Below are 54936 nucleotides of genomic sequence, written 5' to 3'. Positions count from 1 at the left end.
TATTACGCCAGGCATGTGTATGACATTAGCCATGACGTTGGGAATGACTATTGGCGTTAAGCGCGCACTTTGGATGATGTTGGGTGAGTTAGTAGGTGTTGCAACTGTGGCTATCTTATCCGCGATTGGTGTTGCTGCATTATTATTGAATTATCCTAGTGTGTTTATGGTGTTGAAATATATAGGCGGTGCCTATCTTGCCTTCGTTGGGATTCAGATGTGGTTGTCTAAAGGTAAAATGGCCATTAAAGCAGACGCCGCTGGAGCCAAGCCTGCCTCACGTTTAGATTTAATCTCACAAGGGTTTGTGACCGCAATTGCTAATCCTAAGGGCTGGGCTTTTTTTGTCGCTTTATTGCCACCTTTTTTAGATGCTAGTCGCCCACTTACTGGTCAATTGATTGTATTAATTGCCATCATTTTAACGCTCGAACTCACTTGTTTGCTTATTTACGCTGCAGGCGGGAGAACTTTGAAATCTATTCTTATGCAAAGTGGTAATGTACGCATCATGAACCGTATTGCTGGTACATTAATGGTTGGTGTTGGTGTATGGCTCGCGATCGGTTGATTGTTCGTTAATAAAATGTGGAATGAACAATATTGAATAGACTAAGAAGGCGCTTTTGAGCGTCTTTTTGTATTTGAGCTTGTCGTTTTTGTACTGATAGATTTCGTTCCGGTTGTTTTTCTTGTACCTGTCGTCCTTTTGTTTGTTGAGCCTTTTCGTTTAGCGAAAGGACTCTTTGTTGGCGGCGGTAGGTTTTGTAATGCGGATGTCGGCATATCTCGGGAAGCACTTAGTAACTGATTTAAGTTGCCTTCTAAATTTGTCATGAATTCTTGATAACTTGCTTCTCCAAGACTAATACTGTTAAGAGCTGACTCCCATTTTGCCGTCATATCAGGAGTGACCAGTTGCTTAGGTAGACAATCAATAAAGGCGCGCCCTGTTTGGCTGGCGTGAATTTGTTTACCTTGTCTCATCAAAAAGCCACGTTTAAAAAGTAACTCTATAATGCTCGCTCGCGTTGCTTCTGTACCTAAGCCATCGGTTTCTTTCAGTATTGCTCGAATGTCTTTATCAGTCACAAAGCGACTGATACCAGTCATGGCAGCCAGTAATGTCGCGTCAGTGAAAGCCGCCGGTGGCGTAGTGACTTTCTCTTGGACTTGCCCTTGTATACACCAGAGTTCTTCATTCTTACTTAGCTTTGGTAGCTCGTTTTGGTTTTCGTCTTCAGGGTCTTTGCATTTGTTTTTACTGGGTAAAAGCGCTTTCCAGCCAAGTGAAATAGGTGTGTTACCTTTCGCTTCAAAGAGCCCACCTTCAATTTCCAATTTGATGTAAGACGCCAAATAATCGTATTCAGGATAAAACTGCATAAGATATTGGCGGGCAATCAAGTTAAATACCAGCGCCTCTGTTTTGGAAAGTGATGCCGCTTTGTGAGCTTGAGTTGTTGGAATAATAGCGTGGTGAGCCGTGACTTGTTTATCGTTCCACGCTTTACTTTTTCGTGATGCATCGGCGTTCTCTGCGCCTTGTTGTATATCACCTCCCGAACGAGTGAGAGCGGCGATAATAGCTGCAGCGTCTTTGTGCTGTTGAGTGGGTAAATAACGGCAATCGGATCTAGGGTAGGTGATTATCTGATGACGCTCATAAAGAGTTTGGCAAGTATCTAACACTTGCTGGGCGGAAAGAGAAAATGCTTTTGCTGCATCAATTTGAAGTGCTGACAAACTGTAGGGTAGTGGCGCTGGTTGCTTCTTTTGTTTGTAATTTGCTTCAATCACAATCGCTGGTTTATTGGTAATGCGATTGGCGACGTTTTGCGCAAGCGGCAAGCTTAGCACTCGGTTTTCATCGTCCATGTAAGGTTGGCAAGCTTCACTAGGCAACCATTTAGCTTGAAATATGGCATCTTGAGTTGTTTGTATGCTCGCCCATACTTGATAAAAGTTTTTTGGAACAAAGGCTTCTCTTTCTTTGTCCCTAGCAGCAACAAGTCCTAGTACTGGCGTTTGCACTCGCCCAATAGATAGAACACCTTGGTAGCCAGCTTGACGGCCCCTGATGGTATAAGCACGTGTTAGGTTTAAGCCGAACAACCAGTCTGCACGAGCACGACCCAACGCCGATCGAGATAGCGCCGCAAATTCATTATTTGAACGCAAATTGCTAAGTGCTTTCTTTACCGCAGAAGGTGTTAAATCATTTACCAAAAGTCGTTGAGTGTTTTTCAGTTTCTGTGCTGGAACCTTGGTGTAGTGAAGTACTTCATCGACCAGCAATTGGCCTTCTCTATCCGGGTCTCCTGCATGAACTAAAACAGTGGCTTTTTTAATCAATTTTTTTAAAATGCCAAGTTGTTTCTTTGTGTTGGCTTTTTCTTGCCATTGCCAGTCAGTCGGAATGATAGGCAAGTGGTCTAAATTCCAACTTTTATAAGCTGGATTATATTGATGAGGCTCAGCTTGTTCGAGCAAGTGGCCGATACACCAACTAACGCAGTCACCATTAGGCAACCAAATACAGCCCTCTTCTTTTTTTTGTGGTGAGGGAAGGGCGGCTGCAATCGCTCGGGCAAGGCTGGGTTTTTCGGCAATATAAAGAATCATAAATACACTTACTGTTTATATATACAGTAAGTGTATCGGACACAGAGAAGTGTGACTAGAGTAACGTGTTATTTTATTGGCACAACAGCTATTTTATCGGTACAACCGTTACTTTATCGGTACAACTAGCACTGGAATTGAGCTGGTGTGAATGACTTTATTTGCCGTTGAGCCAATGATCATTTGGCTTAGTCGGCCATGTGTTCGGCTATTCATAACAATTAAATCAGCATTTTTTTCTTTTGCAATGCGCTGAATAGAGTCAGCTGGAGCGCCATTGACTATCAAGGTTTCAGGAGCTGTTTCTAAACTAGACAGTTCTTCTGAATACTTTTCCATAAATTCAGCTAGCAATTTATCCATGCGCGTATTGATGTCTGTGATGGCATCTTTGCGCATTGCATTTCTAACTTCTTCGGTAATATAGTTGTTTATCATATTTGATGCTTGAGCATTTAAAGGCTCAATTGCATGCATTAATATGACTTTTGCCCCATGAGTTTTGGCTAAGCTCAGTACTAGCTCCATAGCGGCCTGTGTTTTACCGTCTAGATCGCAAGCGTAAACAATGGTGTTTATTTTAGGTAACATGGCAAGATCCTCTTTTAATGTACCTATAGCTTAATCTTTTTAACTTTTGCTGCTCTGATCTGTGTCAATTATCGTTGTGCTTATTTGATGAGTGGTAAGCGATAAGCTATTGGAAGCTTGTCGATTGCCATGATTAGCAAATAAAAAACAGCTCATTGATGACAAGAAGATAAAGCTAATAAACAGCATACCCCAATAATCGGTCGGCTTTTTATCGTTTATATATCTCTTGGGAGACGGGATAAAGCTCTTATGTTTCATAACGCACTCCTGAATGAATATAGATTTATTAAATGATAATGAATATCATTTAATAAATCTATAGGGCTGATTAATATATTTTCACTGCTTAGGTTTTGGTAAGTCGAGGCGTTTGAAAAACAAGCTCATGAGATTTGCCTATGTTATGATACGCGTTCAATTTTTTAGTAAACGAATAAGAGAGTGTAAACATGTCAGAACTGTCGTTCGACTCTAACGAAGCAAAAATCGCATACGGCATTGGTCGTCAAATTGGTGATCAACTACGTGGTAGCGATCTTGGTGAATTGTCTCTAACGCATCTTTTTGCTGCGATTGAAGATGCACTAAACGGAACTGAAATGCGTGTTCCTGGCGCAGAGCTAGAAGCTGCTTTTGCTGAACTACAGCAAAAAATGGAAGAAAAAGGCCGTGCAGAGTCTGAAGAGAATGTGAAAGCGGGCGAAGACTTTCTTGCTACAAACAAAACAAAAGAAGGCGTTCAAACGACTGAAAGTGGTCTGCAGTTTGAAGTTCTTGAAGAAGGTACGGGTGCAACACCAAGCCGTGAAGCGACTGTTCGTGTACATTACGAAGGCCGTTTGATTGACGGACAAGTATTTGATAGCTCTATCGCTCGTGGCGAGCCAATTGAATTCCCTCTAACTGGCGTTATCGCAGGTTGGACTGAAGGTCTTCAGTTGATGAAAGAAGGCGCGAAGTACCGTCTTACTATTCCTGCTGAATTGGCTTACGGCGCTCAAGGCGCTGGCGCGATGATTCAACCTTTCTCTGTTTTACAATTCGATGTTGAGCTAATTGCTGTTGTTTAATAAAATAGCTTAAAGCAATACATTAAAACAGTGTATTAAGAGAAATGCATAAAAAAGCGAGTCGACCCATATTGGATGACTCGCTTTTTTGTTTTAAATGGGCTGGTAAAGATAAAGCTAAATGTCTCGTTCCATGCGAATATGCATTTTTCCAGCTTCTAAAAAGACTTTACTATCACCGTGAAATTTTTGTTTTTCATAGAAGGTCTGTACGTCAACTTGAGCATGCAAAAAGACTTTGCGAATTCCCATCTCTCTGGCAACTTTCATTGCTCGGTTTAACAGCATTTCACCATAACCCTGATGACGATATGCAGGTAAAACAGCAAGTCGACTAATTTGTCCGTTTTCTGTTAAGCGGCAGGTTCCTGTAGGAACCGCTGTCGTACCAAAGGATACAAAGTGTACGGCGTCTTCATCTAGCTCGTCCCATTCGTCTTTTGGGTCGATACCTTGCTCAATGATAAAGACTTGTTTGCGCACAAAGGTAAGCTGATCTTTGCTGCTGTTCCAGTCTGACGTTAAAACCTTCATGTGAATACCTTACTTAATATTGCGTTCTTTTATTCTTCTGGTGCAACCAATTCGATCAGCCCTTGCTGGCGAATGAGAAAGCGCACAAGAGGTTCTAGATCTGTATTTTGTTTCAAATCTAGCCCAGAAAAATCAAACTCAACTTGATGGCAAACGGCTTCAACAAAGCTCGTTAGTTCTGCATCCACAAGTAAGTGTTCACCGTTACAAAACACGCTAATCTTACCTTTGTTCTCAGTGTTCTGTTGAACATAGTAACAAATACGCGCATCGCCAGGGCGAATAAAAGTTTGACCTTGTGTCGCACTGCTAAATGCTTCGTTTAATTCTTCATGATTCAGTGGTACGAGGTATTCAGGATACTTGCTCTCGCTCATCGTTTCCCCTAACCATTCAGCCAGTAGGTCTGGCTGATTAATAAGGCGAGCCAGTTGTGTTTGTAGGTATTGAATATCGTCTTTGCTGATGTGCGCACTGTGTTGACGATTTGCTGTTTCAGGTGCGGCAAAGCGATCTTTAACATTGTCAGCTTCGCAAAGTTTATCGCGAACACCTGTTAAGACATCTTGCATACTTGGCGCACGAAAACCGATGGAATAAGTCATGCACTCGTCGTCTAATGATCGGCCATTGTGTGCAAAGTTAGGCGGCAAATATAGAATATCGCCAGCTTCCACTTCCCAATCCATTTCTGAATTGACAGGGAAGTTGTCTAAAATATGTAATTTGATGTTGGGGATCGCAGAATCTTGGTATTCATCTGGCGACAATACCTGCCATCGACGTTTACCTGATACTTGTACTAAGAACACATCGTATTGGTCGTAATGTGGGCCAACACTACCGCCTTCTGTTGCATAGCTTACCATGACGTCGTCTAAGCGCCAGCTGGGTAAAAACTCAAATCGTTCTTTAAGTGTTTGAACTTCTGGTACCCAATGGTCAACGGCTTGGACTAATAACGTCCATTCTTTTTCAGGCAAGGTAGCAAAAGTGTCTTCGGTAAAAGGTCCTTGGCGCATTTCCCAAGGTCTTAGTCCGTTCTCGATCACAATACGAGATTCAATTTCTTCTTCCATTGCCATGCCTGCAAGCTCATCGGCTTCCAATGGCACAGCGAAATCGACAAGACCACCGCGAATTAACAAAGGCTTTTTCTGCCAATATTCGTCGATAAAGGTTTGGGCTGTCATGCCACCAAGAATAGCCAACGGTGTATTTAGGTCTGTCATAAATCGCTCAATAAAAAAGAACAAAGAAAGTAGTGATATTGCTAAAGATTAGCAGCCTTGAAGGCAAAAAGAGCCGATAAATCGGCTCTTTTATTTACTTGTTAAAGTAATGATTAGTTACGAATCGCTTTCGCTTGTGCAACAGCGTTACCGATGTAAGTGCTTGGTGTTAGCGCTTTCAATTCGGCTTTGGCTTGCTCAGGCATTTCTAGCGTATCGACAAAAGCTTCAATAGTCGCTTGGTCGATAGTGCGGCCACGAGTTAGCTCTTTTAGTTTCTCGTATGGAGATTCGATGCCGTAGCGACGCATAACGGTTTGAATTGGCTCAGCCAACACTTCCCATGCATTGTTTAAATCTGCTTCAAGACGTGCAGCGTTGATTTCCAACTTGCTGATGCCTTTTAGAGTTGCTTGGTAAGCTATCAAGCTGTGAGCCAAACCAACGCCAAGGTTACGAAGAACCGTAGAGTCAGTTAGGTCGCGCTGCCAGCGTGAGATTGGCAGTTTAGCGCTCAAGTGGCCCATGATTGCGTTAGCAATACCTAAGTTGCCTTCGGAGTTTTCGAAGTCGATTGGGTTAACTTTATGCGGCATGGTAGAAGAACCAATTTCGCCAGCAATGGTTTTTTGCTTGAAGAAGCCCATAGAAATGTAGCCCCACACATCGCGGTCGAAATCGATCAAGATGGTGTTGAAGCGGCAAATGGCGTCATATAGCTCTGCGATGTAATCATGAGGTTCAATTTGAGTCGTGTAAGGGTTCCAAGTCAAACCTAGAGAAGTAACGAACGCTTCAGCGTGTGCTTGCCAATCCACATCAGGGTAAGCAGAAAGGTGAGCATTGTAGTTACCCACAGCACCGTTGATTTTGCCTAAAAATTCAACGTTCTCGATTTGCTTAAGCTGACGGCTAAGACGCGCCGCTACGTTGGCCATTTCTTTACCAACTGTGGTTGGTGAGGCAGTTTGACCATGCGTACGAGACAACATAGATTGCTCAGCGTGCTCGATCGCCAGATCTTGAACTGCTTTGATGACGTTTTTAAGCTCTGGAGTAATGCCTTCTTCCAATGCTTCACGCAACATCAATGCATGAGATAAGTTGTTGATGTCTTCTGATGTACAAGCGAAGTGAACAAATTCAGAAATCGCTGCTAACTCTGCGTTATCAGCCATTTTGTTCTTAATGAAATATTCCACTGCTTTGACATCGTGGTTCGTGGTTTTCTCAATATCTTTAATAGCTTGTGCATCAGCTTCGCTGAAGTTATCTGCAAGCTGATCTAATAAAGCGCTGGCTTCATTGCTCAATGCTGGAACTTCAACAATTTGTGGGTGTTTGGCAAGAGCCTGTAGCCAGCGAACTTCGACTATGACTCGCATACGCAGCAAACCATACTCGCTCACGGAGCGACGTAGTACGTTTGTTTTCGATCCGTAACGACCGTCGATAGGGGAAATTGCATTTAAGCTAGTTAATTCCATTGAGATAACGCCTCGAACATGGTTTTCAGGGAGCCGCTATTATAGGCAAAAGCGCGGCCTACCGCTACGCCAGACTGTATATTTGCAGAAGGCGGTTTAGTTTTAATGAGCTTATAAACAGTTGGTCTTTTGTTCTGTTTATTAATTACTCGTTTTTTTGAGTATATTTTTGTTAAATCAAGGTGTTTTAAACTCTTCTCACTTGTATGATGCTGCCAAATTAACGCCCTTTTAGAAGTTATTTAGGAAAGTATTGAACATGAAGATCAGCCGTATCATGAATTTGGTCATTGTTATTGTATTGGTAGCCTTGTCTGCGCTTTATTTACTTAGCAAGCAGGGCTTAACTCGTAACGAAGCTGCCATTCGTCAGCAAGTGGTTATCTCTGATGCGGTGTCCGCTATGAAGGATGCTCGTTATTACGTTGTGCAAGTGCAACAGTTTTTGACGGATATGGGCGCAACGCGCAGTGATGAGGCGTTACCCGAAGTTGATGCGAGCATGAAAAGTGCTATGAAGAGCTTACAAGAACTGACTCGAATCATGCCTAGTTACCGCTCTCGCGTAAATGAGTTAGAGCAGCAATTGAACCAGGTTTACAAAGTAGGTCGAGAAATGGCCTCTGCTTATATTAATAATGGCACTGATGCTGGTAATAGTTTAATGAAAGGCGCTGGTGGTCTAGATCAAGAATCGGCGCGTTTGGCTCAATCATTAGAGCAAATTGCTAATGAGTTATCTGATCAACTTGATAAGAGTGCAGTAGCTTCGATTGAGACTCTTGAAGATTCTAAATTTTTATCTTTGATCAGCAGTTTAATTTCGGGTGTTGTGATTGTTGGTGTGATAGTTATTTTACGTCGCCGTGTGCTTCCAGATTTAAATTCGCTTGAATCGTCTCTGCATAATATTTCTGTTGGTGCCCGCGATTTAACGGTTCGCCTTGATGATAAGGGTAATGATGAGTTGGCCTCCGTCGCACACAGTTTTAACGTGTTTATTAAGGGTATCCATTCTCTTGTTGTGACTCAGCAGGGTCAATCAGCTCAGTTGTCGGTAGCCGGCGAGCAAATGCTGGTTGCCTCAAATAAAACGCGTATTGGTATGCAGGGGTTGCAAAAAGAAACATCGGGTATTGCTGGTGTTGTTGCAGAGATGCAAACCACAGTGCGTCATGTTGCTAACAGTGCTGATGCAGCGGCGACAGCTGCGAAAGAATCCGATTGCATCGCAAAAGAAGTAGAGTCGGTTGTGAATAACAGTGTTTTATCAATTCAACAATTATCTGAAGGCGTTGAAAAAGCATCACGAGTGCTTCAGGCCTTGGAAAAAGAAACCTCTGATGTTGGTAGTATCTTAGATTCGATTCGAGGCATTGCCGACCAAACTAACTTGCTCGCATTGAATGCGGCGATTGAAGCGGCTCGTGCCGGTGAGCAGGGACGTGGTTTTGCCGTCGTTGCTGATGAAGTTCGAACGCTTGCTAAGCGCACTCAGGATTCCACAGAACAAATTCAGATAATGATTACTCAATTACAAAAAGGCTCGCAAGATGCAGTACTTGTAATGGGCGAAAGTAAGCAACAAGCAGAGCAAAGTGTTGCTCAGTCATTAAAGGCAAAAGAAGCCTTGCATACGATTACGTTTTCTATGGGAAATATTTCCGCCATGGCTATTGAGATTGCATCGGCTATGGAACAACAGGCAGCTGCTTCAGAAAATATTGATGGACGAATTCGCTCTATTCGTGATGAAGCGGAACTAACAAGTGAAAACGCTGAGCAGTCAAACGTGGCGGCTAAACAAGTGTTGGGGCAATCTAAAGCTTTATCTGATCTTATCTCTAGTTTTAAGGTCTAACTTTAAGGTTAGGTGTGATTTAGCAATGAAGTATTGCGGTTTGTTAATTAACTGGTGAATCGCAATAGAGCATAAAAAACAGATCAAATAGAAAAAGAAAAGCCCGAGTAACTAAGTTACTCGGGCTTTTTTATGTCATTTACTTGGCTTTAATAAATAGACTTAAAGCGTTGCTAATGCTGTATTGAAGGTTGTGCTAGGACGCATGATCTTAGCGACTTCAGTTAGGTCCATGTGGTAGTAACCAGATAGGCCAGAAGGTTTGCCTTGTACTGCTGCTAGTTCAGCAACAATCTTGTCTTCGTTGTCTGCTAACTGTTTTGCAAGAGGCGCGAATTTCGCCGCTAATGTTGCATCTTCAGTTTGTGCAGCAAGTTCTTGAGACCAGTAAAGCGCTAGGTAGAAATGGCTGCCACGGTTATCGATTTCGCCAACTTTACGAGAAGGAGACTTGTTAGTGTCTAGTAATTTGCCTGTTGCTTTATCTAAGCACTTAGCAAGAACTTTTGCTTTCTCGTTGTTGTGCTTGATACCAAGTTCTTCGAAAGATACCGCTACTGCAAGGAATTCACCTAAAGAGTCCCAACGAAGGTAGTTTTCTTCCATAAGCTGTTGTACGTGCTTAGGAGCAGAACCGCCTGCGCCAGTTTCATACATGCCGCCGCCGTTTAGCATTGGTACGATAGACAGCATTTTCGCAGACGTGCCTAATTCCAAGATTGGGAACAAGTCAGTCAGGTAGTCACGTAGAATGTTGCCTGTTACTGAAATAGTGTCTTTGCCACGAATAATGCGTTCCATAGAGAAACGGATTGCTTCGTTGTAAGACATGATGCGAATGTCTAGACCGCTTGTATCATGGTCTTTTAGGTAAGCTTCTACTTTTTTACGAAGTTCGTTATCGTGTGCACGTTCGTCTTCTAGCCAAAACACAGCAGGAGTGTCAGATTGGCGAGCTCGAGTCACACCTAATTTCACCCAATCACGGATTGGCGCGTCTTTAGTTTGGCATGCACGCCAGATGTCACCTTTTTCGACATTGTGCTGCATTAGAACTTTGCCGTTTGCATCTACAACACGCATCACACCATCGGCTTTTATTTCGAACGTTTTGTCGTGAGAACCGTATTCTTCTGCTTTTTGTGCCATTAGGCCAACGTTAGGTACGGTACCCATTGTTACTGGGTTGAATGCACCATTTGTTTTACAGAAGTTGATAGTTTCTTGGTAAATACGAGCGTAAGTGCTGTCTGGAATAACGGCTTTAGCATCGTGTGCTTTGCCATCACGGCCCCACATTTTACCAGAGTTACGTATCATCGCTGGCATAGAGGCATCAACGATTACGTCACTTGGTACGTGCAAGTTAGTGATGCCTTTGTCAGAGTCAACCATCGCTAGTTCAGGGCGTGTTTTATAAACGTCTTGAATGGCTTGTTTGATCTCTTCTTGTTTCGCTTCAGGAAGGCTTTGAATTTTGTCGTAAACGCTACCTAAACCGTTGTTTGGGTTAACGCCGATTTCTTTGAAAAGCTCGCCGTATTTCTCGAAAACGTCTTTGTAGAAAACGGTTACCGCATGACCAAATACGATTGGGTGAGAGACTTTCATCATGGTTGCTTTTAAGTGCACAGACCACATGATGTTGTCTTCTTTTGCTTCTTGTAATGTCGCTTCAAAGAAAGCGCGAAGCTTTTGGGTGCTGATGTTCATGCTGTCGATGATTTCGCCAGCAAGAAGAGGAAGTGACTTTTTCACTTCAACGGAGCCGTCTGCGCCAACGAATTCTAGGCTAACTGTTTGCGCTGTATCCATAGTGACGGACTGCTCAGAAGAGTAGAAATCACCGTCACGCATGTAATCAGCGTGTGAAATTGATGTTTTGCTCCATTTGCCCATTGAGTGTGGGTTTTTGCGAGCGAAGCCTTTAACTGCTGCAGGTGCGCGACGATCAGAGTTGCCTTGACGTAGTACAGGGTTTACTGCACTACCAAGAACTTTAGAGTAACGGGCTTGAATGTCTTTTTCTTCGTCTGTTTGTGGGTTTTCTGGATATTCAGGAAGACCGTAACCTTCAGCATTCAACTCTTTAATTGCTGCGTTCAGCTGTGGCAAAGAAGCGCTGATGTTAGGTAGCTTAACAATGTTTGCTTCAGGGTCTGCGGTTAGGTCACCTAGGAATTTTAGGCCGTCTTCAGCTTGTTTGTCTGCCGGAAGTAGGTCTGCAAAAGCAGAAATAATGCGACTAGCCAAAGATATGTCTGTCAGTTTTAATTCGATGTCTGCTTCTTTGGCGAAAGCGCCAAAGATAGGAAGTAGAGACGCGGTTGCCAGAGCTGGCGCCTCATCAGTAAATGTATAGTAAATGGTTTGTTTCGTTGACATGTAATTCCCCTAAAATTTCAGGCATTAGCCTATTGAATCGAAGATGACTTTTAGCCGCCATTCCCTAATTTAAACTGCTCTTACAGGTTAACCCGCACAGGTTAAAAATTTGTACGATATACTACATAAAAAAACAACGTAGAGATATTGGCTCTCAGATATAGTGGAAATTGATTTCAATTATTCGCTGAGGCTTTTGCTCAACCACTTTGATTGCCAACCGCCCGTTAAAGGTTATTTATTAGGCATAAAAAAAGACCCAGTGGGTCTTTTAAGCATTAATGACGTGACTCTAGTGCATTCAATAATGCTTTTCGTTTAAAAATCAAATGCCAGCGTTTACCGCCTAGTTGTCGCCATAGCATGGCAGCACGAATTCCAGACATTAGAATGGCTCTAACTTGGTTAGCAACTTGTGGTTGCTGTAAAAAACGACTGTCGCCATGTACTTGAATACGAAAGGATAACTTGCTCAAGGTGTCTTGATACATGCCTGAAATCGACGCCAACATGTTTTCGTGTAGAACGCTCTCGTAATGGGCTTTTTTCTGCTCGATTTGAGCGATTTTTTGCCCAATAGTGGACAGCATCTCTGGTGTCTTAGCCAGTTTGTTTTCTAGATGAATTAAGCTAAGTGCATATCTAAGAGTGTCAGGGTTTACACTGCTGCGTTCTTTGCCTAAGGCTTGTCGAGAGATTTTTCTTCCTAGGGCAAGATTGGTTGAGCAATCCCATTGGCCACCATAAATATCTTCAGTAGAGGCTGCGTTAACCATTAATAGGCTTTCTAGTAATGGTTGTAGGCTGGCATTATCCACCTGACCTGTTTTCGCTAAAATCGACACCAATTCTGCTGCTTGAAATATGGCGGACAGGGCGATGGTTTGCTCTTTCTCTCTACTACTCACGCTTTCTCTCTCAATAATTACTTGTTAAAGGCGACGTTAATTATGCCGCCACCAAGACAAACTTCATCTTCATAAAACACCACGGATTGGCCAGGAGTGACTGCTCGTTGAGGTTCTACAAAGGATACTTCAACACGGCCATCGGCTAATTCATTGATGGTACACTCTTGATCTGGTTGGCGATAACGGCATTTTGCTTTGCACGTTAGCGGAAAAGCTGGTTTTTTTCTTGCAACCCAATCGAAGTTGTCGGCAATTAAATGCGTTTTAAATAACGACTCGTGTTGTCCGCCTTGCGTTACGATTAAAACATTGCGCTCTAGGTCTTTCTCAACTACATACCATGGATCGTCGGAGTATTTAGCTAGACCGCCAATGCCCAAACCTTGGCGTTGGCCAATAGTGTGATACATCAATCCGTGGTGACGAGCAATTTTGTCACCCTCAAGGGTTTCTATATCACCCGGTTGAGCGGGTAAGTATTGCTCTAAAAAATCTTTGAAGCGACGTTCGCCGATGAAACAAATACCGGTGCTGTCTTTTTTGTTGTGAGTGGCTAAGCCAAACTCTTCTGCTAAGCGGCGCACTTCTGGTTTTTCTAGTTCACCAACAGGGAAAAGTGTCTTGGCAATTTCGTCTTTGCCAACCGCGTACAAAAAGTAGCTTTGGTCTTTATTGCCGTCTAAACCTTTTAGCAGCAGCGGCTCGCCGTCTTTTTCTCCACGACGAACATAATGTCCAGTGGCAATATAGTCGGCATTTAATGCCATGGCGTACTCTAGAAACGCTTTGAATTTAATTTCTTTATTACACAGGATGTCTGGATTTGGCGTGCGACCAGCTTTGTATTCAGCAAGGAAGTGCTCGAAGACATTGTCCCAGTATTCTGCCGCAAAGTTAGCTGTATGCAGTTTTATGCCTAGTTTATCGGATACCGCTTGAGCATCAGCAAGGTCGTCTTTTGCTGTGCAATACTCTGTACCATCGTCTTCGTCCCAGTTCTTCATGAATAGGCCTTCAACCTGATAACCCTGTTGCATCAGAATAAGTGCTGATACGGAGGAGTCGACACCGCCAGACATGCCCACAATGACTTTTTTATCGTGATTGGCTGGTTGATCTGTTAGGTAGTGGCTTTCTTTCATGACCGGTTTTTTCTCGACTGTTAATTTAGTAATACGAAGAGGCATGGCCTCAGTGAATTTGATTGCACATTGTACTTCATTTTTGAGTGCTCGGCACAGGCGACAAGTACTGATCTGACAAGAATGATAAGGAAATAATGGGGTTGTTTTGCGAATCTTCAATGCAGGCTTTAATTAATGGGCTGCGATGAGGTAGTGCCATGATTTCTTCGTAGGTTAACCAGTGGCTAGATACGATATCTTTATCGAGTGGCTCGTTGGTTTCACTAACGGGTTTGCATAAAAAACATAGGCGATGATAAGTGTCCGCGCCTTTATAGGGGGTAAAAGCATACATGCCAAGTAAGCCAATAGGCTTAACTATCCAGCCAGATTCTTCTTTTGTTTCTCGAATCACCGCTTCTATGGCGCTTTCGTTATTTTCTATGTGGCCGGCTGGTTGATTTAGGACGAGTATTCCGTCTTGCCACTCCTTCACCATGAGATATTTTGTTTTCTTTGGATCCGGGTTGTCTTTTTTGACCAGTGCTGCGACGGTTAGGTGAGGCAGCCTTTCTCTTTCTTTGCTCTTCAAACTGATTAACCTCTTTTAGTAAATTGTCGGTTGGTTCTATGTAGTTCCATTGGCCTACTTTTGTATTTTCTAGAGTATAAGGACCAATGGCATAACGAATTAATCTAAGCGTTGGGAAACCGACTGCGGCTGTCATTCGCCGAACTTGTCGATTTTTACCTTCGCGGATTTGCAGTGATAGCCAGCTAGTAGGGATGTTTTCCCTATGGCGAACCGGAGGAACTCTTTCCCAAACGTCTGGTTCTGCCATACGTTCAGCTTGTGCAGGCTTGGTGAGGCCGTCTTTTAGCTCAACGCCTTGTCTTAGTTTTTCTAAAGCTTCGGGCGAAATCTCGCCTTCGACCTGAACCCAATAGGTTTTGGGTAATTTAAAATCTGGCGATGCTATGACGTGCTGTAAAGCGCCTTGATCAGTTAGAAGTAAAAGGCCTTCAGAATCAAAGTCTAATCTACCTGCAGGGTAAAACTCAGGTATTTCAATGTATTGCGCAAGAGTGGACTTATCGCCTTCTGCAGAAAATTGGCTGAGTACTCGAAAAGGCTTATTAAATAAAATTAAGTTAGAGGGCATGAGTTCAATATATGATTGGGAAGAAAGGAAGGAGTCAAAAAATAGAATAAAAGGGCACTTATCTTACTCCTCAAGATGAGGAGTAAGATAACAAATTCGCTTTAGGATAGCGATGATGTTTCTTTTTATGCTAGTTGAGTGTTTTTATCGCTGGAATGAGCGTCCTCTTGTTTAGCTTCCTGTTTAGTCTCTTGTTTAGGTATTGTTGGATTGATTTCAATCGCATGCAGGCCTCTTTCTCCTGGTTCAACGTCAAACGTTACCGCTTGACCTGCTTTTAGCGTTTTGTAGCCTTCGATATTGATGGCTGAATAATGAATAAATAAATCTTCATTAAAATCTTCCGACACAATAAAACCATAGCCTTTTGCGTTGTTAAACCACTTCACTGATCCGTGATGCATGAGTCACTCCTTATCCACTCAGTCGATGTTTGCTTATATCATCAAAAATGAGTAATGATGACGATAAGCGCGTTAAAAAACATAGCTCGGATAGCGTAGATTGCTAAATAGGTGCAAATTGTTTTTGGCCAATCAATGCTAGAATTTCATTTGTAAACATTGATTGCACATTTGGTCACCCCAATAAAGAGCGTAGAAGCCCTTTTAGTATTTGTAAAATCCAAATGGTAATCTGTAACGTATATAAGTAGTAATAAGTCAGATTTGGCAAATTACGTGAAAAATTGTAGCCTCAGAGGCATGGGATGATTACAGATCAACAAATTAGACTAGTATCAGAAGATGATGAGCAACACGGGCATTCCAGTATTGCAATTGCTCCTGAAGAAACCGAATTAAAACCACCTTCAATGTATCAGGTGGTGTTGTTTAATGATGACTATACGCCAATGGATTTTGTCGTATTTGTTTTACAGAGGTTTTTTTCTATGGATGGGGAGAAAGCTAATCAGGTAATGTTAGAAGTACATCAAAAAGGGAAAGGAGTTTGCGGTATTTACCCTTTTGATATTGCTGAAACCAAAGTAGCAATGGTACAACAGTTCGTGGAACAAAATGAGCACCCCTTAATGTGCGACCTACAAAAGGTTGACTGATTCAGAGTGAGGGAATAGCAATGTTAGATAAAGAACTAGAACAAACCCTGAACACGGCTTTTAAAGCGGCGCGTGACAAGCGCCATGAATTCATGACGGTTGAGCATTTATTATTAGCTCTTATTGAAAATGGCGCTGCTTCAAGCGTCCTTAAAGCATGTGGTGTGAATTTAGATACCTTAAGTAAGGAGCTTGAGGAATTTGTTGATAGTACGACACCTCTAATCCCTGAAGACGACGATGAACGTGAAGTTCAGCCAACTTTAGGTTTTCAGCGCGTATTACAGCGTGCGGTTTTTCATGTTCAATCTTCTGGCAAACGCGAAGTCACAGGTGCAAACGTGCTGGTGGCTATTTTTAGCGAACAAGAAAGTCAAACAGTCTACTTACTAAAACGACATGGTGTGGCAAGAATTGATGTTGTCAATTACGTTGCCCACGGTATTTCTAAAACTGGCGAAGCCTCTTCTCAAGACATGGATCATGATGACGAAGCAGAAGATACAGCGACTGCGCCGTTACAAAAATTCGCTACCAATCTTAACGAAGAAGCCAAAGCTGGAAAGATCGATAAATTAATCGGTCGTGAATACGAAGTGGAGCGAGTGATACAAACACTTTCTCGTCGTCGTAAAAACAATCCTTTGCTGGTTGGTGAGTCAGGTGTTGGTAAAACTGCCATTGCTGAAGGGTTAGCGCGACGTATTGTCGATGGACAAGTGCCAGATGTTATAGCTGATGGTGTTGTTTATTCCCTAGATTTAGGTGCTTTACTGGCAGGAACCAAATACCGCGGTGATTTTGAAAAACGCCTTAAGCAGTTGTTAGGTGAATTGAAAAAATTGCCGAATGCGATTCTTTTCATTGATGAGATCCATACCATCATTGGCGCAGGTGCTGCATCTGGCGGAGTAATGGATGCTTCTAATCTGCTTAAGCCTGTATTGAGTTCTGGTGGCTTGCGTTGTATTGGTTCTACAACATTCCAAGAATTTCGTGGCGTGTTTGAAAAAGACCATGCTTTGGCACGTCGTTTCCAAAAAATCGATGTAAACGAGCCAAGTGTTGATGATACTTATCAAATCTTGAAGGGCATCATTGGTGCATTTGAAGAACATCATAAGGTGAAATACGAAGAACCAGCTTTATTAGCAGCAGCGGAGCTTGCTCAGCGTTATGTGACAGATCGTCATATGCCTGATAAAGCGATTGATGTTGTGGATGAAGCAGGAGCTTACCAGCGCTTGCAGCCAGAAGGTAAGCGTAAAGCGGTTATCACTGTTGCAGATATTGAAGATATCGTCTCTAAGATCGCCAGAGTGCCTGTGAGAGCAGTTAACTCTGATGATAGGCAAGTACTGTCTAATCTTGAGCGTAATCTGAAAATGGTGGTTTTCGGTCAAGATAATGCTATTGATGCTTTGTCCGCTGCGATTAAGTTGTCTCGTGCTGGCTTAAAAGCTGAACAGAAGCCTATTGGTTCTTTCTTGATGGCTGGTCCAACAGGGGTTGGTAAAACGGAAGTGACCAAGCAGCTAGCCAAGCAATTGGGCCTTGAGCTGATTCGCTTTGATATGTCTGAGTACATGGAACGCCATGCGGTATCTCGATTGATTGGTGCGCCACCAGGCTATGTTGGTTTTGACCAAGGTGGTTTATTGACAGAAGCTGTGACGAAAAATCCTCATAGTGTTGTGTTATTGGATGAGATAGAAAAAGCTCACCCAGAGGTCTTTAACTTGCTTCTGCAAGTAATGGATCATGGTACCTTGACTGATAACAATGGACGCAAAGCAGATTTCCGTAATGTGATCTTAGTGATGACGTCTAATGCTGGTGCTCAAGAGTTGGCTCGTCGTTCAATTGGTTTCTCTAGTCAAGATAACTCGACGGATGGTATGGAGGTTATTAATCGAACCTTTACACCTGAATTTAGAAACCGCTTAGATGCTGTTATTCAGTTCCAGCAACTGGATGAACGTATTATCTTTAACGTGGTAGATAAGTTCTTGGTGGAGCTACAGGCTCAGTTAGACCCGAAAGGTGTCTTGCTAGAGGTCTCAGACACTGCCAGAGGTTGGTTAGCCAATAAAGGTTATGATCGTCAGATGGGTGCGCGTCCAATGGCTCGTGTCATTCAGGAGCATTTGAAGAAGCCTCTAGCGGATCATATCCTCTTTGGTGATCTTCATGATGGTGGGCATGTTAAAGTGGCTTTGGATGAAAAGAGTGATGAATTGAAATTTGAAGTCATCAAAGAGGCTGTTGTGCATTAGTTTTTATAAAATAATGCAACTGTTATGACATAAAAAAACCGGACTTGGTCCGGTTTTTTTATGTCATCAATTTAAGCTGCCCATGCTGGGTTGCTTAAATTAACGTGCGCGGTAAACGATACGGCCTTTTGAAAGATCGTAAGGTGTTAATTCAACTTTTACCTTATCGCCAGTCAAAATGCGGATGTAGTTTTTACGCATTTTTCCAGAGATATGTGCAATTACAACGTGTCCGTTTTCTAGTTCGACACGGAACATGGTATTAGGCAACGTATCAATGATAGTGCCCTCCATTTCTAAGCCTTCTTCTTTTGCCACAATATGTGTCCTATGGTGTTAACTTACTATTATTTAGTAGACGCCGACCATACCTAAGAGGAGGTCTGCAGACGAAGAGGAAAGATGTTCCTCTTTGGTCAATTGAGCGCTAAATAGCTTAATCATGATTGTGTATTTAGCGACGTCTGAATTTTGATCGAGCGTATTTTGCCTAAAAACGCAGCGTAAGGCAAACCTAGTTGCGTTTTCATGGTGTCTATTTTTGAGCTAAATCGGTTGTTTTTCAGGTTTTTTGCCAATACTTATGAGAACTGAGTTCTTTTTTATGTTTGGGATGAGTTGTTCTAAAACATCACAGAAATCTTCTCTGGGCATTTTTTTTGCGCCTAGAGACAGTAAATGATCCGATTCTACTTGGCAGTCTATCAACTCAATTCCGCAGCCCTTGGTTAGTTCGCAGAATGTTTTTAGGGCTATTTTTGATGCATTTGGAACGAGTGAAAACATAGATTCACCAAAAAACATATTGCCCATTGCTATGCCGTAAAACCCGCCTACGAGTTTATTTTTCTGCCAAATTTCAATGGAGTGTGCATAGCCTAATTTGTGTAATTTGGTGTAAGCATTTTTAATGTCTTTTGATATCCAAGTACCTTCCTTGTCGGCTCGAAGGGCCGAGCAATAGCCGATTACGGACTCAAACTCTTGATTGACAGAAAATAGCCATTGATCTTTTTTTATCGCTTTTTTTAGCGATTTTGAAATATGGAAGTGATCTGGATTGAGTGTGCATCTTTGTTCAGGATGCCACCACAAAATAGGATCAGGATCACTAAACCAAGGGAAAAAACCTTTGCTGTAGAGATGGAGTAATCGTGTTGAAGAAAGGTCTCCACCGATGGCGGATAACCCTTCGGGGTCGTCTAGTGCTTTGTTTGGGTTTGGTGTGTCGTACGGTGACTCTGATAGTAATATGAGTTCGTGCTTTTCACTGTTAGTGGAAGCTGACATGAGGTGATTGTGTTCCCAGTTTTTTTACGGATCATTTTTATTTACTGATTATAGTTTTTTTAATCATAAAAACTATCTTTGGATGTTTTTTATTAAAAAAACTAAAGAAAAAAAGCTGTGCACCGATAATTAAGATTGAGCAAGAAAAGATATTGTTCTTGCTACTTATTGACACAATGTTATTCTTAATTGTCTTTAATGTGCATGAATAACTTAAGAAAAATGTTCTTTAAGGCTTTTGTTGGGTGTTTTTTGTCCAAAAAAGGGAGCAAAATGAAAAAAAAAAGAAAAAAAGTGCAAGGAGTGCTTGACCCGTAATGGAAAACTTGGTTTTAATCGGTGCAGTCCTAAACAGTAATTCGAAAAGATAAGTCGAATACGGTATTCGGAACTACAAGATATTTGCTTTTTTGACAACTGTCATGAAAGTGAAACTGATAGGTTTTAAGATACATGAGTCGTTGATTTAACAACGTTTCTTGGTTAGATGAAAATCGATCGATAGGTCTACAAGACCATATTATATAATATAAAGGGGAATCTTGAATGAAAGCGATTAAACTTGCTTCTGTGTTTGCGGTAACTGCTGTTGCGGCTGCTGTTTCTACTGCTACTTTCGCTGCTGATGCTATCATCACTGGTGAGGCTGGTGTTGAATACACTACCTACAACGGTGATTCTAAAGCCGTTAAAGATCTTGCTGATGGTACTGATCTTGGTGAACTAGAGCTGCACGTTGATACTGGTATTGTTTACGCTGAGCTTGAAGTGAAAACTACTGGTGTAGACGAAGGCACTAAGATCGGCATGGAAAAACTGTACGTGAAACAAGGCGCTGTTTCTTTCGGTCGTTTTGACGGTACTGTTGCAACTGGTTCTTTCATGGGTATGGATGAGCTTTTTGGTGGTGTAGATCTTAAAACCGCTGCAGGCGATACAGATAACACAGGTATCCGCTATAAAGTAACTCCTGAGCTAACTATTGCCGTGGAAGCAACTAACTCTGTTAAAGCTGTTTCTGCAGTAGCAGATGATCCAGCTACAGCTGCTGATGAATCTGTTGCGGCTGTAGACGCTAAGAAATCTGAAATTGGTTTTGCTGCATCTTATGTTATGGATTTTGGTGCATTTAAAGCTGGTCTTTCTGGTGGTGTTGTAGGTGATGCAAACGCAGTTAACGTTGGTGTTCAGACTGTTGCAGGTCCTGCAACTTTGTCTTTGAACTACGGTGTTGGCGAGAAAGGTACTACAACAACTACAGATGTTGAGCAAGTAACAGCTTCTGTTGCTTTAGCTGCTACAGATGCATTGACTCTTACTCTAGAGTACTCTCAAGATCTAGAATCTACTGGTAAGCCAGATGGTACTTATTTCATTGCTGAATATGTAGCTGGTGATTTGACTTACTACGTGAAAAACTACGCTGGTGATCTAGCTGCTCGTTCTGATACAAATGGCGCAGAGCAAACTACTGTTGGTGTTAAAGTTTTCTTCTAAGACTTTTCTTCATAAAGAAAGCCTTTCTTAGTAAAAGCGAAAGCCAGCCCTTTGGGTTGGCTTTTTTTATGGTAAGCTTAGCGAACTTATGACTCAGCTGTATGGGGCATGTTTTGTTTTGATTAGCATAAGATAGGAAGGCGCGTTTTGTCAGAAAAAATGAGTGAGTCGGTACGATCACCAATTTGGGATATGTTTGCCAAGCAAGCGGCATTTATTGCGGCTTTGTTATTTTTATTCTTCTTTGGTTTGGCGACCTATACCTACAACCCAGATGATGCTGGTTGGTTTTATTCAGGTAGCGGCGCTGCAACTCAAAACTCTATGGGGCCAATCGGTGCCATTCTTGCTGATTTAGCATCTGGCTTTTTTGGATCTTTGTTTTATTCTTTGCCTCCTTTGTTTTTCTGGGTTGCTATAATTATATGGCGTAACCCACACTCTTTGTTACCACTTAATAACGCTTTGCTTTGTACTGTTGGTAGCATCTTATATTTATCATTTGGCTCTGTTTTATGTTTTTTACATACGGTTGGTGAGCCTTCATTGCAATATGGTACTGGTGGGATATTGGGGCGTGGCCTTGGGATCTTGTTGTATGGCTTTATTGGTTATGATGGTGCAACCTTAGTTAGTTTGGCTTTGGTGATTTTGTCTTTTACTTTATTATCTCAAGTTCATTGGTTAGGGGTGATGGACGGTTTAGGTGAGAGGGCTTACACCTTTGTTATGTATGTTCGCCAAAAATGGGCGAATAGCCGTGAAGCAAAAGCCAGTAAAAAAGCCAGTGCTACTGATAGTGTTGATATGGCTGATGAAGCAGAGGAGCCTGCTATTGTCAGAAAGAGAAGAAAAGCTTCTATTGAACCGACGAAAGTTGAGCCTGTCGTTAAAGAGCAGTCAAATGCTAACGTTTTATTTGAAGATTCATTAGGTGAGGAATCTCATCTAGAGGAAGGTAAGAAATCGAGGTTTCGTTTGCCTTCTCTGTTTTCAAGATTTAAATCGGCTAAAGCAGATGAATCGCCATCGGATTTGTCAATCACTCATGAAGAGCCTGCGTTTGGAGGTTTAGATGATTTGTCTGTTGACGACCTATCCTTTGATGATAAAGACGCCAATTTTGGCGATACTCTTTATATCGAAGAGTCTTGGTCAGCAAAACATGATGACTCGGCACAAGACAAGATTGCTCAACCTAAACAAACAGCAGCAGCGAAGCCTTTTGAATGGGAGGATGAGGATAAGCAAGAGGTTGTTCCCTCAAGTATTTCTAAAGAGCAAGCTGATGCCATGCTGTTTAATGATGATAAACAGCCTTCGACGATTCCTCCAGCACATAAACCTGCATTTCGTACTCTGTCTGAAGCTAAACAGCTAGATTCCCTTAGTGGTCCTTATGCAGATGAAGTAGACAGTAACAAAAAAATAGAGGCTTATTCGTTACCAGATCGCTCGGTATTAACTACTCCTAAGCCTAAGCAGGGTGGCTATTCAGAAGATGAATTGTTGGCGCTATCTGAGTTGCTAGAGCAGCGCTTGCAAGACTTTGGGGTAAAAGCTGATGTGGTTGAAGTTAACCCTGGCCCTGTTATTACTCGCTTTGAGATTCAGCCAGCACCAGGTGTGAAAGTTTCCCGTATTACCAATTTAGCTAAAGACCTTGCGCGTTCTTTGAGTGTGATGAGTGTGCGAGTGGTGGAGGTGATTGCTGGTAAATCGACTATCGGGATCGAGATTCCTAATCAGGTTCGCGATACTGTATATTTTGCTGAAGTAATAAACTGTGACGCCTACGATCGATCTTCTTCGCCGCTTACTTTATCGCTTGGTCACGATATTTCTGGTGAGCCTGTTGTTGTCGATTTAGCAAAAATGCCTCACGTGCTGGTAGCTGGTACCACAGGTTCGGGTAAGTCGGTTGGTGTTAACGCAATGATTTTAAGTATGTTGCTGAAGTCGACACCCAATGAAGTGCGTATGATCATGGTCGACCCTAAAATGCTGGAGTTGTCGATTTATGAAGGTATCCCTCATCTGTTGACGCCAGTTATTACTGACATGAAAGATGCCGCCAATGGTTTGCGTTGGTCGGTAGATGAAATGGAACGTCGCTATAAATTGATGTCAAAGCTTGGTGTACGGAATATAGCGGGTTACAACAAAAAAGTACGTGATGCTATTGAAGCGGGTAAGCCAATTCAAGATCCATTATGGCAGCCTGAAATGGCCATGTTCTCAGAAGATGGTGTCGCTCGCACTGTGCCACATTTAGAGCCTTTGCCTTACATTGTAATTATCGTTGATGAATTTGCCGACATGATGATGATTGTCGGCAAAAAAGTGGAAGAACTAATCGCTCGTATTGCACAGAAGGCGCGTGCTGCAGGGATTCACTTAATTCTCGCGACACAACGACCTTCAGTGGATGTTATTACTGGCTTGATAAAAGCGAACATTCCAACCCGTATGGCATTCCAGGTTTCTTCGAAAATTGACTCCCGAACGATTCTTGATCAAGGCGGTGCAGATCAGCTTTTGGGTATGGGTGATATGTTGTATCTACCCGCAGGTTTGCCAACTCCAATTCGTGTGCATGGTGCCTTTGTATCTGATGAAGAAGTACATGCCGTGGTTGAAGAGTGGAAAAAACGAGGTGAACCAGACTATATCCAGGATGTGGTAGTGAACCCTGAAGATCTCATGACGGACGGCGGTGGAGAAGATAAAGATGCACTTTATGATGATGCTGTGAAAATTGTCATTGAAACGCGTAAAGCTTCGATATCCTCTATTCAGCGGCGATTAAAAATAGGTTACAACAGAGCGGCTAACTTGGTTGAATCGATGGAAGCTGCTGGTCTAGTTGGCCCAATGGGGACCAACGGACAGCGTGATATTTTGATTCCAGAATAAAGAATGATGGTTCAAGAGTTCTTGTTTTTCGGAACTCTTATTTTTAATGTTTTTATGGAGATGCAACTTGTTAAATAAATTAGTCACTATGGCTATGTTTACTATCGTAACGGTTTTTCAGACAGCGATGGTACAAGCAGCCGATGCAACCAGCTCGATAGAAAGTTTGTTAGAGTTGAACCGTAATATTGAAGGTGAGTTTCGACAAGTCACTTATGATGAAAAAGGTAAGCAGCTGCAAGTAAGTGAAGGTATTTTTCTTCTTGCAAAGCCTAATCAATTTGTTTGGGATAGCGTGACGCCTTTTGCTCAGCGTATTATTTCTGATGGTAAATATATTACCGTTTGGGATGTGGATTTAGAGCAAGCGACGAAGAAGCCTTTGTCTGGTGCGGTAGGCAATTCTCCAGCTGCATTGTTGGGGCAGCCAGCGGCAGAAGTGCTTCCACACTACAATGTGACAACGCTTGGCGATGAAAAATTTCGTTTAGCGCCGAAAGAGGATCAAGACTTATTTCAAACATTGACTCTGTCTTTTCGTAATAAAGTGATTAGCGCGATGAGTATCTTGGATGCGCTAGGACAAACAACTGTGATTGAGTTTAAAAATGTTGAGACACATGAAGGCGTGGCGAAAGAAAATTTTGTCTTAGATTTGCCTGCTAACGTGGATGTGATTGTAGAAGGTCAGTAATGAAGGATCTTTTTTCGGACATGCCAACAGGGGCTTATCAGCCTCTGGCAGCCAGAATGCGACCTGCTAGTCTCGATGACTACATCGGGCAGTCGCACTTGGTTGGTCCGGGAAAGCCGTTGCGAAGAATGGTGGAAACAGGTCATTGCCATTCTTTTATTCTGTGGGGTCCTCCGGGAGTAGGGAAGACCACTTTTGCTCAGCTTTTATCTCACGCATTAGATGCGCAGTTTATTGAAATCTCAGCTGTCATGTCTGGCGTTAAAGAAATTCGAGCGGCGGTAGATCAAGCAAAAAATCTGCGTCAGATGAGCGGCACTCAGACGGTTTTGTTTGTCGATGAAGTGCATCGTTTTAATAAGTCACAGCAAGACGCTTTTTTGCCCTTCATTGAAGATGGCACCTTTTTGTTTATCGGTGCAACCACGGAAAACCCAGCCTTTGAATTGAATTCTGCATTGCTATCTAGAGCGCGTGTTTATCGCTTGAAAACACCGAGCGCAGATGAGGTTAAGCTTGTGCTTGTGCGAGCCTTGAAAAATCACGAACAAGGCATTGCCGCCTACTCTCAAGAAAGTGGTTTTCAAATAGACGATTACTTTCTGTCTGTATTGGCTCAAGCCGCTGATGGTGATATTCGTCGAGGCCTTAATTTCTTAGAGATATTATCTGATCTTGTGGAGCCAGGAAGTAAGGTGACTCAAGAGCAGTTGGAAGATGTGCTGGGTGGCAGTGTTCGTCGTTTTGATCGTAAAGGCGATGTATTTTACGATCAAATCTCTGCGTTTCATAAATCCGTTCGTGGCTCTTCGCCTGATGGTGCCTTATATTGGATGGCGCGTATGCTCGATGGTGGCTGTGATCCTTTGTACATAGCGCGTCGCTTACTAGCTATTGCATCAGAAGATATTGGTAATGCGGATCCGCGAGCCTTGCAAATCGGCTTAAACGCTTGGGATGTCTTTGAGCGAGTTGGTCCGGGTGAAGGGAATCGTGCTATTGCACAAGCTGCTGTATACATGGCGTGCGCACCTAAGAGTAATGCAGTTTATAAAGCCTTTAATCAAGCAATGTCTGATGTCGCGGCACAACCCAGTTATGAAGTGCCAGCACATCTGCGTAATGCACCTACCTCCTTGGCGAAAAGCATGGGGCACGGCGATGAGTATCGCTATGCTCATAATGAAGAGCATGCTTACGCCGCCGGTGAAAACTATATGCCAGAAGAATTGGTCAATATGCGTTATTATCAGCCGACAGATCGCGGCCTAGAGAAAAGAATCAATGACAAGCTTGCTTGGTTGTCTGATTTAGATAATCACAGCCCATTACAACGTTATGACTCTTTTTCGCAAGGCTTAGCTCAAGGGGATGAAGAATGATGTATTTTATGATTGCCATTGGTGGTGCGTTTGGCGCATTAAGCCGTTATGGTATGACGAGATGGGTCAATATCTACTGGAATCATCATTTTCCTTTCGCCACTATGCTAATTAATGTACTAGGTTGTGTGTTGATGGGCGTGGCGTTTGTAGTGATAAGCGAACGCATGCCATCCCTTGAACCGTATCGGCCTCTGATTATGGTTGGTTTTTTAGGGGCATTTACCACTTTTTCTACTTTTTCTTTGGAAATTGTCTCTCTTATTAACATGCAGGCTTGGCTAAGTGCTGTAAGCTATTTATTATTGAGTTGTGTTTTAGGGATTGCTGGTTTAGCGGCTGGTATGGCCGTTACTCGTTTTTTTTGATCCCTGTTATTGTTTGAAGACACCCTAATTTATTTATACACACTGATTGAAGGATATTGTTGCCCAGATGTTAGACATTAAAGCATTACGCGCTGACCCAGAAGCCATTGCGGCTCAACTTAAAAAGAAAGGCTACGAGTTGGATGTGGCGACTTTTTCTTCCTTAGAAGAGCGTCGTAAAGCCATTCAAGTAGAAACTGAGCAGCTGCAACAAGCCCGAAATTCAGTGTCCAAAGAGATTGGTCAGGCAATGAAGTCTGGCGATAAAGACAAAGCGGCTGAGTTAAAATCACAAACAGCAACGCTAGGTGATGATCTTGAAGCGGCTAAAGCACAGCTGACACAAGTTCAAGAAGAATTGGAAAGCTTGCTAGAAGGTATTCCAAACCTTCCTCATGCATCTGTACCAGAAGGTAAGACTGAAGACGACAACGTAGAAGTTCGTCGTTGGGGTACGCCTAAGCAATTCGATTTTGAGCCAAAAGACCATGTGGATCTAGGTGAAGCAATGGAGATGCTGGATTTCGAAGCGGCGGTAAAAATTACCGGTTCTCGTTTTGCTGTTATGCATTCTGATTTGGCGCGCCTACATCGTGCTTTGACTCAGTTTATGATCAACACGCATGCTGATTTGCATGGTTACACTGAAGTGTATGTACCTTACTTGGTAAACGCTCATTCCCTAAAAGGAACAGGTCAGCTACCTAAGTTCGAAGCAGATTTGTTTAAAGTGCCAGTGGATAAAGACAGCGGAAATAACGATCTTTACCTGATTCCAACTGCAGAAGTGCCAGTGACGAACTTGGTGCGCGATGAAATTTTAAATGACGCTGATTTGCACAAGAAATTTGTTGCTCATACACCTTGTTTCCGCAGTGAAGCTGGCAGCTATGGTCGCGATACTCGTGGCATGATTCGTCAGCATCAGTTTGAAAAAGTTGAGCTAGTTCATGTTTGTCGTCCAGATATTTCTGAACAAGTACTTGAAGAGCTTGTTGGTCACGCTGAAGTGATTTTGAAGAAACTAGAGCTTCCTTACCGAACTGTGATCTTGTGTGGTGGGGACCTTGGTTTCTCTGCACACAAAACTTACGACATTGAAGTGTGGTTGCCAGGTCAAGGTAAGTACCGTGAGATTTCTTCTTGCTCAAATATGTGGGATTTCCAAGCTCGGCGTATGCAAGCGCGCTGGCGTAACCCAGAAACAGGACGTCCAGAATTGGCACATACCTTGAATGGTTCAGGTTTGGCTGTAGGTCGTACGTTAGTTGCCGTACTTGAAAACTATCAAAATGCTGATGGTAGTGTGCGTGTTCCTGATGTGTTAGTGCCTTATATGGGCGGTAAGACCGTTTTGAAAAAAGCGTAAGCTAAATTTTCTAATAAAAAAGCCTCAATGGAGGCTTTTTTTGTATGAGTGGATATTGGAAGTTATGACGGGCAAGGTCTATTTGATTGGTGCGGGTCCAGGTGATCCTGAGTTATTGACGTTAAAAGCATATCGTTTATTAAAAATGGCTGATGTGGTTTTGTATGATCGCTTGGTTGGCAAAGAAATTATTGAGCTAATTCCTGAGTCAGCAGAAAAAATGTATGTGGGTAAAGCCAAGTCTTTGCATAGCCTTCCGCAAGAAGAGATTAATAGCCTGCTTGCTGCCAAGGCCAAAGAAGGCCACATGGTAGTACGTTTAAAAGGCGGCGATCCTTTTATATTTGGGCGTGGTGGTGAAGAGCTTGAGGAATTAATTGAAGAGGGCGTGCCTTTTGAAGTGGTTCCAGGTGTTACTGCAGCAGCCGGTTGCGCGGCTTATGCTGGGATACCTTTAACGCATCGCGATTATGCTCAGTCGGTTCGATTTCTCACAGGTCATTTGAAAGACGGCACGACAGAGTTACCTTGGGAAGAGTTGGTGCATCCAGCGCAAACCTTGGTCATTTATATGGGCTTAACAGGCCTTAAAGACATCTCTCAGTCGTTGATACGCTTTGGTATGAGTCCATTCATGCCGGTGGCAATTGTTGAAAAAGGCACAACCAGTGAGCAGCGTGTTTTTACGTCCACCATTCAAGATGTCTATGAAGTGTCCGTGGTGAATGAAGCGAAATCGCCAGCATTATTGATAATTGGTGAGGTTGTGACCTTGCAGAAGAAATTAGAGTGGTACGGTAAGTACTAAATTTGTTTATTGTTTAAAGCGTTCAAATAAAACGGAGCCTAAATATGGCTCCGTTTTATTGTGTTAAAAATTTATGTCCTTTTATAAACAATTTGCTGGTTTTGGAAGGCCAGCAATCTTTGCTGCTAACTTAGGCGGGCTGCCGGGGAAAAGCGTCATTAGATAAATGCTGCGTCCTTTTTCTGCGCCTAGTTTTTTTGATACCGCTTTTACCAGTGGTCGCATGGCAGGAGAGACTTCAAATTCTTTATAGAAGTCGCGCAACAAATGAATAATTTCCCAATGAGCATCCGTGAGTTCAACGTCAACATCTTGCGCCAGTTGATTGGCAAGCTCTGGTGTCCAGTCTTGTAGATTGAGCAAGTAACCTTCTTCGTCTAAAACTACTGTATTGTCTGTCATATTGATTACCAACTAATGTTCGCTTCGGCAGTAAAGGTTAAATCGACCCATTCTTCTTCTGAGAGAGCGGTGCCTAATTGTGGTGATAAGCCATAAGCCGTTGCATCGCTTTGTAGATAATAGATTTCGGCGTGTTTTTCTTCGGCCAGCGTTTGCATTGTGTTGGCGTGCTGAATCAGTCTTAAAAAGCCTTCTTCAATCAGCAATATTTGGTCGCCAGCCTGCACGCTATTTTGCCAAGTGGTTTCTAACGTTGCTGGGTAATCGAGTTGATTTATTTGGTGAAGTCGCATAATTAAAACCGGAAAACCTGTTGGTATTGTGAGAACAATGTCTGCCATTCGGCACCATCAAGAGAATGAACACCTTGCCACGTTGGATTGTCTTCAATCCATGTATTAGCTTTTTCTACATAGATGTTTTCAATATCATAAAATTCTAGCCCAGCTAGCAGCTTATGTAGGTTTTTACCTTGCTCTGCTGTTGGGTCTTGATTATCCGTCAAAATCGCGAGAGCGGCGCCAGACAGACACAAATCGACAGGCTGTTCAAAGGTGGCCAGAACCAAAGCAAGATCTAAGCCTTCTTTGCAAGCTAAGCTGGAATAAGGGCTGGAGTTTAGGTGAATTAAGGTGTGTTTCATAAGGTTACCTAAACTGAATGATTTTATTCGTGGTATTCATTAAATCAACGAGTGTGCCCAAGCCTTCTAGCTGGAAGTGCTCTGCAAGAGTGTGTTGCTCTAACTCATAACGACGGCTTTCACTTTCGTTAATGATGCCGCGTCTTACCGCAGCGGCAATGCACAAATACAAAGGGACTTTGTGTTGTTCTGCTATTTCTTGCCAAGCTTTGGTTAGGTTGATTTCATCTCTTGGTGGCTGTGCTGTCTGGTTGCCAATAAGCACGGCGTCTTCATAAAAAAATACGCCTTTTATACTGTCAGGGTATTTATTTAGAGCGGCACGGATAAAGCGAAGCGCTGTGTGGCAAGCCTTGCTTTGATATGGGGAACCAGTGATGAGCAGAGTGTATTGCATCAAAAATGACCTTGGTATGAGATGCAGCAAATTTTACACATAAAAAAGGCCGCAGTCAGCGGCCTTTTCGTATTGGTGTGGCGGATGATTAATCGCGAGACATACCAAGAAGAGACAATACGCTTAGGAACATGTTGTATAGGGAAACATACAGAGTCACTGTTGCAACTATGTAGTTAGTTTCACCGCCACGTACGATTTGGCTCGTTTGCAGCAAAATAACCGCCGCAGAGAAAAGCGCAAAACCAGCAGAGATGAAAATTTGTAGCGCAGGCATTTTAATGAAAATACCAGCAATCACCGCGAACAATAAAACAAAGAAACCAACAGTGATGAATCCGTTAAGGAAGCTGAAGTCTTTCTTCGAAATAAGTGCATAAGCAGATAAGCCTAGGAAAGATAGGCCAGTGATGCCTAATGCGCTCATGATCAAGCTGCCGCCGCCAGGCATATTCATGTACATGCTTAATATAGGCCCAAGGGTAATGCCCATAAATCCAGTTAATGCAAATACACAAAGAAGACCCGCAGAACTGTTCTTAAATTTGTGTGTTAGGAAAAGCAAACCATAAAAGCCTACTAGAGTAATAATTAGGCCAGGATGGGGTAAGTTGAAAGCCATGCTCATGCCCGCAGTGAAGGCGCTGAACAATAGGGTAAGCGACAACAGTCCGTAAGTATTGCGGAGCGTTTTGTTTGCCGCTTGTGACGAATGTGTCGAAAGGGCTTCTGTGTAACGCATGAGATTACTCCTTTAGGGTTTAAGACTATCAATAGACTTAATATGCGGCTGAAAGTTCCAAACTTCAAGCTTGATTGTTTATCTAAAGTATAAATACAGAAAAACACCGCAGAATCGCGGTGTTTTTTCAAAATAATGAAGGAAGAGTTAAGTGGTTTTAGGTAACTAGTGGGTCGTCACAGGGTTGTGATTCGCACTGGATTGTTTGGTTTTATATTTGTCTATTTGCTTGGCTAACTTGTCAACCATGTCATCAATCGCGTGAAATAATCTGTCTTCAGAGGAGGCCGCGGCAAATATTTCTTTGCCTGGAATATGTACGATTGCTTCCGCTTTTTGACTTTTGTTGTCCTTAAGTAAAGTGACATTGACCGAGGTTATTTGGTCTGTAAGCTTCGAAATTTTGCTGAGTTTTTCATTGATATGATCTTTTATGGCTGGGGTTACATCGATATGGTGTCCAGAAATTTTTGTAGTGTGCATACTACTTTTCTCCTGAGTGATGTTCGCGGAACTGGCAATGACAAACGCTCTCTATTAATTTGTCTTTTATAAATCTATCGTTATCCTGTTGTTCTGTATGAGAGAGGGTTGAATAAAAAGCATTGCCGCAACTTGAGCATAGGAGTGTTTTTGAGCGCTGTCAAAGTTGCTTAGCAGTTGTTTTGTTAGTGAATAAAATCCTTCTATTGCTAAAGTCTAATGGTCAATGAAAATGGCAAGCGTCATTCTGTATTGATAGCAAGGTTACTTTAAGGTTCTCGTGCTAATGGGGAAGGCTTTTGATAGACTGTGATGCTAAATATGCGAAGCGAGATTTATGTTGGATAACGACTATTCATTACCGATATCATTTTCAATGGCAGCCCAGATAGGGTTAGAAGAAACCGTATTATTGACCTTTTTGAAGCAGCAGGCTTATCTTATTGGCTCCAATGCTTTACGAGTTGAAATGAGTCGACTTAGTGTTCAGCTGCCATTTTGGACTGTGCCTATGTTGATGCGATTGTTGGCGAACTTACAAATTAGCCAACTATTGAGCTTTCAGCGGCAAGAAGAAATACTCGAAATTCATTTAGCGTCATCTCAAAAAGCGGCACAAACCATTAAACCAGCTGCTGAAGCGTCTGCTAAAGACGATTCCTTGATGAGCAAAATGGATAGGTTGCACAAAGCGTCTCGGGAGAAAACTGAAGAATTCACGCCGCAGCCTAAAAGCTATCCTGCGAAGCAACCCGTTCGACAATACCAAGCGCCATCTCCGCCAGTGGTGAATGACCGTCGAGGTATCACCGATTTTGACTTGTATTTGGAGCAAAAAGAGCGTGCTCGACAACCTGATCAGTGGCAACCTGAAGAAGCGACGTTAGAGCAAATTGGCCAAGCTGGCATCGCCCGTGATTTTGCCTTGTCTTTGCAAACGGAGTTTTTGCTGAGAATCAAAGAGCAGCGAAAAAATGTCAGAACTTGGAACAGCGAATTTTTTAAATACGTAAAACGTCAGTGGCAATACAAACAATCGGATAGGTCTTCATATGAAGGAACCTCAGGCAGTACAAAATTTACTAAAACCTCTAGAGAGCAGGTTAGCGACGCCCTCAACAACATCCACGACACAGACTGGTGAATATGGCTCTGGCAATCCAGGGTACAATAATTCAGGGTACAATAACTCAGGATATGCTAATGCTGGTAATGCTAGTCGTGAATCGGGTCCGACAGAGGCTGAGCAGCAAACACGTATTTTGGTTAATATGTTGTTCGCGCGTTTTAAAGCCATTTATACCCATAAATTTGCCTCGGCTTACAGTACAACAGATGAAGTTAAGCTAGCCAAGCGTGAATGGGCGATTGCACTGAAAGGTTTCCAAGAGCCGTTGTTGGCATACGCAGTAGAGCGTACAAAAGAAGAGCATACATGGCCGCCAACTATTGCAGACTTTTTGAAACTGATTAATACCGCTTATAAAGCTTATGGTTTGCCTGATCCACGTGCAGCATATCTTGAAGCTTGTGCTTGTCGAACGGATCCTTTGCAATATAAATGGAGTCATAATGCGGTATTCTTTGCTGGGTCTCAGGCTGGTTGGTACAAATTAAAGTCTGAAGAAGAACGAGTGACTTGGCCTTTATTTGAGCAAAGTTATTTAAAAATCGTCGATCGAGTGATTGCTGGAGAACGCTTAGTGATTCCAAAAGTGATTATGATCGAAGATAAGCAAACACTAAGCGTGAAAGATTTATCTAGTAAGATTGCTAGTGACTTATCGGTTGATGAAGAACAGATCGCGCCTTTACTTTATTACACCCAAAAAACACACGGGTCTGGCGTGCGAGCTCGTTATCGCGAAATTAGTCAAAAAAAGCTCTTAGAAATGGGATATAAAGAAAAGCTGCCTGAATAACGGTGCGTTTTTTCTATTTGTTATATAACATAATTTTTTATTAGCAGGATGCTATAGGCGATTTCATGCTAGGTAAGGCAGAAATCGACACGAGGCGTAGGAAAGTTTTGGTGAGGTTGTTATGTTAAAAGTATTGATTGTTGACGACCATGACGTGGTTAGCCAAGGTATTAGTCGTGTATTACAGGATGTAAAAGGTGTTGAGGTAGTAGGTGTTGTGCACAGCGGTGAAGAGGCCATTATTCAGTCCAAGTTATTATTGCCTGATATCATTTTGATGGACGTGCATATGCCGGGAATCGGCGGTTTAGGTGCAACCAAAGAAATAAAGCGCATTTTGCCGAAAACCAAGATAATTGCTTTGTCTGCGCTGGATGACAATTTATACCCAGTGAAGTTATTAGAAGCGGGAGCATCTGGTTATCTTACTAAAGGCACCAATACGTCTGAGCTATTAGAGGCCATTCAAATGGTGTCTAAAGGCGAGCACTATATTTCTAAAAGCATTGCTCAGAAAATGGCGTTGTCTAAGTTTTCCATAGATGGGCAAGGTTCGCCATTGGGACAATTATCAGACAGAGAATTGCAAGTGGCTCAAATGATCGTGGATTGCAAAAAATCCAACGAAATTGCAGAGCACCTATGTGTGAGTCCTAAAACCGTGAGTACTTACCGTACTCGTATTTTTACAAAATTGAACATTGAAAGCGATGTCGAGCTGATTCACTTAGCGGTACGTTACAATGTGCTTGGTATGGGCTAGGCGAAAAACGAGGTTTGTTTGAGCCATTCAGAATTTGATCCGAAGCATTTTGTCAGTAACTTAACCACACGTCCGGGCGTTTATCGCATGTACGACGTGAAAGGTGAGTTGCTTTATGTTGGAAAAGCAAAAAATCTAAAAAATCGTGTCGCGAGCTATTTCCGTGTGACCGGATTAACGACTAAAACCATGGCCTTGGTTAGTCGTATTCACACCATTGAAATTGCTGTTACTAAAAGCGAAACGGAAGCTTTACTTCTCGAACAAACGCTTATTAAACAACATCGTCCACCGTACAATATTTTGCTACGGGACGATAAATCTTATCCTTATATTTTATTATCGAATCACCCTCATCCAGCTTTGCTGTTTCGTCGCGGTGATAAAACCGATAAAGGTACCTTGTTCGGTCCCTTTCCAAGTGGTAACGCTGTAAAAGAAAGTTTGAATACCATGCAAAAGGTCTTCAAGGTGCGCCAGTGCGAAGACAGTACGTACTCGAATCGATCTCGGCCTTGTCTGCAGTATCAAATTAAGCGTTGCTCTGGGCCTTGTGTGAACTTGATTAGTGATGAAGAGTACGATCTAGATGTTCGTCACGCACGCATGTTTTTACAAGGTAAAGACCAAGAGCTCACAGCTGAAATTACCACGCAAATGAGCGCTGCCGCTGCGGATATGGAATTTGAACGAGCCGCCGAGTTACGCGATCAAATCATTCAGCTCAAGCACATCCAAGAGCAACAGCATGTTTATGGGCAAACGGGCGAAGCAGATGTTATTGCCTCTATTATTCAGCCTGGTGGTTTGTGTGTTCACGTGATGATGGTGCGCAAAGGCAAAGTTGTTGGCAGCAAAAGCTACTACCCAAAAATGCCCATCGAAATCACAGAAGGCGAATTATTATCGTCTTTTATCGCTCAATTTTATCTTGGTGGTATTCAAGAGTTACCTAAGACGCTTATCATTAGTCACGAGCTAGAAGATGGTGATGCGCTGGTGGAAGGTATTTTCGAAACTACGCAGAAAAAAATTGAAGTCCTGAGCAATGTAAGAGGTCAGCGTGCGCGTTGGCTTGAGCTGGCGAAACTCAACGCAGAACAAGGCTTACAGGCGCGATTATCGGATAAGCGTAATCATTTTAGCCGTATAACCGCATTGCAAAAGTTGTTAGGCTTCTCTGAACCTCCAATGCACATGGAATGTTTTGATATTAGTCATTCTAGTGGCGAAGCAACTGTAGCGTCTTGTGTGGTGTTTGGGCCTGACGGACCGGATAAAAAGCGCTATCGCTCCTTTAACATCGAAGGTGTTGAACCGGGTGATGATTACGGTGCCATGAAGCAAGCACTCACTCGACGCTATAAACGCGTCAAAAGTGGTGAGCTAGAAGCGCCAGATGTGTTGCTTATTGATGGTGGTAAAGGTCAGTTAACTCAAGCTGAAACTGTATTAAAAGAATTGGGATTGGTGAATATCTTCTTATTGGGGGTCGCAAAAGGCGATACTCGTAAGCCGGGTCTTGAAACCTTATATATCGGCTCCAAAGAAGATGAAGTTGTGTTGCCTCCAGATTCGGCTGCATTGCACTTGATTCAACATATTCGCGATGAAGCACACAGATTTGCGATAAAGACTCACCGTCGTAGACGAGACAAGAAACGTCGGCACTCGGTATTGGAAGATATTCCAGGTATCGGGCCAAATCGACGTAAAGAGTTGCTGACGGCCTTTGGTGGATACCAAGAGCTACTCTCAGCGAGCCAGGAAGATATTTCAAAGGTGAAAGGGATTAGCGCCAAAAAAGCGGAAGAAATTTATCTCTACCTTCATAAAAGTTAAGTTTGGCTGAGTGTTGGTGCATTTAGCGTAATAATTAGGAATAAGATGAACATACCAAATATATTAACTTCCGTACGGATCTTTATGATCCCGATTTTGGTGGTTATTTACTACTTGCCGTGGGAAGGGCGCTATTACACCTGCGCGATTATTTTTGCCTTGGCTGCCATTACTGATTGGCTAGATGGTTATTTGGCAAGAAAGCTTAACCAAACGACTCCGTTTGGGGCTTTTTTTGACCCAGTAGCCGACAAGCTTATGGTTTCGATTGCCTTAGTCTTGTTAGTGGCTAGCTACTCTAATCCACTGCTGACGTTAGCCAGCGCCGTCATTGTCGGCCGCGAGATCGTTATTTCAGCATTACGTGAATGGATGGCAGAAATGGGTAAGCGCGCCAGCGTGGCCGTTTCTTATATTGGCAAACTGAAAACCACTATGCAGATGCTAGCTATTTTCATCTTGCTAGGAAGTCGACCAGATACCATGGCTGCCCATGTGGGAGAGATGGTACTCATTGCAGCAGCCTTGCTAACTCTTTGGTCTATGTATATTTACTTAAAAGCGGCTTGGCCTGAGCTAAAGTCCAAAGAGTCGAACAAAAACTAATCAGATTTAAAAAAAGTGCCTAAGTTAGTTATTTATTTGGATTTTTCCCTTGACGTGAAAGCTCAAATACATAGAATAGGCACCGTCTTTTGAGACGCGGGAATAGCTCAGTGGTAGAGCACAACCTTGCCAAGGTTGGGGTCGCGAGTTCGAGCCTCGTTTCCCGCTCCAATCAAAAGATGTATCTGATAGAAGGCCGGATGGCAGAGTGGTCATGCAGCGGACTGCAACTCCGTGAACGCCGGTTCGATTCCGACTCCGGCCTCCAAAATCAGATATGCCCGGGTGGTGAAATTGGTAGACACACAAGACTTAAAATCTTGCGCTGAATAAGCGTACCGGTTCGATTCCGGTCCCGGGCACCATTTATGGTGCCTTTTTTTATGCCTGCACTTTCTTATCTTGCTCAATCCCTTTAAATATCTACTCTTCAGCATTTTCTTAGTACTACTTCAAATTGTAAGCTTTTCCGCTTATATGCTATCTTTTCTGAAATTCTGCACCGAAACTGCACCGCACATTGCACCGGAGAATATTCAGTGGCGTCTATTTTTAAAACCGATGATGGCTCATGGCGCGCTCAAGTGAGCGTGAAAGGTAAGCGTAAAACGAAGCGTGGCTTCTCTACAAAACGCGACGCACAAGCGTGGGCGTCTGATTTAGAGCGCGAAGCAAAAGAAAGTACTTCCTCTGATATTCCAGATCGTCCTTTTAGTGAAGCCCTAGAACGCTACCGTGATACGGTCAGTGTGACCAAGCGTGGACAGAAATTCGAAATCCGAAGAATCGAACGTTGGTTAGGTAAAAGCGCCGACGAACCAGCAGACCCACTTTGTTTTATTTCCCTCCAAGATATTCAATCCAAACACTTTGCCGAATGGCGAGACAGGCGCCTACAAAAAGTAGCCGTTGGCACTGTGCTGCGTGAGTGGACCGTTCTTTCCGCTATTTGTAGCCAGTGTGCGAAGGAATGGGGATGGTTAAGAGAAAACCCAATGACTAGGGTTAAGCGTCCTAAAGAGCCTGAGGCAAGGACGAGAAGGCTATTACCTGGCGAATTTGAACAACTGATGATCGCCACACAATACGACATAGACATACCGCCAGAATCCAAAAGCGAACGTATCGGTGCGGCTATCGTCTTTGCCATAGAAACTGCCATGCGTGCTGGTGAGATTTGCGGTATAACATGGGAAGACGTGAATTTAGAAAGACGAACCGTTCATCTACCCAAAACAAAGAACGGTAACCCTCGTACTGTGCCGTTATCCACCACCGCGGTGAAAGTGTTGGAGCAGCTCAAGGCACTAGATGACTGCAGTATAAAAGCGTTTAACTTAAAGTCAGATTCGCTTGATGTGAATTTTAGAAAGATTCGTAATAAGTGCCTAATAGATGATCTACACTTTCATGACCTGAGACGAGAAGCACTTACACGATTAGCCGCCAAAGTGGATGTGCTAAACTTAGCAAAAATATCAGGTCATACCGACTTAAGAATTTTGCAGAGGGTGTATTATGCACCGGATATGGGGGATGTTGCTCTGATGTTGGGTTAGATCGTTACACTAACTTGTAAGCTTTAATTGTGTGACGTTCTGCTTAGAAAATATCCAAAAGAGTAATCGACAAACTCAATTTTAATAGTTAGTATTCACCTCATGGGTGAATGCTAAACCATTCGTTAAGGAAGCGGTTTGGAAGTAGAATTTAAAAATAAAAAACTTCAAAAGTGTTATGAAATACACTCAAAGGGAGTTAGAGAGTTCGGTGATGTCGTTGCCAGCAAGTATATCCTAAGAATCAACACTATAATGGCTGCAAGCAATATCGACGAGTTGAACCGAATGCCTGTAATCAGGTGTCATCCTCTGCATGGAAATAGAGAAGGGCAATATGCAATAAATCTTACCGGACAGATGAGGCTTATATTTACCCTCGATGGAGATAAGTTGCAGATTGCCAAGATAGAAGAAGTGAGTAAGCATTATGATGGCTGAACAAAAAATTAATTCAGATTTAGCTATTCCTCCAGGCGAATACTTGGATGAGATACTAGAAGATATGGAAATTAGTCAGGCTGACTTAGCTCGTAGAATGGGACGACCAGCTCAGGCTATAAATGAAATTATTAAAGGTGAGAAAGCAATCACTCCTGAAACGGCCATTCAACTAGAGCAAGTCCTAGGAGTATCTGCTCAGTTCTGGAGTAATATGGAGTCGATTTATAGGTTGGTGTTGGCGAAGCAAAAAGAAAAGCAAGAAATAGAAAAGGAAGTTAGTTTATTAGATCGTTTTCCATATATGGATATGAGTAATCTTGGAATCGTTGAAAAAACTAGAAAAGCAGTTGAGAAGGTTCAAAATCTCAGGAGGTTTTTCGGTGTATCTTCCCTAACTAATATTGAAGGCGTTAAGGAGTACGAACCTGCTTTTCGTGTTGCGGAAAAAGGCTCAATAAGTCATGAGGCTACCGCTGCATGGCTTAAAACAGGATCTAATTTAGCTCTGAAACAAAAAGTTGAAGCGTTTGATAAGGAGCTTTTGAAAGAGCTTATTCCGTTTATAAGAGGGTTAAGTCTTTTAAACGATCCTAACGAAATAATTAAAAAAATTAGAGAGTACCTAAACACATGCGGTGTAGCTTTTGTTGTAATTCCGCATTACAAAAAAACTTACATTACAGGTGCAACGTTTTGGTATGAAAAAAAACTGCCTGTAGTTATGATGTCTATGAGAGGTAGTTGGTCTGATATTTTTTGGTTTAGTTTATTTCATGAGATTGCACATATCCTCCTTCATGACAAAAGAATGACTTTTTTAGAAGGTGGTGATAATGAGCAATATCGTAAGCAAGAGAATGAAGCTGATAAGTTTTCGGAAGAGACTTTAATATCAAGTGATATTTTTAGTTCTTTTCTTGAGCAAGGTGATATTAGCCCTTCAAACATAATATCGTTTTCAGAGAGTCAGGGGATTCATCCAGGTATTGTAACTGGCCGGCTTCAACGATATGGCTATTTATCACACAAAGAACATTATTGTAGGGTTCACTACAAGTGGGAAAAATAGAATAACTTAACCGCCCAAGTGGCGGTTTTTTTGTGCCTGGCGTTTGGTTCGACTGGCACAAACTCACAAAACGTTTTAATGTAAAGATATAGGTTGTATTTGGTGCTCGAGTGTATGTTCTCAGACCATATTTATGAAGGAAGTAGAATGAATTGTGATTGGTGTAAAGAGTCAATGGATGATCAAGCTATCGTCTGCCCAAGCTGTAAGAGAGAGCGCAAAGACTTCCATAACTTAAAATTGGCTATGTATACCTTTGTATCATTATCATTTGCGGCCTTCTTCTATGGCATCATATCAGGTGCATTTACTTCGCCATTCCTAGGTGAATTTCAATTTCGTCGTATATTCTCAACAGTTCCTGGTTGGATAGGTATTCTTTCATTTGTAATCTCTCAAGTGCTTTACGTGAAAGCATCGAAAATCATCAAAACTTGGTGGTGGTATTAATTTCTACTAAACACTCTACACCAGTAGTACAAGGGAAGTTATGGCTAACAATGATAAGGGACGTGTCTTCGGCCATATTCCTGGGACCACAGTAGGTCAAATATTTGCAGATCGTGTCGAGCTCGCGAAAGCTGGTATTCATAAGCCAACTCAAGCCGGTATTAGCGGTAGCGCTAAAGAAGGTTCAGATTCAATTGTCTTATCCGGTGGTTACGAAGATGATGAAGATTTTGGCAATGTTATAATCTACACCGGTGCAGGTGGAAAAGAGCATAACGCTAAAGTACAAACGTTCGACCAACAGCTAAGCACAACTAATCTTGCCCTAGCCAGAAGCCACCTAGAAGGTTATCCGGTTCGCGTTTCTCGAAGCCTCAAGCACAAAGACCCAAAATCAACAGAAAAAGGTTATGAATACGCCGGCTTGTACAAAGTAGATGACTACTGGCAAGAAAAAGGCCGTTCTGGTTTTTATGTTTGGCGATACCGTCTGATCGCTTGTGACGAACAACCTACCCAAGAAGCACCTGACGAACCATCAAACGGCCATACTGAGGCCAGGCGAGTACAAACCACTGTTCAGCGGATCGTTCGAGACACCAAAATAGCCAAGCGCGTAAAGCAGCTGCACAACTACCAATGCCAAGTATGCGGAATCGCGTTAGAAACCAGCGCCGGTTTGTATGCTGAAGCCGCCCACATCAAACCACTAGGCCAACCGCACAACGGGCCAGACGTAGAAAGCAACATCCTCTGTCTTTGCCCTAATCACCACGTACTGTTTGATAACGGTGGTTTTACCATTTCTGATGACCTAAAGCTGATTGGTATAGAAGGTGAATTGAAGACAGTAACAAGACACACAGTTGACCTAGCATTTATTCAGTATCACCACGAGCACTACCATATGAAGAGGTAGTTTTTGAATTAGTATGAACTGAAGTTTTGACATTTTACTCTAACTATTATTAGTAAGGCGACCTTAATTTATGTTTAAAATTAAAGAATATAAAAAAGAATTTATTAGTGATGAATATCCTATTTTTAGTTTTGAGTCGAGTTCATGGGATGATTACGGAGTTCGTTGCACATATTACCTTACGTATCATAAAAGTAAGATTGAAGAGGTAGATATAGGTGAAATTAAAATTTTACAGAAAGGACATATACATACGAAATTACCAAGAGAGTTTTCACGGCTTAATGAAGAATATATTAGTTTAGGGCAGGATTTAGATTTTTATAAAAATATTTTATCGGTTATTGGGACTAGTGATTCAGAAAATATCTTAGAAGCATTAAATGATATTTCATGGATGAAGAGTAAGGCTGAAGACTTTGAGAAAAAAACAGAATATAGGAATGCTCTATTAAGAAGTAATGGTGCCGATGTTGCACTTCGATTCGGACGAGCTGTTATTTTAAATGAAGCATATGATGAAAGCTTTTCATTTTCATATACTAATAATATAGACGGAACTGATAACTCATTTGATATTGAAATTGATTTTGATGAAAACGATGAATTACCAGGAAGAATAGTAGGAATAATTGGGCGTAATGCAGTTGGTAAAACAAAACTAATGGGGAATCTTGCAAAAGACTTAGTGCAAGTTCGTAAGTCAGCTCAAAAAACAATAGATGATAAAAATGAAAGGTTTAATGGTAAAAAACCAATATTTAATGGCGTAATAACAGTGTCTTATAGTGCATTTGATAACTTTATTAAGCCTAAAAACCCTCAATCTAGCTATTTTTATTGTGGAATTATTAATGAAAATAGAATGCTTTCAAAAAAGTCTCTTAATGAAAATTACAAGTTAAATTTATCAAGAATTATAGATTTAGATAGATCTAAAATATGGATTTTATTTATGTCTAAAGTCTTAGGAGATAAAAGCAAAGAGTTTAATAGAGTATTAGAAGAACAAATTAAAAATATTCATAATATAGACGAAAAAACATTATCTTTATTCAGTTCTGGTCAATCAATTTTAGCTCACTTTGTTACCGCTATTATTTCCAGAATTCAGAAAAACACCTTGATATTATTTGATGAACCAGAAACGCACTTACATCCTAATGCAGTTGCTAGTTTATTTGATGCTTTCAATAGTATTTTAGATAAATATGATTCTTTTTCTATTGTTGCAACTCACTCTCCAATTGTAATACAAGAAATACCAAAGAAAAGAGTTATTTTATTAACAAGAGAAGGTGATGTTACATTGCCTACTTTTATGGATTTTGAAACATTTGGAGAAAGTATTTCTGAATTAACTAGGCATGTTTTTGATACTGCTGAAATCCCTAACTATTACAAAAATGTTCTTAAAAAATTATCTGAAAATAAATCTTTTGAAGAGGTAAATGAACTTTTTGAAAGTCAATTGGGATTTAATGCTAAATCATACTTGCTATCTCAATATGGTGATAAAAAATGAAAAGCATGACTATTCCATCAAATAATACTCCTTATATACAGAGACATATCAATGTAGTTAGTTCAAAAAAAAATATGATAAAAGGTGTTTCAAATTCTATAAAAACAAATTTAATTGCACTTCAACCACAAATAATCTCCCGGTATAATCTATTTGAGCAGGCTATTAGAAATAATACACTTTTTAGTTTTTTAGAAGATTCACAACTAATTTTACATAAAAATGACCTTTTAAGTTGTTATAATAGAAAATTATCTAAAGTAAAAGAAATTACTCAATTAATAGAAAGTTCACAGCCAAGAGGGTTTTTAAGAAGATGTCCTTACTGTGGCATTATACTGCCTAAAACATATGATCATTATCTTCCAGAATCGATATTTCCTGAATTAGCAGTTCATCCATTAAATTTGATTCCTTGTTGTTCTAGTTGTAATAGTGCAAAAAACAATTTTTTTAAAAGTAACACTAATAGAATATTTCTTTATTTTTATGGTGACACTATTCCAAATGTACAGTATTTAGGTATTACTTTAATTATAAAATCTAACTCTATAGGTGCAAATTTCAATATTAATATACCAAATAATATAGTTAATCCTGTTTGGAATGTACTGGATGAACACTACAAGAGGCTGGATTTAATTTCGCAGTATAATGAAATGGTAAATGATGAAATTACAGAAATTATTCTTTCTTGTAGAATTTATGTTAGAAATGGTGGGAGGAATATTAGTGGATATTTAAATGGTTTTATAATTGAAAATGAAGCATTATTTGGTATGAATCATTGGCGTGTTGTTCTAATGAAAGCCTTATCAAATAGTTTTTATTTTCATTTATTAATAGGATTTTCAAAAACAATATGATGCTTAAAAATATTTTACTATGAGGGTTTTTATGAAAAAAAATGATTACTTTCCTCCTATATTTAAAGAAGATGCATTTCATTGCCCTCATTGTAATGTATATGCCAATCAATATTATTCACATATTTGTGCGACTAGAGCTCATGGCATCTATAGTCCTCTTATAAAGTTGAAAACCTTTGAGGAAACTTTTGACGCTGAATGGACAGTCTCTAAATGCCAAAAGTGCTGTGAATATATTATTTGGTACAAAGATAATATTATTCATCCTAAAAAGAATTTTATTTCTCCTCCAAACTCTGACTTGGATGAAGATATACAAGCAGACTATTTAGAGGCAGCAAATATACTGTCTGAGTCTCCTCGATCATCTGCAGCTTTACTTCGATTAGCTCTGCAAAAGCTTTGTAAACAGCTTGGAGAGAAAGGTGATAATATTAATGATGACATTAAGAGTATGGTTTCTAAAGGGTTGAATCCTCATGTTCAAAAGGCATTGGATGCACTTCGAATAACAGGAAATAATGCCGTACACCCTGGGGAAATTAATCTTCAAGAAGAGCCAGGTCGAGTTATAAAATTATTTCAACTAATAAATTTTATTGCTAATAAAATGATTACTGAGCCTAATGAGATAGAGAGTATTTATTCCGAATTGCCAGAGAGTGCAAAAGGAGCTGTTGACAAGCGCGATGGGAGAAGCTAATGGTTGATCGGGTATTAATGCCAAAGCAAGGTGAAGTTTATGTATCATCTAAAAGGGAAAATATTTATATTACCGACGTCAACATAGAAGATAACCAAGACTATGTGGTCTTTTATATTAATGAAAAGGATAAAGACGACCTTGATTATTTAGATGAAGACGATATGTTGATTAAGGAAGAGTGGGAGAGGTTTGCTTGGTTTTATCAACTCGAAAAAAAAGCACCTTAGGGTGCTTTTTTATTGGATGATGTGAATTAGTTTATTGATGATTTCTTAATGAAAGTGCGTAGTAGCCTGACGCCAGCGATATTCCGTAGTCTCTCTTGTTCTTCTGGCGTATGTGATTTTGAAAAATACTTTTCGATGTATTGAGTTGTGCTTTTGCTAGGTACTGGTTGCTGAGCAATAGATTTATAACCATCTGTTTCAAATTGCTGTGACAGCATTTCTCTTATTGTTTCTAACGATTCTTTTGATACAAAAATGCCTAGTTCGAAGATTGGATGATGGTGTTTTTTGCCAAGTTTTATGCGTCGAAAGCCTTGGATTTGTATGTCATTACGTTTGCAGTAAGCGCGAAATTTACGCCACGTTTGATTCATTTTTCGACGGCTTCCTCGGTTGTAAGGTCGTTGGTTGTTGGTGTGAACCATCCAAGGAGCCATTCATTGTTTGCGTTTTCGGCTAGTGCTTCCATTGTTTTGATGCGGTCTATTAACTTGTCTGATTGCTGAATGTTCATATTGTTTACTCCCTGTTAATAACGTTTTAAAAAAACCGCCCTTTGGCGGTTTTTTTGTGTCTGTTGTAAATCAACTCAATGTGTCATTTTCTGAGCCAGTGCCCAGGACATTACGTCGCTGGCGACCCAGCGCCAGTTGGTGCGGTTTTCTGATCCGCCTACGTTTCTTGCTTGTGGGAAGGTGCGTTTGCACGCTACGTCGCCCATGAATTTCTTTTTTGATAACCCAAGGTAAGCGGCGCATTCGTCTGATCCCCAAAGGGTTTTGTTGTCTGCGACTTTCGGTTTGCTTAGGGTTTGGATCAGTTGTTCTAGCTTTTCAGCAAGAGAAGCGTCAATTTTATTAATATCTGAATTCATCTTATTCTCCTTCAGCTTTAGGCTGCTAGTTCTAGATTTGATATGTATGAATAACGACGGCCTTGGTGCATCAGTCGTTTAATTGTTTCACGAGCGCGAGCTTGGTCTTCTTGGCCCATGCCGTTTTCCATTGCGGCGTAGATCAGCCTTATTTCTGCTTCTATGGCATCACCGTATGCGTCACTAAAGTTTTTGCATTCAGACGTGTAATTCGACAAACGAAAGGCAGCATTAAGCGCCTCATTTGCTAGTTTATGAGTGGTCATTTTGTTTACCTTTGGGTGGGTATTGTAGGGATAGGCTTTTTGGGGTGATGCCTTCCGGTGGACACCACTCTAAAAAGCCCACCAGTGTGTCGGTGGGCTAGGAGTGATTTAGATATAGCTGTCTGGGTTCAGACCAAACTGCTTGCCGATTTCTTTCAACACGGCAAGTTCTTGCTCGTCGATCTCACCATCTGCATCAGCAATTTCAATGGCAATAATGAATGCTTCGATTTTCTGTTCTTCGTCGGCCGATACATCAGCAAGCTCTTTCATTAACTTCATTTTGGCAATGCGCTTACCGCTTTCGTACATAGCGCTGTACTTGTCGATGGTTGTACCAATTTCAGAGCCGAAGTGTTTCAAGTTGTCGTTACTTTCGATGATGTCTTGAAGCTTCAAAAGTTCTTCAGGAGAACAATCGCCATCGGCATAAGCAATTAGAATCGCACCAGCAACAATCGCTTCCATTAGGTCGCGGTTTTCAACTTTGTGAAGCGTTACTTTTGCTGCAGCGGTTTTCTTTTTAAAAAATTTAAACATGATATTTTCCTTTAGGATTTTGGTTAATTAACTCGGTAGACTTCAGAAGGTATCCAGTTTTTGTTGTGCTTAATTAAGCACCCACCACGAATGGTGTACTTGGATTCGATTGTGCTATCAGCCCACTTTGCGTAGCAGGTGTAGCGGTTTTGCGCGTAGTCAATCGCTTTAAAGGCGAAAAATACGAGCGATAGAATGATTAGGGCTGCTGCCCAAATCGGCATTTTTTTAAGGAGTTTCATTATTATCCTTGGCTGTTTTGAGAAGGTTCGCACTGACGTAGCGGATACGGCTTTGCCTGCGGGGTAGGGTTTTTGAGGCACCTCCGCATCTAAGCTGCTAAATAGATATTGGTCGTTCTGTGTGGCGCGTCTATGGCTAGCTGCACTCGCGCTGGCTGTGGTTAGGTGGTGAGTTGTTTAACGACGGTCACGCTGGCCGTCTTGATTAAAAGGTATGTCGTCGTCAAAGTCGTCGAAATTTGGCGCTTGTTGAGGGCGCTGTTGCTGCGGGGCTTGCTGACGTTGTTGCTGTGGCGCGGACTGTTGCTGTTGTCTTTGCTGTGGTGAGGCTTGGCCTTGCATTTGGCCTTTGGGTTGATTGAAGCCACCTTGCTGCTGTGAGCCGCCTTGAGCATTAGCATAACCATTCGGCTGGTTGCCCCATGATCCATAGCTTTGCGGTTGGGCCTGCTGGTTATTTTGTTGCTGTTGTTGGTTCTGACCATAGCCGCCTTGCTGTGGTACTTGGCTGTAACCACCTTGTTGCTGGTTGCCTCCTTGAGTCCCTCCATCTTGGCGTCCGTCAAGCAGCAGCATTTCGTTTGCGATAATTTCGGTGGTATAGCGTTTGATCCCGTCTTTTTCCCATTCTCGCGTTCGAAGTGAGCCTTCAACGTAAACCTTGGTTCCTTTCTTGATGAAGTCACCAGCAATCTGACCAAGGCGGAAGTTGCCGCGATCCATAAACGCCACACGGTGCCATTCTGTCCGTTCTTGCATTTCACCGCTTTGCTTGTCGCGCCAGCTTTCTGATGTTGCCAGGTTAACATTTGCGACCGCTGCGCCTGATGGCATGTATCGCACTTCGGCATCGTTGCCTGCGTTACCGATTAAGATGACTTTGTTGATGCCTCTAGCCATTATCATTCTCCATTTCTAATCGAAGTGCTTCGTTTGTTGCGTCATCACCAACTGGTAGTGATTGGCAATCTGGGCAGCCTCTGCATGTGCTACCTAGCGTAGGGCAGCTGCTTTTTGTTTGCTCCCAAGCCTCCGGCGTCTCTTCTAAATTTTCTGGATGGCCTGGGTGTACGCAGTAACCACAAGGCGGGTTAATGTGGCAATGACAGCCGCGATCTTTGTAATCGATATCGAATTCATCGGCCAAGTCTTGATATTCAGGTTTGAGCTGCTTATCCATTTTTCACCTTCTTGGGTTTGGTGGGTTTCTTTTTAGCGCCCGTACTTGCTCGGCCATTGATGGTGAACTCAGAACGTCGCTTGCCTGTTAAAGCGTCTTGGCCGCTTACTCCGGAAGGAATGACGGTAACGCTTTGCTTTGCTAGAAAGGCTTCAACATCACGCGAAATTGATTCGCGCGATGCTTCGTGTTTTGGGTTAATTGAATTTCGCATTGCTCACCTCACACTGTTGTGGTTGCTTCTGCTTGCTGACCTTTAATGCGAAGATAGATTTCTTCGCGGTGGACTGGGACTTCTTTCGGTGCGGTTACGCCAATACGGACTTGGCTTCCTTGCACACCAAGAACGGTCACTTCGATTTCGCGGTTATCACCAAAAACTAGGGTTTCACCTGGGCGTCTCGTTAAAATAAGCATTGTTAAATTCCTTCTTTATAAATGGGGTGGGAGAGTTTTAGAACTGGTTCCAGACGTAGACGCGACCAGTAGCACCGTCTGCAATGGCAACGCGCCCTTGGTGTTGCGTCCAAACGTCAACGAGAGTGCCTTGGTTGGCGCTGGCAGAAAGAGCGGCTTGGTAGGCTTCTTCTCTCGATGCCTGTACACGGTTAAGCATTTCTTTTGGCATTCCGTTAGGCGTTAGTATTACGTCCACCTGTTCGGATTGCTGTTGCACTGACGCTGGTTGCTGCATTGCTCTTAGGTCTTGTTCCATACGATTGATATTGCGTAATTCTTCGCTGTGATTTCCCTCCGCATACGGTAAGGCTTCTTTAGCTTGTTTTAGTCGCACCTCTAGCTGTTCTTGTTGTGTAGGTGACGCGAATCTGTGCGGCACAGGCTCAGCTTGCTGTGTTGGATCTGGTATGACTTCTTGCTGTGTTCGCAGCTGTTCTTCGGCCACTTGGCGACGAGTTGCTTCTTCTGTGGCTTTTTGGCGCTTTAGCTCTGAAGTCATCATATGAGCGAGCTTTCCTGCATAAGAGGCTTCAGCGTCAAATAGGAAGCTTTCAACGTGTTCGCGGGTGAGTGGTGCTTTCAGGCCTTCTCTGTAGGATTGGTTTTCTAGTAATAAAAGGCGCTTTTCAGTCTGGTCTTGCAGGCGTCGGTTTTCATCGATCAGCGCTTGAAGGTCCCGAAGTGTTGCAGACGTTAGGCTGTCTTTTGCAGTGATGGCGGTTAACTTAACCAGCTTATCAATAGGCGCGTTTCGGAACTCTTCTTGCACTTCAAGCTTATCCCATAGCTCTAGGCGTTTTGCTTCAATCGCATTGCGTACAACAACCTTGCGTTCGTCTTCAAACTTTTTGATCTGAGCTGTTAGCTTTTCGCGAGACTCTAAAATTTCGGTTACTATGTCGGCTACTTCTAAGCCAAGGTCATCAACCGGCTTAGTAACCAGGGCGGCCGCTTCTTTGAATCGATCTTTGAGCGACTTGGCTTGGCCGTTTAAATCAGCGGCTAATGCTTTGGCATCTTTTACCGTGTCTACGGTAACAACGAGATCATATTTTTTAAGCTCGTTACGAATGTTTTGGCGAAACTCCTGTAAGTTGAACTGGATTTTTGCAGGGACGGAAGAAAGCAAAACCAACTCAGTAGTTGGCGCTTGGGTTTCGGTTTGTAGTGCTGCGTTAGACATGGCGTGTGCTCCTGATTTTCTAATTAGTTTTCAAGCTGCTTTTAAGGCTTGTGCTTTTGGGTTGGCTTTCTTCTTTACCGCCAAAGTAGTCGCTAACTCTGGCGCCTTGTTTGATGGCGTTGAATACGCCAAAGAGTTCGGTTAAGTCATCAACGCTACAGTCATCGACGTTATGTCCAATGTATGCGGTGATCTGATCGGGTCGGATGCCAAGCTCACCAAATTCCACGATCATCTGACTTATTTTTGAGCCCATGGACTCTGTGTTGTTACCTGCTAGCGTTTTCCTGCATTCGGCCAAACCCATTTCAACGAACGTCTTGGGTACGATCGCAAGAATTCGTCCACGCATTTGTTTGCTAGCGACGTTAGCAATGCGGTTATCAATATCCGCTTGGTTGTGCAATGGTTTAGAGCCAGTCTTGGTGTCGCGAATGTGCTCGACTGTGATTTGCCGCTTGCTGAAGTTATTTTTTTCTTTATCCCACGCGTAGACTTCAATTTCTGATTTTCCCTTGCTACGCGACAGCTCACGGTGTCCGTACTCAAAGTTCCCATAACATCGAGCCACTTCTTCAGCGAAACGAATAGAAGGGCCACTACCACGATTAGGGACGGAGTAAAAAGCAGACTTCGCGAAATCCCAGTTTTTGCAGGCTTCAATCAATTCGCTTAATGCTTCGCTGTTTGAGCGAGGGAACATTTTTGCTAGCTGGATTTGGCTGCGAGCTTCAGCGATAGCGCGTTGCTGCTCAATGGCAATTGAACCAGTGTTTGCGCTTTCGTTTTGGGCTTGGGGTGGTACTTGGTTAAAGGGGTTGGAGTGGTTTTGCTGTGTTGCGTTTTGCGGATAGCGGTTTTGATCTTGATATATTCCATTATTCATAATCTTCTCACTTCGCCCAACGTGGGCGCTCTAATGTTCGTACATGCAGCCAATCGTCGTTACGTCGGCAGTGGGAGTAGGTTTCTAGGTTTTCGCGGTATTTTTCGTATCCAATCTCTTTCCATTCTTCAGGTAGCTGGACTACTTCAACTTCATATTTTCCCGCGCTTATCGTATCGCTAACACAGAGAAACCAAAGGTCAGGACGTATTCCAAAGTGCTGAAAGTAACCGTCTGTGTACATTGCATACTGCACGTGGTATCGATACTCTTCTACATGGCTTTCAAATCTACTAAGACCAGCCACTTTTTTTACATCGATTAGCTTTGGTAAGTCATTAAAGCTAATCGCTCGGTCTGGACGGACTCTGCACATTTCCTCGGTTTCTTTGTCTTGCCAGAATATCGACGCCTCGTTGTAGCCATCTGCCTCGAAAATCATTCGTGCAACGGGGTGGGCAAACACAGATTCACGCATAATTTGAAGCTTTCGATTTTCCTCAAATGTCATGATTGTGCGATCGGCATTTTCCTCTTTGAATTGTGCCCATATCGCTTTGTCTGCATTTGTTCGAAGGTTGAGTTCTGGCGCGATAACAAATTGCTCGCTGAACTTTTCAGGCTCTAGAAGTAGGGTGTGAACAGCGGTACCAAAATCTAGCGGCTTTTCTTTCTCAACATCGCGAGGGGCATTCTTTGACCAAATCAACTGACTTGGATTTTTGTCGATCCAGTCCAATCCGCTTTTGGATATGCTTTGATCGCGGTGGTAGTCGCGATTGCTTAGGTTGTGGTAAATGCCCGGTGCGATGCTATGAGCGATTGATCGTTTAGGTTCGAGATAAAGCGTTTCAAAATCATCGAGCTCAGGCGTTTCGGGTTGCGGTGTTTGATTAAGCTGCAATTCGGTTTGCGTGTGAGCATCACCGAAAAGGTCAAACGGGTTTTGTTGTGCTGCTGTGTTCATCGAGTCCATCCGTCCCTAAAGGGGGTAAAGGTTAAAATTCATCAAGAAGTGGTTGAATTGCTTCTCGTACGTTTTGTTTGCGGTGAATCGCTATTGCAGCTGTGCCGACAATCATGAACAGCCAAGCGAAGATGAGGAGAAAACAAAGGCCTACAGCGAAGCCAATGAAAAACAATGCGTCAGCTGATTCCATTGATTGCCTCCTAAGCGGTTGCTTCTGGTGCTCTATAGCCCATTGGGTTGGCTAAATAGCGGTCGATCTCGCTTTCAGGCCAGCCGACACGGTTGTCGCTTACTTGGATTTGTTTGGGGAAAGTGTTTGCTTTGATTTTGCGGTAAATCGTTGTGCGAGCTAGCGTTGTGCGCTTCTCGACTTCTCTGCGATTCAGTACCGCAACAGGTTTGTTTTCGCTCATATTGTCCTCCTGTGGTTTTCTGGCTGCGCACTCATGGAATGCGTACTCAGAAAAAACATGGTTAAACATGCCCATCACACCTATCCCTAACTCAGAGAGATTCGGTCACAGCTCGCACCTATGGTTTATCGCCTTACCTGGCAACTCGGTGGTCTTTGCTGGAGCGGTTCGCCGCTTCGATGGGGTAATAATGAACCAATAGTACATTGTGTGTAAAGTACCAAAAGTACATTTATTTTGTGTTTTTTTAAATATGTAGAAAAACCAAAAGGTTATAGGCGAAAAAAAACCGCCTCGGTGGGCGGTTTTTTAAAGTGCTGGGGTAAGTTATTTGGATATGATTCGCTAAAAAGATGGTTCCCGATTTTTTTGGGGGGCTAGAAATAATGCGCTAATGGGTTTTGTCGAAGTGGGTTAGTAGCTTTCGTGTGGTGGTAATAATATTTGTATTGCAGTTTTCCCAAGAATCGACGTTGGCTGGACAAAAAATTAAAGTATTACGATTCCATACGGTGGCGTAATCTGGATGGATTGGGATATCTAGCACTCTTTGTGTGTCTAATTGGAACTCTCTACGAAGCGATACTGCCTCTTTGACGCTTAAACTAATCTGATAAATTTCATAATCAGCATCTGAGAATAAAAAGCTAAACGACCACAGAAGTTGAGTTGGATGGCGGCATGTGATTATGGATTGCGCACCGCCGACCAAATTTTTCATAGAATTAATGCATTCAATTTTGGCGTTATCTCCAGAGTAATACTGAATGCTATTTCTAGCAAAGCTCAAAAGTGTAAGGTCTTGTATTAGATTTATATGATCGATGCCGATTTCATGATCTTTATTTAGGGATTCAATGTAAGAAATTGTTGCTACTCTAATAGGAGGGTCTCGGTTCTCTGCAAGCGCTTTTGAGCAAGAGAAATTAATCGCAGCAAGAGAGAGGAATAAAGCAATTTTCATTTCATCTATCCTTAGTTTAAAGTATTGCTGAGTACCAAAAAACCCGCCCAATAATACGAATATCTTTAGCTGCTTCCCCGCTAATTTCTTCGTCTTGATAATCTGGGTTAGCTGATCTAATCCGTAAACCATTAAAGGGCATACGATAAAGAAACTTTACTCGTAGCATGCCTCCATGGTTGATGGCGTAAACTTTTCCATCTTTGATATGTGTGTCACTAGTATCTAATCCAACAGTTGCACCATCTGGCAACATAGGCTCCATGCTATCACCACTAACCTTACAGCATGCGGCTCTCGACGGTGCAACACCGGCACTTGATAGAGTTGATAGATTGAATCTCATTTGCTGTGTTGCTATTTCTGACACGTTATTAAATCCATTTCCAGCAGATAGCTCGACCTCCGTAAAAAACGGCACCTCTATTTCGTCATAATGAAGTGGCTCATCACTTTCGTAGACGTCAACATGACCAAGGTTGTTCGAATTATGGCTGCTTTTCTCTTGTATACCAGAAAGGGTGACTTCACCTTCCCCAAAGGCTAACCACTCAGACCTTACACCAGTGACTTTAGAAATTATTTCTAATTTTTCTCGTCTAGGTTGTGATTCACCATTAAGCCATTTGTTTGCAGCTTTCACAGTGGTGCCTGTTTGTTTTGCTAGCCATGCGCCAGCTCCATGTCGTTCTACATTGATCAAGCGTAATGCTGTCATGAGGCGCTCTGGAAAAGACAATATAACCACCTTTCGTTTTATGTACTTAAAGTTCAATTGTCGTTAACTATTGCGGAATTGTCAGTTCACATTTAATATGTACTAAAAGTACATATAAGGTTATTGAAATGAACTCACTGAAAGAAGCAATAAACCTAATTGAAGGCGGAGTGCCTAAAGCTGCTGATGTATGCGGTGTAAGTGTCCGTGCTGTTTATAAATGGCTAGACCGAAACCGATTGCCACGAACTGAATATACCGGTGAAACCAGTTATGCCAAAAAACTAGAGGCTGCCAGTAATGGGGCTGTTAGTGCAAAAAATTTATTAGAACTTACCAAAACGCCCACAGAGGCGGCTTAACCTAAAAAACAGGAGCTACTTATGCCAGCACCAAAACCGTTAAATCAGCAACACGTACATGATTATCGCCCTCGATTCACTGAGGAAGTGCATGGACAAATCTTGCAACTTACAGCCGAGCTTACACGACTCAATGGGGGCGAGCCTGTTCCCAAGAATGTTGTGCTTCGTGCTTTAGCAGAAAGACAAATTCAACGCTTACGTCCCAGTGATTTGAACGAGATCTTAACGTCTATCCACGTCAGCTAGAAGGGACGTAAGGGGGGGATATTTTGAACAATGAAACACAGCCCTTGTTAATTCAAGTGAGCGAAGAGTATGCGGAGGTGTTGGATTCGTTTGCTAGTTCGACGAATCAAACGCCTACCGAGGCAATGGAGCTGCTTATTCAAGACGGTCTGGAGGAGGCTCTACGAGATCAGGGCTTTTTGCTCGATCTGCTTGAAGATTGCCAGGCATTAATGGGTAAAAAAGAGCCCGTCATTCTTCATTAGAGGGACTGGGGGAAATTGGAGCCAATAAAGAAGCCCAGATTCGTGGTCTGGGCTTCTTTCGGCTTTGTATGCAAATAAAACCGTATTTCTAAGGAATTTAGTATGCAAATTAAACAGATGTTTTTCAAGTCAATTCGTAAGGTGTCAGCATTTTTAATGTTTTGGGCACCGTGTTCTTTGGCATTCAAAGCGCATTTTTGGGCGTGTAAGAAACTGGATCGTCAACAAGTGACTAAGGCGGTGGTGTTATGAGTATGCAACTTCTTCAGGCGGTTATGAGCACTCAATTTGATAACCCTAAATACAAGCTTATGTTGGCTCAGATGGCCCATGAGGCCGACGACAACAATACGTGTCATACAGCTATTGGTGATATTGCCAAGCAGTGCTGCCTAAATCTTGGAAAGACTTTCCAGTGTATTCAAGGCCTTGAGCAAGCGGGGTATATCAAGATCGAGAAAAACATCAGAGACGTTTGTTTCAAATTAAACCCTGCCCGTATATCAGAGAAAGGGGCTCATTAGTAATGAGTGTAGATGCAACGCGTTGGGCTTGGTTAGCAAGCCCAGCCAAATCGTCTGAATTGCTTGTACTGCTTTCAATGGCAGATAGAGCGGGAGAAGACCACACTTGTTGGCCTTCCATAGCTCGTATGGTCAAAGACACAAAGCTGAATGAGAAAACAGTTAATACGGCGCTTAAGGGACTTGTTGAGCAAGGTTTGATTTGTGATACCGGTCGAAGAGTTGGAAATACTGGTCGTGTAAAAGTGTATCAGTTAGTTGGTGTCTTAGGCCGTGACGAGCAGTTAGAAAAGACAGCAAGACCTAAAAAGAAGGGAAAAAAGAATACACCCGAAATAGGGGTGTAGTGGTCAAGTAAAACTGGCCACGGTTTTAGAGTTTTCCCAATATAATCGTTCTGATTCATTGGGTGATAACCCACCATTATACTGATGGGGTCTAAGTTGGCTGTAATAGCCAATAATATAGTGAATGATTTCTTGCTGTGCTGCTGGGAAGTTACGATACCCTGACGGTGGTATCCATTCTGTTTTTAAGCTACGAAAGAATCGTTCCATTGGTGCATTGTCCCAGCAATTTCCTCGTCTTGATAAGCTTTGTTTAATCTGGTGTCTCCATAATAATTGCCTGAAATAACGACTTGTATA

69 protein-coding genes and 3 tRNA genes (1 of these 72 only partly in view) are annotated in these 54936 nt (G+C 42.3%); 35 read left to right on the top strand and 37 right to left on the bottom strand.

Translation table 11 applies throughout. The annotated features are described in order from the left end of the window. Positions 1-571, top strand: the 3' portion of a protein-coding gene (locus BUA59_RS17660) for a LysE family translocator (RefSeq protein ID WP_072840992.1). 50 nt of this gene lie to the left of the window's left edge; 571 of the gene's 621 nt are visible here — the last part of the coding sequence; its start codon lies off the left edge, out of view; its stop codon occupies positions 569-571. 41 nt (positions 572-612) lie between these two features. Here the strand turns inward: BUA59_RS17660 and BUA59_RS17655 are convergent, their stop codons facing one another. Further along, the gene (locus BUA59_RS17655) at positions 613-2625 is read right to left on the bottom strand and encodes a DNA topoisomerase III (protein ID WP_072840991.1); all 2013 of its coding nucleotides are present in this window, start codon (positions 2623-2625) and stop codon (positions 613-615) included. A 108-nt stretch (positions 2626-2733) separates the two neighbouring features. Further along, positions 2734-3216, bottom strand: coding sequence for a universal stress protein (locus BUA59_RS17650; protein WP_072840990.1), 483 nt, complete (start codon positions 3214-3216; stop codon positions 2734-2736). 452 nt (positions 3217-3668) lie between these two features. Between BUA59_RS17650 and bamJ the strand changes: the two genes are divergently transcribed. After that, entirely contained in the window at positions 3669-4289 is a 621-nt protein-coding gene (gene bamJ / locus BUA59_RS17645) for a BamJ family beta-barrel-assembly machinery protein (protein ID WP_072840989.1), read from the top strand. 117 nt (positions 4290-4406) lie between these two features. Here the strand turns inward: bamJ and BUA59_RS17640 are convergent, their stop codons facing one another. The 3 genes from BUA59_RS17640 to purB all read right to left on the bottom strand — a co-directional run bounded on the left by BUA59_RS17640 (position 4407) and on the right by purB (position 7542). Then, the gene (locus BUA59_RS17640) at positions 4407-4823 is read right to left on the bottom strand and encodes a GNAT family N-acetyltransferase (RefSeq protein WP_072840988.1); all 417 of its coding nucleotides are present in this window, start codon (positions 4821-4823) and stop codon (positions 4407-4409) included. 29 nt (positions 4824-4852) lie between these two features. Further along, positions 4853-6055, bottom strand: coding sequence for a cupin domain-containing protein (locus BUA59_RS17635; protein WP_072840987.1), 1203 nt, complete (start codon positions 6053-6055; stop codon positions 4853-4855). Positions 6056-6168: 113 nt separating this feature from the next. Then, positions 6169-7542 carry an adenylosuccinate lyase gene (purB, locus tag BUA59_RS17630; RefSeq protein WP_072840986.1) on the bottom strand — a complete coding sequence of 458 codons (1374 nt, stop codon included), beginning with the start codon at positions 7540-7542 and terminating at the stop codon, positions 6169-6171. Positions 7543-7801: 259 nt separating this feature from the next. Between purB and BUA59_RS17625 the strand changes: the two genes are divergently transcribed. Then, the gene (locus BUA59_RS17625) at positions 7802-9403 is read left to right on the top strand and encodes a methyl-accepting chemotaxis protein (protein WP_072840985.1); all 1602 of its coding nucleotides are present in this window, start codon (positions 7802-7804) and stop codon (positions 9401-9403) included. Positions 9404-9565: 162 nt separating this feature from the next. Here BUA59_RS17625 and BUA59_RS17620 read toward each other — a convergent pair whose 3' ends face one another. The 6 genes from BUA59_RS17620 to BUA59_RS17595 form a co-directional block, all read right to left on the bottom strand. After that, positions 9566-11788 (bottom strand): NADP-dependent isocitrate dehydrogenase, encoded by a 2223-nt coding sequence (locus tag BUA59_RS17620; RefSeq protein WP_072840984.1) that lies wholly within the window; start codon positions 11786-11788, stop codon positions 9566-9568. A gap of 278 nt (positions 11789-12066) precedes the next feature. Beyond that, positions 12067-12696 (bottom strand): high frequency lysogenization protein HflD, encoded by a 630-nt coding sequence (gene hflD, locus BUA59_RS17615; RefSeq protein ID WP_072840983.1) that lies wholly within the window; start codon positions 12694-12696, stop codon positions 12067-12069. Between the two features lie 17 nt (positions 12697-12713). Then, a complete protein-coding gene (gene mnmA / locus BUA59_RS17610; RefSeq protein WP_072841051.1) occupies positions 12714-13841 on the bottom strand; it encodes a tRNA 2-thiouridine(34) synthase MnmA in 1128 nt (375 codons plus the stop codon). Positions 13842-13917: 76 nt separating this feature from the next. After that, complete coding sequence (locus BUA59_RS17605) at positions 13918-14322, bottom strand: NUDIX domain-containing protein (RefSeq protein ID WP_072840982.1); 405 nt, start codon at positions 14320-14322, stop codon at positions 13918-13920. Continuing rightward, on the bottom strand, positions 14258-14986 hold the full coding sequence (locus BUA59_RS17600) for a pseudouridine synthase (protein ID WP_072840981.1): 729 nt from the start codon (positions 14984-14986) through the stop codon (positions 14258-14260). The genes BUA59_RS17605 and BUA59_RS17600 overlap by 65 nt, the downstream gene beginning before the upstream one ends. A 125-nt stretch (positions 14987-15111) precedes the next feature. Then, entirely contained in the window at positions 15112-15390 is a 279-nt protein-coding gene (locus tag BUA59_RS17595) for a cold shock domain-containing protein (RefSeq protein WP_072840980.1), read from the bottom strand. Between the two features lie 305 nt (positions 15391-15695). Here BUA59_RS17595 and clpS point away from each other — a divergent pair, with 305 nt between their 5' ends. Together clpS and clpA are read left to right on the top strand one after the other, a co-directional pair. Continuing rightward, entirely contained in the window at positions 15696-16046 is a 351-nt protein-coding gene (clpS, locus tag BUA59_RS17590; protein ID WP_012070938.1) for an ATP-dependent Clp protease adapter ClpS, read from the top strand. A 20-nt stretch (positions 16047-16066) separates the two neighbouring features. Then, positions 16067-18322, top strand: coding sequence for an ATP-dependent Clp protease ATP-binding subunit ClpA (gene clpA / locus BUA59_RS17585; RefSeq protein WP_072840979.1), 2256 nt, complete (start codon positions 16067-16069; stop codon positions 18320-18322). A 99-nt stretch (positions 18323-18421) separates the two neighbouring features. On the opposite strand, the gene infA is transcribed toward clpA, so the two are convergent. After that, the gene (gene infA, locus BUA59_RS17580; RefSeq protein WP_012070936.1) at positions 18422-18640 is read right to left on the bottom strand and encodes a translation initiation factor IF-1; all 219 of its coding nucleotides are present in this window, start codon (positions 18638-18640) and stop codon (positions 18422-18424) included. Between the two features lie 228 nt (positions 18641-18868). Then, a complete protein-coding gene (gene aat / locus BUA59_RS17575; protein ID WP_072840978.1) occupies positions 18869-19612 on the bottom strand; it encodes a leucyl/phenylalanyl-tRNA--protein transferase in 744 nt (247 codons plus the stop codon). Positions 19613-20158: 546 nt separating this feature from the next. Between aat and BUA59_RS17570 the strand changes: the two genes are divergently transcribed. The 7 genes from BUA59_RS17570 to cobA all read left to right on the top strand — a co-directional run bounded on the left by BUA59_RS17570 (position 20159) and on the right by cobA (position 28646). After that, positions 20159-21109, top strand: coding sequence for a hypothetical protein (locus tag BUA59_RS17570; protein ID WP_072840977.1), 951 nt, complete (start codon positions 20159-20161; stop codon positions 21107-21109). 159 nt (positions 21110-21268) lie between these two features. Next, positions 21269-24025, top strand: coding sequence for an FtsK/SpoIIIE family DNA translocase (locus tag BUA59_RS17565; protein WP_072841050.1), 2757 nt, complete (start codon positions 21269-21271; stop codon positions 24023-24025). Between the two features lie 67 nt (positions 24026-24092). Continuing rightward, positions 24093-24719 (top strand): outer membrane lipoprotein periplasmic chaperone LolA, encoded by a 627-nt coding sequence (gene lolA / locus BUA59_RS17560; RefSeq protein WP_232728918.1) that lies wholly within the window; start codon positions 24093-24095, stop codon positions 24717-24719. Further along, positions 24719-26101 (top strand): replication-associated recombination protein A, encoded by a 1383-nt coding sequence (locus BUA59_RS17555; protein WP_072840975.1) that lies wholly within the window; start codon positions 24719-24721, stop codon positions 26099-26101. Before lolA ends, BUA59_RS17555 begins: the two co-directional genes overlap by 1 nt. Further along, positions 26098-26469, top strand: coding sequence for a fluoride efflux transporter CrcB (crcB, locus tag BUA59_RS17550; protein ID WP_072840974.1), 372 nt, complete (start codon positions 26098-26100; stop codon positions 26467-26469). The genes BUA59_RS17555 and crcB overlap by 4 nt, the downstream gene beginning before the upstream one ends. Positions 26470-26536: 67 nt before the next feature. Then, a complete protein-coding gene (gene serS / locus BUA59_RS17545; RefSeq protein ID WP_072840973.1) occupies positions 26537-27838 on the top strand; it encodes a serine--tRNA ligase in 1302 nt (433 codons plus the stop codon). A 40-nt stretch (positions 27839-27878) separates the two neighbouring features. Continuing rightward, on the top strand, positions 27879-28646 hold the full coding sequence (cobA, locus tag BUA59_RS17540) for a uroporphyrinogen-III C-methyltransferase (protein ID WP_245813177.1): 768 nt from the start codon (positions 27879-27881) through the stop codon (positions 28644-28646). Positions 28647-28727: 81 nt separating this feature from the next. On the opposite strand, the gene BUA59_RS17535 is transcribed toward cobA, so the two are convergent. The 6 genes from BUA59_RS17535 to hpf all read right to left on the bottom strand — a co-directional run bounded on the left by BUA59_RS17535 (position 28728) and on the right by hpf (position 31313). Beyond that, complete coding sequence (locus tag BUA59_RS17535; protein ID WP_072840972.1) at positions 28728-29048, bottom strand: TusE/DsrC/DsvC family sulfur relay protein; 321 nt, start codon at positions 29046-29048, stop codon at positions 28728-28730. A gap of 5 nt (positions 29049-29053) precedes the next feature. Beyond that, complete coding sequence (locus BUA59_RS17530; RefSeq protein WP_072840971.1) at positions 29054-29341, bottom strand: DsrH/TusB family sulfur metabolism protein; 288 nt, start codon at positions 29339-29341, stop codon at positions 29054-29056. Between the two features lie 2 nt (positions 29342-29343). After that, positions 29344-29691, bottom strand: a complete 348-nt coding sequence (locus BUA59_RS17525; RefSeq protein ID WP_072840970.1) for a DsrE family protein — start codon at positions 29689-29691, stop codon at positions 29344-29346. A gap of 4 nt (positions 29692-29695) precedes the next feature. Beyond that, entirely contained in the window at positions 29696-30088 is a 393-nt protein-coding gene (gene tusD, locus BUA59_RS17520) for a sulfurtransferase complex subunit TusD (protein WP_072840969.1), read from the bottom strand. Positions 30089-30176: 88 nt separating this feature from the next. After that, positions 30177-30830 carry a Bax inhibitor-1/YccA family protein gene (locus BUA59_RS17515; protein ID WP_072840968.1) on the bottom strand — a complete coding sequence of 218 codons (654 nt, stop codon included), beginning with the start codon at positions 30828-30830 and terminating at the stop codon, positions 30177-30179. A gap of 165 nt (positions 30831-30995) precedes the next feature. Next, positions 30996-31313 (bottom strand): ribosome hibernation-promoting factor, HPF/YfiA family, encoded by a 318-nt coding sequence (gene hpf, locus BUA59_RS17510; RefSeq protein ID WP_072840967.1) that lies wholly within the window; start codon positions 31311-31313, stop codon positions 30996-30998. Between the two features lie 337 nt (positions 31314-31650). On the opposite strand from hpf, the gene BUA59_RS17505 reads away from it, so the two are divergent. The 17 genes from BUA59_RS17505 (at position 31651) to BUA59_RS17425 (ending at position 44214) form a co-directional block, all read left to right on the top strand. Next, complete coding sequence (locus BUA59_RS17505; protein WP_072840966.1) at positions 31651-32457, top strand: DnaT-like ssDNA-binding domain-containing protein; 807 nt, start codon at positions 31651-31653, stop codon at positions 32455-32457. Further along, a complete protein-coding gene (locus BUA59_RS17500) occupies positions 32366-33235 on the top strand; it encodes a replication protein P (RefSeq protein WP_245813176.1) in 870 nt (289 codons plus the stop codon). The genes BUA59_RS17505 and BUA59_RS17500 overlap by 92 nt, the downstream gene beginning before the upstream one ends. Before the next feature lie 121 nt (positions 33236-33356). After that, positions 33357-33998, top strand: coding sequence for a response regulator (locus BUA59_RS17495; protein ID WP_072840964.1), 642 nt, complete (start codon positions 33357-33359; stop codon positions 33996-33998). 18 nt (positions 33999-34016) lie between these two features. Then, positions 34017-35840 carry an excinuclease ABC subunit UvrC gene (uvrC, locus tag BUA59_RS17490; protein WP_072840963.1) on the top strand — a complete coding sequence of 608 codons (1824 nt, stop codon included), beginning with the start codon at positions 34017-34019 and terminating at the stop codon, positions 35838-35840. Positions 35841-35885: 45 nt separating this feature from the next. Next, entirely contained in the window at positions 35886-36446 is a 561-nt protein-coding gene (gene pgsA, locus BUA59_RS17485) for a CDP-diacylglycerol--glycerol-3-phosphate 3-phosphatidyltransferase (RefSeq protein WP_012070917.1), read from the top strand. Positions 36447-36542: 96 nt separating this feature from the next. Then, positions 36543-36617 (top strand) — tRNA-Gly (locus BUA59_RS17480). A 23-nt stretch (positions 36618-36640) separates the two neighbouring features. Further along, positions 36641-36714 (top strand) — tRNA-Cys (locus BUA59_RS17475). An 11-nt stretch (positions 36715-36725) separates the two neighbouring features. Continuing rightward, a tRNA-Leu gene (locus tag BUA59_RS17470) sits at positions 36726-36811 on the top strand. A gap of 174 nt (positions 36812-36985) precedes the next feature. Continuing rightward, on the top strand, positions 36986-38005 hold the full coding sequence (locus tag BUA59_RS17465) for a tyrosine-type recombinase/integrase (protein ID WP_072840962.1): 1020 nt from the start codon (positions 36986-36988) through the stop codon (positions 38003-38005). A 138-nt stretch (positions 38006-38143) separates the two neighbouring features. After that, positions 38144-38446, top strand: a complete 303-nt coding sequence (locus BUA59_RS17460) for a type II toxin-antitoxin system RelE/ParE family toxin (RefSeq protein WP_072840961.1) — start codon at positions 38144-38146, stop codon at positions 38444-38446. Further along, a complete protein-coding gene (locus BUA59_RS17455) occupies positions 38436-39518 on the top strand; it encodes a HigA family addiction module antitoxin (protein ID WP_084122520.1) in 1083 nt (360 codons plus the stop codon). Before BUA59_RS17460 ends, BUA59_RS17455 begins: the two co-directional genes overlap by 11 nt. A 147-nt stretch (positions 39519-39665) precedes the next feature. Then, positions 39666-39968, top strand: coding sequence for a hypothetical protein (locus BUA59_RS17450; protein WP_072840959.1), 303 nt, complete (start codon positions 39666-39668; stop codon positions 39966-39968). A 40-nt stretch (positions 39969-40008) separates the two neighbouring features. Then, on the top strand, positions 40009-40887 hold the full coding sequence (locus BUA59_RS17445) for a YDG/SRA domain-containing protein (RefSeq protein WP_072840958.1): 879 nt from the start codon (positions 40009-40011) through the stop codon (positions 40885-40887). A gap of 70 nt (positions 40888-40957) precedes the next feature. Continuing rightward, a complete protein-coding gene (locus tag BUA59_RS17440; RefSeq protein ID WP_072840957.1) occupies positions 40958-42412 on the top strand; it encodes an AAA family ATPase in 1455 nt (484 codons plus the stop codon). Next, complete coding sequence (locus BUA59_RS17435; RefSeq protein ID WP_072840956.1) at positions 42409-43278, top strand: HNH endonuclease; 870 nt, start codon at positions 42409-42411, stop codon at positions 43276-43278. The genes BUA59_RS17440 and BUA59_RS17435 overlap by 4 nt, the downstream gene beginning before the upstream one ends. A gap of 31 nt (positions 43279-43309) precedes the next feature. Then, a complete protein-coding gene (locus BUA59_RS17430) occupies positions 43310-43984 on the top strand; it encodes a DUF4145 domain-containing protein (RefSeq protein WP_072840955.1) in 675 nt (224 codons plus the stop codon). Continuing rightward, entirely contained in the window at positions 43984-44214 is a 231-nt protein-coding gene (locus tag BUA59_RS17425) for a hypothetical protein (RefSeq protein WP_072840954.1), read from the top strand. Before BUA59_RS17430 ends, BUA59_RS17425 begins: the two co-directional genes overlap by 1 nt. 26 nt (positions 44215-44240) lie before the next feature. On the opposite strand, the gene BUA59_RS17420 is transcribed toward BUA59_RS17425, so the two are convergent. The 17 genes from BUA59_RS17420 to BUA59_RS17350 all read right to left on the bottom strand — a co-directional run bounded on the left by BUA59_RS17420 (position 44241) and on the right by BUA59_RS17350 (position 52909). Further along, positions 44241-44588 carry a hypothetical protein gene (locus BUA59_RS17420; RefSeq protein WP_072840953.1) on the bottom strand — a complete coding sequence of 116 codons (348 nt, stop codon included), beginning with the start codon at positions 44586-44588 and terminating at the stop codon, positions 44241-44243. Beyond that, positions 44585-44728, bottom strand: a complete 144-nt coding sequence (locus BUA59_RS23905) for a hypothetical protein (RefSeq protein WP_175550795.1) — start codon at positions 44726-44728, stop codon at positions 44585-44587. Before BUA59_RS23905 ends, BUA59_RS17420 begins: the two co-directional genes overlap by 4 nt. Before the next feature lie 75 nt (positions 44729-44803). Further along, positions 44804-45088: a helix-turn-helix transcriptional regulator gene (locus BUA59_RS17415; RefSeq protein ID WP_072840952.1), complete on the bottom strand. Its 285-nt coding sequence runs from the start codon at positions 45086-45088 to the stop codon at positions 44804-44806. A 17-nt stretch (positions 45089-45105) separates the two neighbouring features. Next, complete coding sequence (locus BUA59_RS17410) at positions 45106-45354, bottom strand: hypothetical protein (RefSeq protein ID WP_072840951.1); 249 nt, start codon at positions 45352-45354, stop codon at positions 45106-45108. 108 nt (positions 45355-45462) lie between these two features. Then, positions 45463-45894, bottom strand: coding sequence for a tellurite resistance TerB family protein (locus BUA59_RS17405; protein WP_072840950.1), 432 nt, complete (start codon positions 45892-45894; stop codon positions 45463-45465). Positions 45895-45917: 23 nt separating this feature from the next. After that, positions 45918-46136 carry a hypothetical protein gene (locus tag BUA59_RS17400; protein WP_072840949.1) on the bottom strand — a complete coding sequence of 73 codons (219 nt, stop codon included), beginning with the start codon at positions 46134-46136 and terminating at the stop codon, positions 45918-45920. A gap of 177 nt (positions 46137-46313) precedes the next feature. After that, positions 46314-47036, bottom strand: coding sequence for a single-stranded DNA-binding protein (ssb, locus tag BUA59_RS17395; RefSeq protein WP_072840948.1), 723 nt, complete (start codon positions 47034-47036; stop codon positions 46314-46316). Beyond that, positions 47029-47316 (bottom strand): hypothetical protein, encoded by a 288-nt coding sequence (locus BUA59_RS17390; protein ID WP_072840947.1) that lies wholly within the window; start codon positions 47314-47316, stop codon positions 47029-47031. The genes ssb and BUA59_RS17390 overlap by 8 nt, the downstream gene beginning before the upstream one ends. Further along, on the bottom strand, positions 47309-47530 hold the full coding sequence (locus BUA59_RS17385) for a hypothetical protein (protein WP_072840946.1): 222 nt from the start codon (positions 47528-47530) through the stop codon (positions 47309-47311). The genes BUA59_RS17390 and BUA59_RS17385 overlap by 8 nt, the downstream gene beginning before the upstream one ends. 8 nt (positions 47531-47538) lie before the next feature. After that, positions 47539-47733, bottom strand: coding sequence for a carbon storage regulator CsrA (csrA, locus tag BUA59_RS17380; protein ID WP_072840945.1), 195 nt, complete (start codon positions 47731-47733; stop codon positions 47539-47541). 37 nt (positions 47734-47770) lie between these two features. After that, a complete protein-coding gene (locus BUA59_RS17375) occupies positions 47771-48958 on the bottom strand; it encodes a DUF1351 domain-containing protein (RefSeq protein ID WP_072840944.1) in 1188 nt (395 codons plus the stop codon). 19 nt (positions 48959-48977) lie between these two features. Beyond that, on the bottom strand, positions 48978-49844 hold the full coding sequence (locus tag BUA59_RS17370) for a hypothetical protein (RefSeq protein WP_084122518.1): 867 nt from the start codon (positions 49842-49844) through the stop codon (positions 48978-48980). Positions 49845-49851: 7 nt separating this feature from the next. Continuing rightward, on the bottom strand, positions 49852-50811 hold the full coding sequence (locus BUA59_RS17365; protein WP_084122516.1) for a PD-(D/E)XK nuclease-like domain-containing protein: 960 nt from the start codon (positions 50809-50811) through the stop codon (positions 49852-49854). 31 nt (positions 50812-50842) lie between these two features. Continuing rightward, positions 50843-51004, bottom strand: a complete 162-nt coding sequence (locus BUA59_RS23900) for a hypothetical protein (RefSeq protein WP_175550794.1) — start codon at positions 51002-51004, stop codon at positions 50843-50845. A 10-nt stretch (positions 51005-51014) separates the two neighbouring features. Next, positions 51015-51227: a helix-turn-helix transcriptional regulator gene (locus BUA59_RS17360; RefSeq protein WP_072840943.1), complete on the bottom strand. Its 213-nt coding sequence runs from the start codon at positions 51225-51227 to the stop codon at positions 51015-51017. Between the two features lie 391 nt (positions 51228-51618). Continuing rightward, complete coding sequence (locus tag BUA59_RS17355) at positions 51619-52191, bottom strand: hypothetical protein (protein ID WP_072840942.1); 573 nt, start codon at positions 52189-52191, stop codon at positions 51619-51621. Positions 52192-52207: 16 nt separating this feature from the next. Continuing rightward, the gene (locus BUA59_RS17350) at positions 52208-52909 is read right to left on the bottom strand and encodes a S24 family peptidase (protein ID WP_072841046.1); all 702 of its coding nucleotides are present in this window, start codon (positions 52907-52909) and stop codon (positions 52208-52210) included. Between the two features lie 128 nt (positions 52910-53037). Here BUA59_RS17350 and BUA59_RS17345 point away from each other — a divergent pair, with 128 nt between their 5' ends. From BUA59_RS17345 to BUA59_RS17325, 6 genes are all read left to right on the top strand, one after another. Then, positions 53038-53271: a helix-turn-helix domain-containing protein gene (locus BUA59_RS17345; protein WP_072840941.1), complete on the top strand. Its 234-nt coding sequence runs from the start codon at positions 53038-53040 to the stop codon at positions 53269-53271. A gap of 21 nt (positions 53272-53292) precedes the next feature. After that, entirely contained in the window at positions 53293-53520 is a 228-nt protein-coding gene (locus tag BUA59_RS17340) for a hypothetical protein (RefSeq protein WP_072840940.1), read from the top strand. A 23-nt stretch (positions 53521-53543) separates the two neighbouring features. Continuing rightward, on the top strand, positions 53544-53765 hold the full coding sequence (locus tag BUA59_RS17335; RefSeq protein ID WP_072840939.1) for a hypothetical protein: 222 nt from the start codon (positions 53544-53546) through the stop codon (positions 53763-53765). Between the two features lie 102 nt (positions 53766-53867). Next, positions 53868-54017: a hypothetical protein gene (locus BUA59_RS24035; protein ID WP_217653751.1), complete on the top strand. Its 150-nt coding sequence runs from the start codon at positions 53868-53870 to the stop codon at positions 54015-54017. Continuing rightward, positions 54014-54289 (top strand): hypothetical protein, encoded by a 276-nt coding sequence (locus tag BUA59_RS17330; protein ID WP_072840938.1) that lies wholly within the window; start codon positions 54014-54016, stop codon positions 54287-54289. The genes BUA59_RS24035 and BUA59_RS17330 overlap by 4 nt, the downstream gene beginning before the upstream one ends. Before the next feature lie 2 nt (positions 54290-54291). Beyond that, positions 54292-54636, top strand: coding sequence for a helix-turn-helix domain-containing protein (locus BUA59_RS17325; protein WP_072840937.1), 345 nt, complete (start codon positions 54292-54294; stop codon positions 54634-54636). Positions 54637-54639: 3 nt separating this feature from the next. On the opposite strand, the gene BUA59_RS17320 is transcribed toward BUA59_RS17325, so the two are convergent. Further along, the coding region (locus tag BUA59_RS17320; RefSeq protein ID WP_139248909.1) for an integrase core domain-containing protein at positions 54640-54936 on the bottom strand (297 nt) is incomplete at its 5' end.

It is taken from the genome of Marinomonas polaris DSM 16579 (assembly GCF_900129155.1).
GTDB classification, from domain to species: Bacteria; Pseudomonadota; Gammaproteobacteria; order Pseudomonadales; family Marinomonadaceae; genus Marinomonas; species Marinomonas polaris.
Note: the sequence above shows the minus strand (reverse complement) of the source record. Positions and strands in the feature narration are given on the sequence as shown.

What these genes read in the sequence shown, in the direction of transcription:
- BUA59_RS17515 (WP_072840968.1), bottom strand. Translation starts at nt 30,830, where the DNA reads ATGCGTTACACAGAAGCCCTTTCGACACATTCGTCACAAGCGGCAAAC.
- tusD (WP_072840969.1), bottom strand. Translation starts at nt 30,088, where the DNA reads ATGCAATACACTCTGCTCATCACTGGTTCCCCATATCAAAGCAAGGCT.
- BUA59_RS17620 (WP_072840984.1), bottom strand. Translation starts at nt 11,788, where the DNA reads ATGTCAACGAAACAAACCATTTACTATACATTTACTGATGAGGCGCCA.
- BUA59_RS17330 (WP_072840938.1), top strand. Translation starts at nt 54,014, where the DNA reads ATGAGTATGCAACTTCTTCAGGCGGTTATGAGCACTCAATTTGATAAC.
- bamJ (WP_072840989.1), top strand. Translation starts at nt 3,669, where the DNA reads ATGTCAGAACTGTCGTTCGACTCTAACGAAGCAAAAATCGCATACGGC.
- BUA59_RS17455 (WP_084122520.1), top strand. Translation starts at nt 38,436, where the DNA reads ATGATGGCTGAACAAAAAATTAATTCAGATTTAGCTATTCCTCCAGGC.
- BUA59_RS23905 (WP_175550795.1), bottom strand. Translation starts at nt 44,728, where the DNA reads ATGAACATTCAGCAATCAGACAAGTTAATAGACCGCATCAAAACAATG.
- BUA59_RS17565 (WP_072841050.1), top strand. Translation starts at nt 21,269, where the DNA reads ATGAGTGAGTCGGTACGATCACCAATTTGGGATATGTTTGCCAAGCAA.
- BUA59_RS17530 (WP_072840971.1), bottom strand. Translation starts at nt 29,341, where the DNA reads ATGCGACTTCACCAAATAAATCAACTCGATTACCCAGCAACGTTAGAA.
- pgsA (WP_012070917.1), top strand. Translation starts at nt 35,886, where the DNA reads ATGAACATACCAAATATATTAACTTCCGTACGGATCTTTATGATCCCG.
- BUA59_RS17535 (WP_072840972.1), bottom strand. Translation starts at nt 29,048, where the DNA reads ATGACAGACAATACAGTAGTTTTAGACGAAGAAGGTTACTTGCTCAAT.
- BUA59_RS17435 (WP_072840956.1), top strand. Translation starts at nt 42,409, where the DNA reads ATGAAAAGCATGACTATTCCATCAAATAATACTCCTTATATACAGAGA.
- BUA59_RS17405 (WP_072840950.1), bottom strand. Translation starts at nt 45,894, where the DNA reads ATGTTTAAATTTTTTAAAAAGAAAACCGCTGCAGCAAAAGTAACGCTT.
- BUA59_RS17325 (WP_072840937.1), top strand. Translation starts at nt 54,292, where the DNA reads ATGAGTGTAGATGCAACGCGTTGGGCTTGGTTAGCAAGCCCAGCCAAA.
- BUA59_RS17415 (WP_072840952.1), bottom strand. Translation starts at nt 45,088, where the DNA reads ATGAATTCAGATATTAATAAAATTGACGCTTCTCTTGCTGAAAAGCTA.
- BUA59_RS17595 (WP_072840980.1), bottom strand. Translation starts at nt 15,390, where the DNA reads ATGCATCACGGATCAGTGAAGTGGTTTAACAACGCAAAAGGCTATGGT.
- BUA59_RS17635 (WP_072840987.1), bottom strand. Translation starts at nt 6,055, where the DNA reads ATGACAGACCTAAATACACCGTTGGCTATTCTTGGTGGCATGACAGCC.
- csrA (WP_072840945.1), bottom strand. Translation starts at nt 47,733, where the DNA reads ATGCTTATTTTAACGAGACGCCCAGGTGAAACCCTAGTTTTTGGTGAT.
- BUA59_RS17370 (WP_084122518.1), bottom strand. Translation starts at nt 49,844, where the DNA reads ATGAATAATGGAATATATCAAGATCAAAACCGCTATCCGCAAAACGCA.
- BUA59_RS17365 (WP_084122516.1), bottom strand. Translation starts at nt 50,811, where the DNA reads ATGAACACAGCAGCACAACAAAACCCGTTTGACCTTTTCGGTGATGCT.
- BUA59_RS17625 (WP_072840985.1), top strand. Translation starts at nt 7,802, where the DNA reads ATGAAGATCAGCCGTATCATGAATTTGGTCATTGTTATTGTATTGGTA.
- BUA59_RS17385 (WP_072840946.1), bottom strand. Translation starts at nt 47,530, where the DNA reads ATGCGAAATTCAATTAACCCAAAACACGAAGCATCGCGCGAATCAATT.
- BUA59_RS17605 (WP_072840982.1), bottom strand. Translation starts at nt 14,322, where the DNA reads ATGGTGAAGGAGTGGCAAGACGGAATACTCGTCCTAAATCAACCAGCC.
- BUA59_RS17500 (WP_245813176.1), top strand. Translation starts at nt 32,366, where the DNA reads ATGAAGGAACCTCAGGCAGTACAAAATTTACTAAAACCTCTAGAGAGC.
- BUA59_RS17400 (WP_072840949.1), bottom strand. Translation starts at nt 46,136, where the DNA reads ATGAAACTCCTTAAAAAAATGCCGATTTGGGCAGCAGCCCTAATCATT.
- BUA59_RS17600 (WP_072840981.1), bottom strand. Translation starts at nt 14,986, where the DNA reads ATGCCCTCTAACTTAATTTTATTTAATAAGCCTTTTCGAGTACTCAGC.
- BUA59_RS17340 (WP_072840940.1), top strand. Translation starts at nt 53,293, where the DNA reads ATGCCAGCACCAAAACCGTTAAATCAGCAACACGTACATGATTATCGC.
- BUA59_RS17655 (WP_072840991.1), bottom strand. Translation starts at nt 2,625, where the DNA reads ATGATTCTTTATATTGCCGAAAAACCCAGCCTTGCCCGAGCGATTGCA.
- clpS (WP_012070938.1), top strand. Translation starts at nt 15,696, where the DNA reads ATGATTACAGATCAACAAATTAGACTAGTATCAGAAGATGATGAGCAA.
- BUA59_RS17570 (WP_072840977.1), top strand. Translation starts at nt 20,159, where the DNA reads ATGAAAGCGATTAAACTTGCTTCTGTGTTTGCGGTAACTGCTGTTGCG.
- BUA59_RS17445 (WP_072840958.1), top strand. Translation starts at nt 40,009, where the DNA reads ATGGCTAACAATGATAAGGGACGTGTCTTCGGCCATATTCCTGGGACC.
- BUA59_RS17355 (WP_072840942.1), bottom strand. Translation starts at nt 52,191, where the DNA reads ATGAAAATTGCTTTATTCCTCTCTCTTGCTGCGATTAATTTCTCTTGC.
- aat (WP_072840978.1), bottom strand. Translation starts at nt 19,612, where the DNA reads ATGTCAGCTTCCACTAACAGTGAAAAGCACGAACTCATATTACTATCA.
- BUA59_RS17360 (WP_072840943.1), bottom strand. Translation starts at nt 51,227, where the DNA reads ATGAGCGAAAACAAACCTGTTGCGGTACTGAATCGCAGAGAAGTCGAG.
- BUA59_RS17505 (WP_072840966.1), top strand. Translation starts at nt 31,651, where the DNA reads ATGTTGGATAACGACTATTCATTACCGATATCATTTTCAATGGCAGCC.
- BUA59_RS17350 (WP_072841046.1), bottom strand. Translation starts at nt 52,909, where the DNA reads ATGACAGCATTACGCTTGATCAATGTAGAACGACATGGAGCTGGCGCA.
- hpf (WP_072840967.1), bottom strand. Translation starts at nt 31,313, where the DNA reads ATGCACACTACAAAAATTTCTGGACACCATATCGATGTAACCCCAGCC.
- ssb (WP_072840948.1), bottom strand. Translation starts at nt 47,036, where the DNA reads ATGGCTAGAGGCATCAACAAAGTCATCTTAATCGGTAACGCAGGCAAC.
- BUA59_RS17410 (WP_072840951.1), bottom strand. Translation starts at nt 45,354, where the DNA reads ATGACCACTCATAAACTAGCAAATGAGGCGCTTAATGCTGCCTTTCGT.
- BUA59_RS24035 (WP_217653751.1), top strand. Translation starts at nt 53,868, where the DNA reads ATGCAAATTAAACAGATGTTTTTCAAGTCAATTCGTAAGGTGTCAGCA.
- BUA59_RS17640 (WP_072840988.1), bottom strand. Translation starts at nt 4,823, where the DNA reads ATGAAGGTTTTAACGTCAGACTGGAACAGCAGCAAAGATCAGCTTACC.
- BUA59_RS17420 (WP_072840953.1), bottom strand. Translation starts at nt 44,588, where the DNA reads ATGAATCAAACGTGGCGTAAATTTCGCGCTTACTGCAAACGTAATGAC.
- BUA59_RS17390 (WP_072840947.1), bottom strand. Translation starts at nt 47,316, where the DNA reads ATGGATAAGCAGCTCAAACCTGAATATCAAGACTTGGCCGATGAATTC.
- serS (WP_072840973.1), top strand. Translation starts at nt 26,537, where the DNA reads ATGTTAGACATTAAAGCATTACGCGCTGACCCAGAAGCCATTGCGGCT.
- BUA59_RS17525 (WP_072840970.1), bottom strand. Translation starts at nt 29,691, where the DNA reads ATGAAACACACCTTAATTCACCTAAACTCCAGCCCTTATTCCAGCTTA.
- mnmA (WP_072841051.1), bottom strand. Translation starts at nt 13,841, where the DNA reads ATGAAAGAAAGCCACTACCTAACAGATCAACCAGCCAATCACGATAAA.
- BUA59_RS17375 (WP_072840944.1), bottom strand. Translation starts at nt 48,958, where the DNA reads ATGTCTAACGCAGCACTACAAACCGAAACCCAAGCGCCAACTACTGAG.
- BUA59_RS23900 (WP_175550794.1), bottom strand. Translation starts at nt 51,004, where the DNA reads ATGGAATCAGCTGACGCATTGTTTTTCATTGGCTTCGCTGTAGGCCTT.
- crcB (WP_072840974.1), top strand. Translation starts at nt 26,098, where the DNA reads ATGATGTATTTTATGATTGCCATTGGTGGTGCGTTTGGCGCATTAAGC.
- BUA59_RS17555 (WP_072840975.1), top strand. Translation starts at nt 24,719, where the DNA reads ATGAAGGATCTTTTTTCGGACATGCCAACAGGGGCTTATCAGCCTCTG.
- BUA59_RS17650 (WP_072840990.1), bottom strand. Translation starts at nt 3,216, where the DNA reads ATGTTACCTAAAATAAACACCATTGTTTACGCTTGCGATCTAGACGGT.
- BUA59_RS17450 (WP_072840959.1), top strand. Translation starts at nt 39,666, where the DNA reads ATGAATTGTGATTGGTGTAAAGAGTCAATGGATGATCAAGCTATCGTC.
- BUA59_RS17430 (WP_072840955.1), top strand. Translation starts at nt 43,310, where the DNA reads ATGAAAAAAAATGATTACTTTCCTCCTATATTTAAAGAAGATGCATTT.
- BUA59_RS17345 (WP_072840941.1), top strand. Translation starts at nt 53,038, where the DNA reads ATGAACTCACTGAAAGAAGCAATAAACCTAATTGAAGGCGGAGTGCCT.
- clpA (WP_072840979.1), top strand. Translation starts at nt 16,067, where the DNA reads ATGTTAGATAAAGAACTAGAACAAACCCTGAACACGGCTTTTAAAGCG.
- BUA59_RS17425 (WP_072840954.1), top strand. Translation starts at nt 43,984, where the DNA reads ATGGTTGATCGGGTATTAATGCCAAAGCAAGGTGAAGTTTATGTATCA.
- BUA59_RS17440 (WP_072840957.1), top strand. Translation starts at nt 40,958, where the DNA reads ATGTTTAAAATTAAAGAATATAAAAAAGAATTTATTAGTGATGAATAT.
- BUA59_RS17495 (WP_072840964.1), top strand. Translation starts at nt 33,357, where the DNA reads ATGTTAAAAGTATTGATTGTTGACGACCATGACGTGGTTAGCCAAGGT.
- purB (WP_072840986.1), bottom strand. Translation starts at nt 7,542, where the DNA reads ATGGAATTAACTAGCTTAAATGCAATTTCCCCTATCGACGGTCGTTAC.